At 68.3% G+C, this 55,347-nt stretch carries 56 protein-coding genes and 2 tRNA genes (2 of these 58 only partly in view); 31 read left to right on the forward strand and 27 right to left on the reverse strand.

Annotated features, from left to right (window positions below):
- The 3 genes in view from OK349_RS14765 to OK349_RS14775 are tightly spaced (each overlapping or abutting the next) and all read right to left on the reverse strand, a layout consistent with a single transcriptional unit that may run on beyond the window.
- On the reverse strand, positions 1–873 hold the 5' portion of the coding sequence (locus OK349_RS14765; RefSeq protein ID WP_265118674.1) for a tyrosine recombinase. Its footprint begins 81 nt before the window's first position; 873 of the gene's 954 nt are visible here — the first part of the coding sequence; it begins with the start codon at positions 871–873; its stop codon lies beyond the left edge, outside the window.
- Complete coding sequence (locus OK349_RS14770; protein ID WP_265118675.1) at positions 870–2,672, reverse strand: hypothetical protein; 1,803 nt, start codon at positions 2,670–2,672, stop codon at positions 870–872. The genes OK349_RS14765 and OK349_RS14770 overlap by 4 nt, the downstream gene beginning before the upstream one ends.
- The gene (locus OK349_RS14775; RefSeq protein ID WP_265118676.1) at positions 2,653–2,790 is read right to left on the reverse strand and encodes a hypothetical protein; all 138 of its coding nucleotides are present in this window, start codon (positions 2,788–2,790) and stop codon (positions 2,653–2,655) included. The genes OK349_RS14770 and OK349_RS14775 overlap by 20 nt, the downstream gene beginning before the upstream one ends.
- A gap of 84 nt (positions 2,791–2,874) precedes the next feature.
- Here OK349_RS14775 and OK349_RS14780 point away from each other — a divergent pair, with 84 nt between their 5' ends.
- Entirely contained in the window at positions 2,875–3,414 is a 540-nt protein-coding gene (locus OK349_RS14780) for a shikimate kinase (RefSeq protein WP_265118677.1), read from the forward strand.
- Positions 3,411–4,511: a 3-dehydroquinate synthase gene (aroB, locus tag OK349_RS14785; RefSeq protein WP_265118678.1), complete on the forward strand. Its 1,101-nt coding sequence runs from the start codon at positions 3,411–3,413 to the stop codon at positions 4,509–4,511. The genes OK349_RS14780 and aroB overlap by 4 nt, the downstream gene beginning before the upstream one ends.
- A 67-nt stretch (positions 4,512–4,578) precedes the next feature.
- Here the strand turns inward: aroB and dnaA are convergent, their stop codons facing one another.
- The 3 genes from dnaA to mutM all read right to left on the reverse strand — a co-directional run bounded on the left by dnaA (position 4,579) and on the right by mutM (position 7,641).
- Entirely contained in the window at positions 4,579–5,943 is a 1,365-nt protein-coding gene (dnaA, locus tag OK349_RS14790; RefSeq protein WP_265118679.1) for a chromosomal replication initiator protein DnaA, read from the reverse strand.
- Between the two features lie 449 nt (positions 5,944–6,392).
- The gene (gene rpsT / locus OK349_RS14795) at positions 6,393–6,656 is read right to left on the reverse strand and encodes a 30S ribosomal protein S20 (protein WP_265118680.1); all 264 of its coding nucleotides are present in this window, start codon (positions 6,654–6,656) and stop codon (positions 6,393–6,395) included.
- A gap of 172 nt (positions 6,657–6,828) precedes the next feature.
- Positions 6,829–7,641, reverse strand: coding sequence for a bifunctional DNA-formamidopyrimidine glycosylase/DNA-(apurinic or apyrimidinic site) lyase (mutM, locus tag OK349_RS14800; protein ID WP_265118681.1), 813 nt, complete (start codon positions 7,639–7,641; stop codon positions 6,829–6,831).
- Positions 7,642–7,712: 71 nt separating this feature from the next.
- Between mutM and OK349_RS14805 the strand changes: the two genes are divergently transcribed.
- The 9 genes from OK349_RS14805 to OK349_RS14845 are packed head-to-tail and all read left to right on the forward strand — an operon-like array spanning position 7,713 to position 15,070.
- On the forward strand, positions 7,713–8,444 hold the full coding sequence (locus OK349_RS14805) for a class I SAM-dependent methyltransferase (protein ID WP_265118682.1): 732 nt from the start codon (positions 7,713–7,715) through the stop codon (positions 8,442–8,444).
- Positions 8,441–9,973 carry a 2-polyprenylphenol 6-hydroxylase gene (gene ubiB, locus OK349_RS14810; RefSeq protein ID WP_265118683.1) on the forward strand — a complete coding sequence of 511 codons (1,533 nt, stop codon included), beginning with the start codon at positions 8,441–8,443 and terminating at the stop codon, positions 9,971–9,973. The genes OK349_RS14805 and ubiB overlap by 4 nt, the downstream gene beginning before the upstream one ends.
- Positions 9,974–10,007: 34 nt before the next feature.
- Complete coding sequence (locus tag OK349_RS14815) at positions 10,008–11,114, forward strand: hypothetical protein (protein WP_265118684.1); 1,107 nt, start codon at positions 10,008–10,010, stop codon at positions 11,112–11,114.
- Positions 11,111–12,286 carry a bifunctional phosphopantothenoylcysteine decarboxylase/phosphopantothenate--cysteine ligase CoaBC gene (gene coaBC / locus OK349_RS14820; protein ID WP_265118685.1) on the forward strand — a complete coding sequence of 392 codons (1,176 nt, stop codon included), beginning with the start codon at positions 11,111–11,113 and terminating at the stop codon, positions 12,284–12,286. The genes OK349_RS14815 and coaBC overlap by 4 nt, the downstream gene beginning before the upstream one ends.
- Positions 12,276–13,085 carry an alpha/beta hydrolase family protein gene (locus OK349_RS14825; RefSeq protein ID WP_265118686.1) on the forward strand — a complete coding sequence of 270 codons (810 nt, stop codon included), beginning with the start codon at positions 12,276–12,278 and terminating at the stop codon, positions 13,083–13,085. The genes coaBC and OK349_RS14825 overlap by 11 nt, the downstream gene beginning before the upstream one ends.
- A complete protein-coding gene (gene dut, locus OK349_RS14830; protein WP_265118687.1) occupies positions 13,082–13,528 on the forward strand; it encodes a dUTP diphosphatase in 447 nt (148 codons plus the stop codon). Before OK349_RS14825 ends, dut begins: the two co-directional genes overlap by 4 nt.
- The gene (locus OK349_RS14835) at positions 13,528–13,977 is read left to right on the forward strand and encodes a hypothetical protein (RefSeq protein ID WP_265118688.1); all 450 of its coding nucleotides are present in this window, start codon (positions 13,528–13,530) and stop codon (positions 13,975–13,977) included. Before dut ends, OK349_RS14835 begins: the two co-directional genes overlap by 1 nt.
- The gene (locus tag OK349_RS14840) at positions 13,974–14,723 is read left to right on the forward strand and encodes a HesA/MoeB/ThiF family protein (RefSeq protein ID WP_265118689.1); all 750 of its coding nucleotides are present in this window, start codon (positions 13,974–13,976) and stop codon (positions 14,721–14,723) included. The genes OK349_RS14835 and OK349_RS14840 overlap by 4 nt, the downstream gene beginning before the upstream one ends.
- The gene (locus tag OK349_RS14845; RefSeq protein WP_306310667.1) at positions 14,702–15,070 is read left to right on the forward strand and encodes a peroxiredoxin; all 369 of its coding nucleotides are present in this window, start codon (positions 14,702–14,704) and stop codon (positions 15,068–15,070) included. Before OK349_RS14840 ends, OK349_RS14845 begins: the two co-directional genes overlap by 22 nt.
- On the opposite strand, the gene aac(3) is transcribed toward OK349_RS14845, so the two are convergent.
- From aac(3) to OK349_RS14870, 5 genes are read right to left on the reverse strand one after another with little or no spacing between them, the layout of a single operon-like run.
- On the reverse strand, positions 15,060–15,851 hold the full coding sequence (gene aac(3), locus OK349_RS14850; RefSeq protein WP_265118690.1) for an aminoglycoside 3-N-acetyltransferase: 792 nt from the start codon (positions 15,849–15,851) through the stop codon (positions 15,060–15,062). The two genes, OK349_RS14845 and aac(3), sit on opposite strands and share 11 nt — an antisense overlap.
- Positions 15,851–17,185, reverse strand: a complete 1,335-nt coding sequence (locus OK349_RS14855) for a metal-dependent hydrolase family protein (protein ID WP_265118691.1) — start codon at positions 17,183–17,185, stop codon at positions 15,851–15,853. The genes aac(3) and OK349_RS14855 overlap by 1 nt, the downstream gene beginning before the upstream one ends.
- 56 nt (positions 17,186–17,241) lie before the next feature.
- Positions 17,242–18,342 carry an alpha/beta fold hydrolase gene (locus OK349_RS14860; protein WP_265118692.1) on the reverse strand — a complete coding sequence of 367 codons (1,101 nt, stop codon included), beginning with the start codon at positions 18,340–18,342 and terminating at the stop codon, positions 17,242–17,244.
- Positions 18,335–18,817 (reverse strand): vgr related protein, encoded by a 483-nt coding sequence (locus tag OK349_RS14865; protein ID WP_265118693.1) that lies wholly within the window; start codon positions 18,815–18,817, stop codon positions 18,335–18,337. The genes OK349_RS14860 and OK349_RS14865 overlap by 8 nt, the downstream gene beginning before the upstream one ends.
- 56 nt (positions 18,818–18,873) lie before the next feature.
- Entirely contained in the window at positions 18,874–19,032 is a 159-nt protein-coding gene (locus OK349_RS14870) for a hypothetical protein (protein ID WP_265118694.1), read from the reverse strand.
- 163 nt (positions 19,033–19,195) lie between these two features.
- On the opposite strand from OK349_RS14870, the gene OK349_RS14875 reads away from it, so the two are divergent.
- Complete coding sequence (locus tag OK349_RS14875; RefSeq protein ID WP_265118695.1) at positions 19,196–19,615, forward strand: YciI family protein; 420 nt, start codon at positions 19,196–19,198, stop codon at positions 19,613–19,615.
- Positions 19,616–19,618: 3 nt separating this feature from the next.
- Here the strand turns inward: OK349_RS14875 and OK349_RS14880 are convergent, their stop codons facing one another.
- A complete protein-coding gene (locus OK349_RS14880; protein ID WP_265118696.1) occupies positions 19,619–20,071 on the reverse strand; it encodes a copper chaperone PCu(A)C in 453 nt (150 codons plus the stop codon).
- A 173-nt stretch (positions 20,072–20,244) separates the two neighbouring features.
- Here OK349_RS14880 and dnaK point away from each other — a divergent pair, with 173 nt between their 5' ends.
- Both dnaK and dnaJ read left to right on the forward strand, forming a co-directional pair.
- Complete coding sequence (gene dnaK, locus OK349_RS14885) at positions 20,245–22,155, forward strand: molecular chaperone DnaK (RefSeq protein WP_265118697.1); 1,911 nt, start codon at positions 20,245–20,247, stop codon at positions 22,153–22,155.
- Positions 22,156–22,220: 65 nt separating this feature from the next.
- Positions 22,221–23,336: a molecular chaperone DnaJ gene (dnaJ, locus tag OK349_RS14890; protein ID WP_265118698.1), complete on the forward strand. Its 1,116-nt coding sequence runs from the start codon at positions 22,221–22,223 to the stop codon at positions 23,334–23,336.
- Between the two features lie 12 nt (positions 23,337–23,348).
- On the opposite strand, the gene OK349_RS14895 is transcribed toward dnaJ, so the two are convergent.
- Positions 23,349–23,855 carry a DUF805 domain-containing protein gene (locus tag OK349_RS14895; RefSeq protein ID WP_265118699.1) on the reverse strand — a complete coding sequence of 169 codons (507 nt, stop codon included), beginning with the start codon at positions 23,853–23,855 and terminating at the stop codon, positions 23,349–23,351.
- Positions 23,856–24,733: 878 nt separating this feature from the next.
- Positions 24,734–25,174, reverse strand: coding sequence for a cupin domain-containing protein (locus OK349_RS14900; protein WP_265118700.1), 441 nt, complete (start codon positions 25,172–25,174; stop codon positions 24,734–24,736).
- A 97-nt stretch (positions 25,175–25,271) separates the two neighbouring features.
- On the opposite strand from OK349_RS14900, the gene OK349_RS14905 reads away from it, so the two are divergent.
- The 3 genes from OK349_RS14905 to OK349_RS14915 all read left to right on the forward strand — a co-directional run bounded on the left by OK349_RS14905 (position 25,272) and on the right by OK349_RS14915 (position 27,296).
- Positions 25,272–25,592, forward strand: a complete 321-nt coding sequence (locus OK349_RS14905; protein WP_265118701.1) for a glycine zipper 2TM domain-containing protein — start codon at positions 25,272–25,274, stop codon at positions 25,590–25,592.
- A 96-nt stretch (positions 25,593–25,688) separates the two neighbouring features.
- The gene (locus OK349_RS14910; protein WP_265118702.1) at positions 25,689–26,069 is read left to right on the forward strand and encodes a glycine zipper 2TM domain-containing protein; all 381 of its coding nucleotides are present in this window, start codon (positions 25,689–25,691) and stop codon (positions 26,067–26,069) included.
- Between the two features lie 42 nt (positions 26,070–26,111).
- Positions 26,112–27,296 (forward strand): glycosyltransferase, encoded by a 1,185-nt coding sequence (locus OK349_RS14915; RefSeq protein ID WP_265118703.1) that lies wholly within the window; start codon positions 26,112–26,114, stop codon positions 27,294–27,296.
- On the opposite strand, the gene OK349_RS14920 is transcribed toward OK349_RS14915, so the two are convergent.
- The 4 genes from OK349_RS14920 to yajC are packed head-to-tail and all read right to left on the reverse strand — an operon-like array spanning position 27,281 to position 30,626.
- Positions 27,281–27,643, reverse strand: coding sequence for an Mth938-like domain-containing protein (locus tag OK349_RS14920; RefSeq protein ID WP_265118704.1), 363 nt, complete (start codon positions 27,641–27,643; stop codon positions 27,281–27,283). The genes OK349_RS14915 and OK349_RS14920 overlap by 16 nt on opposite strands.
- Positions 27,643–28,620, reverse strand: coding sequence for a protein translocase subunit SecF (secF, locus tag OK349_RS14925; RefSeq protein ID WP_265118705.1), 978 nt, complete (start codon positions 28,618–28,620; stop codon positions 27,643–27,645). The genes OK349_RS14920 and secF overlap by 1 nt, the downstream gene beginning before the upstream one ends.
- A 13-nt stretch (positions 28,621–28,633) precedes the next feature.
- Positions 28,634–30,277: a protein translocase subunit SecD gene (gene secD, locus OK349_RS14930; protein ID WP_265118706.1), complete on the reverse strand. Its 1,644-nt coding sequence runs from the start codon at positions 30,275–30,277 to the stop codon at positions 28,634–28,636.
- 4 nt (positions 30,278–30,281) lie between these two features.
- On the reverse strand, positions 30,282–30,626 hold the full coding sequence (gene yajC, locus OK349_RS14935; protein ID WP_265118707.1) for a preprotein translocase subunit YajC: 345 nt from the start codon (positions 30,624–30,626) through the stop codon (positions 30,282–30,284).
- A 185-nt stretch (positions 30,627–30,811) separates the two neighbouring features.
- Here yajC and OK349_RS14940 point away from each other — a divergent pair.
- From OK349_RS14940 to OK349_RS14960, 5 genes are all read left to right on the forward strand, one after another.
- Positions 30,812–30,888, forward strand: a tRNA-Pro gene (locus tag OK349_RS14940).
- Between the two features lie 187 nt (positions 30,889–31,075).
- Complete coding sequence (gene kdgD / locus OK349_RS14945; RefSeq protein WP_306310668.1) at positions 31,076–32,017, forward strand: 5-dehydro-4-deoxyglucarate dehydratase; 942 nt, start codon at positions 31,076–31,078, stop codon at positions 32,015–32,017.
- Positions 32,018–32,021: 4 nt separating this feature from the next.
- On the forward strand, positions 32,022–32,960 hold the full coding sequence (locus tag OK349_RS14950; protein ID WP_265118708.1) for a LysR substrate-binding domain-containing protein: 939 nt from the start codon (positions 32,022–32,024) through the stop codon (positions 32,958–32,960).
- A complete protein-coding gene (locus tag OK349_RS14955; protein ID WP_265118709.1) occupies positions 32,957–34,498 on the forward strand; it encodes a carboxylesterase/lipase family protein in 1,542 nt (513 codons plus the stop codon). The genes OK349_RS14950 and OK349_RS14955 overlap by 4 nt, the downstream gene beginning before the upstream one ends.
- A gap of 137 nt (positions 34,499–34,635) precedes the next feature.
- Positions 34,636–34,779 (forward strand): hypothetical protein, encoded by a 144-nt coding sequence (locus tag OK349_RS14960; protein WP_265118710.1) that lies wholly within the window; start codon positions 34,636–34,638, stop codon positions 34,777–34,779.
- A gap of 30 nt (positions 34,780–34,809) precedes the next feature.
- Here the strand turns inward: OK349_RS14960 and OK349_RS14965 are convergent, their stop codons facing one another.
- Together OK349_RS14965 and OK349_RS14970 are read right to left on the reverse strand one after the other, a co-directional pair.
- Complete coding sequence (locus tag OK349_RS14965; RefSeq protein ID WP_265118711.1) at positions 34,810–36,537, reverse strand: DUF8034 domain-containing protein; 1,728 nt, start codon at positions 36,535–36,537, stop codon at positions 34,810–34,812.
- A 92-nt stretch (positions 36,538–36,629) separates the two neighbouring features.
- On the reverse strand, positions 36,630–37,961 hold the full coding sequence (locus OK349_RS14970; RefSeq protein ID WP_265118712.1) for an MFS transporter: 1,332 nt from the start codon (positions 37,959–37,961) through the stop codon (positions 36,630–36,632).
- A gap of 281 nt (positions 37,962–38,242) precedes the next feature.
- Here OK349_RS14970 and OK349_RS14975 point away from each other — a divergent pair, with 281 nt between their 5' ends.
- Positions 38,243–41,020, forward strand: a complete 2,778-nt coding sequence (locus tag OK349_RS14975) for a TonB-dependent receptor (RefSeq protein ID WP_265118713.1) — start codon at positions 38,243–38,245, stop codon at positions 41,018–41,020.
- Between the two features lie 105 nt (positions 41,021–41,125).
- Here the strand turns inward: OK349_RS14975 and OK349_RS14980 are convergent.
- A tRNA-Ser gene (locus OK349_RS14980) sits at positions 41,126–41,215 on the reverse strand.
- 131 nt (positions 41,216–41,346) lie between these two features.
- On the opposite strand from OK349_RS14980, the gene hspQ reads away from it, so the two are divergent.
- The 4 genes from hspQ (at position 41,347) to OK349_RS15000 (ending at position 43,337) form a co-directional block, all read left to right on the forward strand.
- Positions 41,347–41,727, forward strand: coding sequence for a heat shock protein HspQ (hspQ, locus tag OK349_RS14985; RefSeq protein WP_265118714.1), 381 nt, complete (start codon positions 41,347–41,349; stop codon positions 41,725–41,727).
- A gap of 229 nt (positions 41,728–41,956) precedes the next feature.
- Positions 41,957–42,328: a 50S ribosomal protein L21 gene (gene rplU / locus OK349_RS14990; protein ID WP_265118715.1), complete on the forward strand. Its 372-nt coding sequence runs from the start codon at positions 41,957–41,959 to the stop codon at positions 42,326–42,328.
- A gap of 13 nt (positions 42,329–42,341) precedes the next feature.
- A complete protein-coding gene (rpmA, locus tag OK349_RS14995; protein WP_265118716.1) occupies positions 42,342–42,611 on the forward strand; it encodes a 50S ribosomal protein L27 in 270 nt (89 codons plus the stop codon).
- A gap of 171 nt (positions 42,612–42,782) precedes the next feature.
- Positions 42,783–43,337: a GNAT family N-acetyltransferase gene (locus OK349_RS15000; protein ID WP_265118717.1), complete on the forward strand. Its 555-nt coding sequence runs from the start codon at positions 42,783–42,785 to the stop codon at positions 43,335–43,337.
- Between the two features lie 11 nt (positions 43,338–43,348).
- On the opposite strand, the gene OK349_RS15005 is transcribed toward OK349_RS15000, so the two are convergent.
- The 6 genes from OK349_RS15005 to OK349_RS15030 form a co-directional block, all read right to left on the reverse strand.
- Entirely contained in the window at positions 43,349–43,894 is a 546-nt protein-coding gene (locus OK349_RS15005; protein ID WP_265118718.1) for a thermonuclease family protein, read from the reverse strand.
- Positions 43,891–45,195: an MFS transporter gene (locus tag OK349_RS15010; RefSeq protein WP_265118719.1), complete on the reverse strand. Its 1,305-nt coding sequence runs from the start codon at positions 45,193–45,195 to the stop codon at positions 43,891–43,893. The genes OK349_RS15005 and OK349_RS15010 overlap by 4 nt, the downstream gene beginning before the upstream one ends.
- 128 nt (positions 45,196–45,323) lie before the next feature.
- Entirely contained in the window at positions 45,324–46,799 is a 1,476-nt protein-coding gene (locus OK349_RS15015) for an efflux transporter outer membrane subunit (RefSeq protein ID WP_265118720.1), read from the reverse strand.
- On the reverse strand, positions 46,796–49,993 hold the full coding sequence (locus OK349_RS15020; RefSeq protein ID WP_265118721.1) for an efflux RND transporter permease subunit: 3,198 nt from the start codon (positions 49,991–49,993) through the stop codon (positions 46,796–46,798). Before OK349_RS15020 ends, OK349_RS15015 begins: the two co-directional genes overlap by 4 nt.
- A gap of 12 nt (positions 49,994–50,005) precedes the next feature.
- A complete protein-coding gene (locus OK349_RS15025; RefSeq protein ID WP_265118722.1) occupies positions 50,006–51,190 on the reverse strand; it encodes an efflux RND transporter periplasmic adaptor subunit in 1,185 nt (394 codons plus the stop codon).
- Positions 51,191–51,300: 110 nt separating this feature from the next.
- Positions 51,301–52,161 carry a metal-dependent hydrolase gene (locus tag OK349_RS15030; protein ID WP_265118723.1) on the reverse strand — a complete coding sequence of 287 codons (861 nt, stop codon included), beginning with the start codon at positions 52,159–52,161 and terminating at the stop codon, positions 51,301–51,303.
- A gap of 64 nt (positions 52,162–52,225) precedes the next feature.
- Between OK349_RS15030 and OK349_RS15035 the strand changes: the two genes are divergently transcribed.
- The 4 genes from OK349_RS15035 to OK349_RS15050 form a co-directional block, all read left to right on the forward strand.
- Positions 52,226–52,834, forward strand: a complete 609-nt coding sequence (locus OK349_RS15035; RefSeq protein WP_372340583.1) for a TetR/AcrR family transcriptional regulator — start codon at positions 52,226–52,228, stop codon at positions 52,832–52,834.
- A gap of 3 nt (positions 52,835–52,837) precedes the next feature.
- A complete protein-coding gene (locus OK349_RS15040; protein ID WP_265118725.1) occupies positions 52,838–54,088 on the forward strand; it encodes an alpha/beta hydrolase family protein in 1,251 nt (416 codons plus the stop codon).
- 102 nt (positions 54,089–54,190) lie between these two features.
- Positions 54,191–55,240 (forward strand): GTPase ObgE, encoded by a 1,050-nt coding sequence (obgE, locus tag OK349_RS15045; RefSeq protein ID WP_265118726.1) that lies wholly within the window; start codon positions 54,191–54,193, stop codon positions 55,238–55,240.
- A gap of 71 nt (positions 55,241–55,311) precedes the next feature.
- Positions 55,312–55,347 carry the start of a suppressor of fused domain protein gene (locus tag OK349_RS15050; protein ID WP_265118727.1) on the forward strand. Its footprint extends 774 nt past the window's final position, so the window shows 36 of its 810 coding nt (coding positions 1–36); the start codon lies at positions 55,312–55,314; the stop codon falls past the right edge of the window.

Genomic DNA, 55,347 nt, shown 5'->3' on the forward strand with positions numbered 1-55,347 from the left:
ATTGACCAGCTGCACCAGCCGGGCGCTGTCGACATGGGTGTAGATCTCGGTGGTCGCGATATCGGCATGCCCCAGCATCGCCTGCAGCGCGCGCAGGTCCGCGCCGCCCTCGAGCAGGTGTGTGGCGAAGGCGTGGCGCAGCACATGCGGGCTGATCCGGTCGGCCGGGATCCCCGCCTCGGCGGCGAGCGCGCGGATCATCTGGTAGAGACGCACGCGGGAGAGATGACCCTTGCCCGACGGAAACAACCATTGCCGCTGCACGTCGACATGGCTGCGCCACGCCGCCACCGCGGCGCGCGCGCGATCCGACAGCGGCACCAGCCGCTCGCGCCCGCCCTTGCCCCGCAGGATGAGATAGGGCTTGTCCGGCTGCACCGCGTTGCGCGGCAGCGAGACCAGCTCGGTCGCCCGCAGCCCGGAGCCGTAGAGCAGCTCGACCAGCGCCAGCAGCCGGAGGTCGCGCGGATCCGGCGGCACGCGCTCGATCCGCGCCTGGATCGCCGCGAACAGCCGCTCGACATCGGCGGTGGACAGCGTCTTGGGCAAGCTCCGGCCGCTCCCCGGGCGCGGCAGGGCAGCGCCGGGATCGTCGGCGCGCAGCCCCTCATTGGCGAGGAAGGAAAAGAAACGGCGCAGGGCGGCGGACTTGCGCGCGACGGTCGCGCGCGACAAGTCGCGCCATTCGTGCGCGAGCTTCTCGATCCCGGAGCGATCGGCGGCGGCGAGCCCTCTTGCCAGCACCTCGGACGCGAGCCGCAGGTCGGTGCCATAGGCGGCGATCGTGTTGCGCGAGGCGCCCGCCTCCGCCGCCATCATCTCGAGGAAGCGCTCGATCAGCGCGCGGTCGTCGCCCGGGCTTGCGCCGGTCAAAGCCGCGTGATCGCCTCGACGGCGATCATCCGCGCATAATTGCCGAGCCCAACGCGGGTGAGCGCGCGGGTGATATGGTAGAGCGCCTCGGGCGAGACGCCGTCCCAGACCTGGGTCTGCATGCCCGCCGCAGCGAGCAGCACGACCGTGCCGGGCTCGCCGCGCTCCGCAGCCTCGCCGATCGCGCGCGTCCAGGCATTGGCGGCCTCGAACTTCACCCCCGCGCTACGCATCAGCTGCGCGCCATCTGCGTCGGACACGCGCCCCGCGCCCGCCATCGCCGCGGCGTAAAGTGCGCTGTTGGCGCCGCGATACGCCCCGGCGTCCCCCGCCGAAGCCGGGCGGCCGGACGGGTCGGCGAGCAGCAGCATCGCCCAGCCCTCGCTGCCGCGCGCGGCCACGCTGCGCCAGCGCAGCGCGGCACGATCGAACCCGGCGCTCAGCATCGATGCGATCAGCCGGTCAGCGTCATCGCGCAGCTCGGCATCAGGGTTTAGCCGCGCCGCCGCGCGCGCCGTCAGGATCAGGCGGCTATAGCGCGCGCCCACGCCTTGCGGTTCGTCCCACAGGCCACGCATCTGTTCGACGCGCTCGGCCGGAGTCGCGGCGGTGAACGCGGCGCGCAGGTCGCGCGCCACTGCCACCTCGGTGGTGGTCGCGTCTTCCTGCTCCTCGATCTCGCCATAGAGGTCGGTGAGCGCCTGGCTCGAAAACACCCCCTGGCTCGCCGCCGCTTCCGCCGCCGCGATCCGGTCGCGCCAGCCCAAGCCCGGGGCGGTCGCGCGCCAGTAATTCACCTGCGGCCCGACCGTGCCATAGAGCTCGGCCGGGACGTCGGTCGCCGACGCAACTGCGAGCCCCCAACGCCAGGCGCTCAGCTGGTCCACCGCGTCCCACTCGATCGTCACCGCGCGGCGGCCCGCCACGCCCATGCCGACCACCTTCTCGGCGAGCAGCAGGTCGATCGAATTGTTCATCCGGCGGCGCGCCGAGTCGATCAGCGGCCCGGCCTTGCTGGGATTGCCCTCGAGCCCGGCGCACATCGCCTCAGCGAAGCGCCAGTTGCGGTCGGGCGCGGTGCGCAATGCTGGCACCACCATCGGACACATGCCGCCCGGATCCGCGGTCGCCAGCATCGCCTGCATGCCGACCTGGAACAGCTTGGGCGTGTAATTCTCGATATCGACCGACTGGACCATCGCGCGCGCGGCCTCGGCCTCGCCCATGCGAATCAGCAGCCAGGCGCGCTCGGCGGCGAAGTCCGCGCCGTTGAGCCCGGCGGGCGTATCCACGCGCGACAGCAGTGCGCGGCGCAGCGCGATCGACAGCCAGCGCGACGCGACCGGCGCGTCGAGCCGCCGCATCAGCGCCTCAAGGAACCCGCCATCGGCGCGGCCGAAGGCATTGGCCGGCAGCCCGTCGCTCGCCGGCGAGGACGGGCCGACCTGCGCCAGCGAGCGCTTGGCGAAATCGGGCAGCTCGTAACGCTGGATCACCGCATAATCGATCTCGCCCGGCACGCCGGTCGGGGTCGCGCCGGGGGTGGGCAGCGGCAGCGGCGCGCCGGGCGCCGGACTCGCCGTGCTGGTCGTTGCCGGTGGCGGCGCAGGGCGCGGCGCGCCCGGCTGCACGGGGGCAGGCGCCGGAGCGGGTGCCGGCGCGGGCGCGGGAACGGGATCGTTGAAGCCCGGCGGCAGCAGCGATTCGGGCCGGTCCTGGCCCAGCGCGGGAATCCCCACGCCAGCCGCCAGCACCACGCCGAGCGCGGTCAGCGCAACGCTAGTTCGCGAGATTTTCAAGCGGCACGGCCTTTTCGACGGTCACCGGCTGCTTCTCGGTATCGCGCCCGGCAAGGAAGAACAGGCCGCCGATCAACAGCACGGCAACCACGATGATGATAACGAGCGAACGGGACATCGACCCCCTCAAAAACCGGGATATCAGTACAGGCGATCAGGCCTTTTGCCCGAGCGCGGCCCTCGCTGTATAGCCCCCGCGACCATGCTGCAAACCCGTCCCGCCGATCCTCTGCCTCCGCCCCGTCCGATCGTGCTCATCGGGCTGATGGGCGTGGGCAAGACCACGGTGGGCCGCCGCCTCGCCCAGCGGCTGCATCTGCCCTTCGTCGATGCCGACAACGAGATCGAGGCGGCGGCGGGCATGACCGTCGCCGAGATTTTCGAGCGCTTCGGCGAAGACCATTTCCGCGACGGCGAGCGGCGGGTGATCGCGCGGCTGATCGACGGTACGCCCAAAGTCATCGCCACCGGCGGCGGCGCCTTCCTCAATGCCGAGACGCGCGCGCTGATCCTTGACCAGTCGACCGCGATCTGGCTGGACGCGCCGCCCTATGTCCTGGCCGAGCGCGTGTCCAAGCGCGACCATCGCCCGCTGCTTCGTGGAAAGGATCCCTTGAAAGTGCTCACCGAACTCGCCGCCGTCCGCAACCCGGTCTATGCGCTTGCGCCGATCCATGTGGTGAGCAAGTCCGCGCCGCACGACGCGACGGTCAACGCGATCCTCGAGGCGCTTCGCCAATGAGGGTCGTCCCGGTCGCGCTCGGCGCGCGCAGCTATGAGGTGCGCATCGCGAGCGGGCTGCTCGATCGCGCCGCCGAGCAGCTCGCGCCGCTCGCGCACAAGCGGTCGCTCGCGATCGTCACCGACGCCAATGTCGCGCCGCATGCGCAGCGCCTCGCCGCCGCGCTGGCAGCCGCGGACCTTGCCAGCGAGACCATCGTCCTGCCCGCGGGCGAGGGCACCAAGAGCTGGGCCCAGCTCGAAGCTTTGCTCGACCGGCTGCTCGATCTTGGCATCGAGCGCGGCGACCATGTCATCGCGCTCGGCGGGGGGGTGATCGGTGACCTGACCGGCTTCGCCTCGGCGATCCTCAAGCGCGGCTGTAACTTCGTACAGATCCCGACCACGCTGCTCGCGCAGGTCGACAGCTCGGTCGGCGGCAAGACCGCGATCAACAGCCGCGCCGGCAAGAACCTGGTCGGCGCCTTCCACCAGCCGGCTTTGGTGCTGATCGACCCGGACCTGCTCGACACGCTTCCTCTGCGCGAGCAGCGCGCCGGCTATGCCGAGGTCGTCAAATACGGCCTGATCGACGACGCCGACTTCTTCGCCTGGTGCGAGGGCAATGGCGCGGCGCTGCTGGCGGGCGACGCCGACGCACGCGCCTTCGCCATCGCCCATTCGGTCGGCGCCAAGGCACGGATCGTGGGCGAGGACGAGCGCGAGACCACCGGCACCCGCGCGCTGCTCAACCTCGGTCACACCTTCGGCCACGCGCTGGAGGCCGAGACCGGCTTCTCCGACAGGCTGCTGCACGGCGAGGGCGTCGCGGCGGGCATGGCCCTCGCGTTCGCCTTCTCGGCGCGCCAGGGCCTGTGTCCGGAGACCGATGCGCAGCGTGTCGCGGCGCACCTCAAGGCAAGCGGCTTGCCCCACGACCTCGCCAGCGCCGGCATCACCGCAAGCGGCGCGCGGCTGGTCGAGCATATGCTCCACGACAAGAAGATGGACGCGGGCACCCTGCCCTTCCTGCTCACGCGCGGGATCGGCGCGACCTATCTCGACAAGCATGTCGACCTGGCCGACGTCGCGGCGTTCCTGGACGAGCTGCCGCGCTAGCCGGAATCGCTTGGGGCGGAAGGCATCAACCTCCCGCCCCCGGTCCCCTCCGCTCGGGAGGCGAGTTCTAAGCTTCGAGCTGGCGCATCAGGCTACGCACCGCGCCGTCGATCTCGCTGTCGATGCCGCGCAATTCCTCGATGCGGCGGACGGCATGGATTACCGTGGAATGATCTCGATTGCCGAACTTGCGGCCGATCTCGGGCAGCGAGCGGGTGGTGAGGCGCTTGGCGAGGTACATCGCGATCTGGCGCGGACGCGCGATCGCCACCGCGCGGCGCTGCGACACGAGGTCGAGCTGCTTGACGTCGAAGTGCGACGACACCGCCTTCTGGATCTCGTCGATCGTGATGCGGCGCTGGCTGCCGCGCAGCGCCTCGCCCAGCACGCTCTCGGCGAACTCGATCGTCACCGTCTCGCTGTTGAGCTGGGCATAGGCGACGAGGCGGTTGAGCGCGCCTTCCAGCTCACGCACGCTGCTGCTGATCCGCGCGGCGAGCAGATCGAGCACGTCGGCGGGCACCGCTGCGCCCGGCATGTCCTCGAGCTTGCGGTCGAGGATCGCGCGGCGCAGGCCCAATTCGGCGGGCTTGATGTCCGCCGCGAGCCCGGCACCGAGCCGCGAAGCGAGCCGCGCCTCGATCCCCTCGAGCGCCAGCGGGCTGCGGTCGGCGGCGATGACCAGCCTTTTCCCCTCGCGCATGAACTCGTCGACGGTGTGGAAGAACTCTTCCTGAGTCGATTCCTTGCCGGCGATGAACTGGAGATCGTCGATCATCAGCAGGTCGACGCCGCGCAGCCGTGCCTTGAACGCGAACGTGTCCTTCTCGCGCACCGCGCGGACGAACTCGAACATGAAGCGCTCGGCGGGCATGTAGATCGCGCTCGCCTCCGGGCACGCCTCGAGAAAGGCGTGGCCGATCGCGTGCATCAGGTGAGTCTTGCCCTGTCCGGTCGAGCTGTGGAGGTAAAGCGGGCTGAAGCGCGGTTTGCCGCGCTCGGCCAGCGCTTTGGCGGCGTTGAACGCGACTCGATTCGACGCATCGACCACGAACCGGTCGAAGGTGAAGCGCGAATCGAAGCGCGGGCGCTCGGCGGAGGCAGCGGGCTTGATCGCCGGGCTCGCGGCAGTCGGCGTGGCGGCGGCCGGCGATTCGGTCTCGGGTGCGAGCTCGCGGCTGTCGCGCGCCAGCGTCTCGATCGACACGGTGCGCACATTGGCCAGCAGCGCGCGGAATTCCATCAGCAGCCGCTCGGCATAATGGCCCTTCACCCAGTTGGTCATGAAGGGCGAAGGCAGGCCGAGCCGGATCGTCTCCGCATCGTCGCTGTCGATCAGGACGATGGGCTTCAGCCACTGGTCGAACAGCCGCTGGCCTGCGGAAAGCCGCAAATTGCCGCGCACGCGTGTCCAGGCCTTGGCTTGATCCATCCTTCACGCCCCTCTCTTTCGGCCCGCGCGCAGCGGGCAAATCCTCCCGATGCGGAAAGCGCCCCCTTCCGCACGCTGATTTCGCTCAGGCAAAAGATCGCCGCAGCCGGAATCGCATCCGCACTGGCCCGTGACCTTCGCTGAATCCGCGCGCGAGAACGTCGCGGCGGAAGATCGTTTTAGGGACCATTTTTCGAGTCGATCAAGAGGGCGGCGTGTAAAGAATCTGAAATAAGTAGGCTTGACTCGCGTCCTGCCCGGAAATCCGCGATTCAGCGATCAAACAGCTGAAATCGCTAGCCAAATCTCGAACGTTACAAACGCGTGACGACGCGACTCGCGCGATTCTGCGGCTTACGTGGGTTCGTGTCCGCCAAGCGCTTGAACACGCACGAAAAACCCCGCCGGAGCATTCCGGCGGGGTGTCTAAATCGCTGAAATCGCGTGGGTCAGGCGAGCGCGGCGATGCGCTTCGTCAGGCGCGAAAACTTCCGCGACGCGGTGTTCTTGTGCAGCACGCCCTTGGCCACGCCGCGCGCCAGTTCCGGCTGCATCGCCTTCAGCGCCGACTCGGCCGCCGACTTGTCGCCCGACTCGAGCGCGCTCTCGACCTTCTTGACGAAGGTGCGGATGCGGCTGACGCGCGCGCCGTTGACTTCGGCGCGGGCGGCGTTGCGGCGGATGCGCTTCTTGGCTTGCGGCGTGTTCGCCATGTAGTTTCGTTCCTGTTTTCGATGCGAAAAGAGGCGCGGAACCAGTGTCCCCGCCTCGGGAAAGCGCGCGCCTTAGCGAGGACGTGCGATTCGGTCAACCTTTGCGCGAGCTTGAAGCGATGGGTCTGTTCCTTCAATCCTCCCCGCCAGGGGAGGGTTGAATGTCACAAGCTCATTTCTGGCACGTCGGGCACCAGAAGGTCGATCGCCCACCCTCGGTGTAGCGCGCCACCGTGCCGCCGCATTCGCAAGGCTCGCCCTCGCGGCCATAGACCTTGAACTGCTTGGAGAAATAGCCGAGCTCGCCATCGGGCCGGGCATAGTCGCGCAAGCTCGACCCGCCAGCCTCGATCGCGGCGTCGAGCACCTCATGCACCGCCGAAACCAGCCGGGCCAACCGCGGCTTCGAGAGCGATCCACCCGCCCGCTTCGGCGAAATCCTTGATTCGTACAGCGCCTCGCAGACATAAATATTACCCAGCCCCGCGACGATGCGCTGGTCGAGCAGCAGCAGCTTGATCGACGCCGTCCGCCCGGCGAGCACGGCCTTGAGATGATCCGCGGTGAACTGCGGGCCGAGCGGCTCGGGGCCGAGCGCCTTGAAGGCGGGCCAGTCGCCGACCCCGGCGGTCGGCACCAGATCGACCGAGCCGAAACGCCGCGGATCGTTGAGCGCGATCACCCGCCCTTCCTCGGTCTCGAGGATCAGATGGTCATGGGGCAGCAGCTCCGACGGATCGACTCGCCAGCGCCCGGACATGCCGAGGTGGAAAATCATCGTGTCGCCGCGATCGGTGTCGATCAGCCCGTATTTGGCGCGGCGGCCGAGCGCGGTGACGGTGGCGCCGGTCAGCCGCTGGCCCAGATCCTCCGGCATCGGCCGGCGCAGATCGGGCCGGCGCAGCTGCACGCGCCGGATGCGCCGCCCCTCCAGCACGGGGGCGAGACCGCGCACGGTCGTCTCGACTTCGGGAAGCTCGGGCATCGTGATCCTTGATTTTCCCGGGTGCTATGTTGCGTTTGCTCCGTCCACAAGCCTTGGCTAGAGCCGCGCGCATGACCGACACCGTCTCCTTCGGCTACGAAGATGTCGCCCCCGACGAGAAGACCCGCCGCGTCGGCGGGGTCTTCTCCAGCGTCGCCTCCAGCTACGACCTGATGAACGACGCGATGTCGGGCGGGCTGCACCGCGTGTGGAAGGACGTGTTCGTCCGCCGCGTGAAGCCGCGCGAGGGCGAGACGATCCTCGACATGGCCGGCGGCACCGGCGACATCGCCTTCCGCATGGCCGAATCGGGCGCGGCGATCACCGTCGCCGACATCAATCCCGACATGCTCGCCGTCGGCATCGACCGCGCGGCGAAACGCGGCATCGACGGCCTCGTGTGGACCGAAGCGAATGCGGAAACCCTGCAGTTCCCCGACCGCTTCTTCGACGCCTACACCATCGCCTTCGGCATCCGGAACGTGACCGACATCCCCAGGGCGCTGCGCGAGGCGCATCGCGTTCTCCGCCGCGGCGGCCGGTTCTTCGTGCTCGAATTCTCGACCACCGTCTGGCCGGGCTTTGCGGACGTGTACGATGCCTATTCGCACCATGTCGTGCCCAAGCTCGGCAAGCTGCTCGCCAATGACGAGGACAGCTATCGCTACCTGATCGAATCGATCCGCCGCTTTCCCGACATGCCGACCTTCAAGCGCATGATCGAAGAGGCCGGCTTCGTGCAGGCCCGGGTCGAGCCGATGCTGGGCGGCCTGGTGGCTATTCACAGCGGCTGGAAGATTTGACCGCGCCTGCCATCCATCTCTTCCGCCTTCTCAAATGGGGCCGGATCCTCGCGCGCCACGGGGCGCTGCGCGGGATCGAGCGCGATCGCAACACGCCGCGCCCGGTGCGCCGCCTCGCGCGGCTCGCCCGCTTCGGCGCGCGCGTGCCCGAAACCCCACGTTACGCCGACGCGCTGCAGGCGATCGGTCCCGCCGCGATCAAGCTCGGCCAGACGCTCGCGACCCGCGCCGACCTGATCGGCGAGGCCGCGGCGCACGACCTGATGCGGCTGCAGGACGCGCTGCCGCCCGTCCCCTTCCCGGTGATCAAGCGCGCGATCGAGGCGAGCTTCGAGCGCCCGGTCGAAACCCTGTTCGCGCAAATCGAGGAGGCCCCGATCGGCGCCGCCTCGATCGCGCAGGTCCATCGCGCGACCACCACCGACGGCCGCCAGGTCGCGGTCAAGGTGCTGCGCCCGGGGATCGAGGCCGAGTTCGCGCGCGCGATCGACACCTATGAATGGGCGGCGGCGCAGCTCGAGGCGCTGGGCGGCGAGGCCGCGCGGTTGCGCCCGCGCCTCGTCATCGAAACGTTCAAGCGCTGGACCGCGCGTGAGCTCGACTTGCGTCGCGAAGCCGCCTCGGCCTCCGAACTGTCGGAATCGATGGAGGCCGAGCCCGACTTCACCGTTCCGGCGATCGACTGGCAGCGCACCACGGGCAGGGTGCTCACCCTCGAATGGGTCGACGGCATCAAGCTGTCCAACCGCGAGGCGCTGATCGCCGCCGGCTACGATACCAAGAAGCTCGCCGACACGCTGGTCCGCGCGTTCCTGCGCCAGGCGATCTCGGAGGGCTTCTTCCACGCCGACATGCACCAGGGGAATTTGTTCGCCCTGCCCGACAGCCGCATCGCCGCGATCGATTTCGGCATCATGGGCCGCATCGACCGCCGCGCGCGGGTATGGCTGGCGGAGATCCTCTACGGCCTGATCACCGGCAATTATCGCCGCGTCGCCGAGATCCATTTCGAGGCGGGCTACGTCCCCCCGCACCACAATGTCGCCGAGTTCGCGACCGCGCTGCGTGCGGTGGGCGAGCCGATGCGCGGGCTGCCCGTCAAGGACATGTCGGTCGGCATGATGCTCGACAGCCTGTTCAACATCACGCGCGACTTCGACATGCAGACTCAGCCGCATCTGCTGCTGCTGCAGAAGACGATGGTGATGGTCGAGGGCGTGGCGACGCGGCTCCATCCCGACATCAACCTGTGGGATTCGGCCGCCCCCTTCGTGCGCGAATGGATCCGCACCGAGCTGGGCCCCGAGGCGTTCATCGCCGACCGATTGTCCGAGGACCTCAAGACCCTCGCGCGGCTACCCAAGCTGATCCGCAACATCGAGCGCCACTTCCCCGATCCCGGCGGTGCGCCGCCGGCCCCGCCGCTCCGCGAGATCGAGGTGGTGCGCGTCGGCGGCGGCTGGCGTTATGCCGTGGTGGCGCTGCTCGCGGCGGGCGCCGGGATCGCCGCGACCTTGCTGCTCACCTGACAGCAGCGATCGGCCGCGGTAGAAGACCGCCCGGATGACCCGTTCCCCCCTCTGGCTCGCGCTTCCCAGCCGCTTCGCCGCACTTTCGCGGACGCAGGCGCGGATCGTGCTCAGCGTGCTCGCCGCGCTGCTGCTCGCCTCGCTCACCGTGCTCGGCGTGCCGCACCCGGCTCCCGACGCCAGCGGCGCGGGCGGCGACCGTCAGACCGATGTCGCGCTCTACGAGGGGATCGTGGCGGCCGTCACCCACGGCCAGGACTATTACCGCGCCGCCGCCGACGCATTGCGCGCGGGCAGCTATCCGCTGCGGCCGTTCCTGACCTTCCGTCTGCCCGGCCTCGCGGTGGTCCAGGCCGCACTTCCGCCCGCCGCCACGCTCGCACTGCTCTACGCCCTCGCCGCGGTGACGGGCTTTGTCTGGTACCGCCGTCTCGCCGAGGCGTTACCCGGCCTCGCCGCGCGCCTCTTCGCGCTGTTCCTGCTCGCCGCGGGCATGCTCGCCTTCGTCCAGCCCGCGCTGATCGCGTTCCACGAGATCTGGGCCGGGCTGCTCGTCGCGCTGAGCCTCGCGCTGCGCCGGCCCGGGAAGTGGGTCGAGGCGGCCGCGATCGCGCTGATCGCAATGCTCGTGCGCGAGACCGCGGCGCTCTACGTGGTGATCATGTGCGCACTGGCCTTCGTCGAGGGGCAGCGGCGCGAGGCGATCGGCTGGGGCGCGGCGCTGGGTGTGTTCGCGGTCGTGCTCGCGGCGCACGCGGTCGCGGTCCAGGGCGTCACTGGCGCGCTCGACGCCGCCTCGCCGGGCTGGACCGGGATGCACGGCTTCGGCCTGTTCGTCCGGGCGATGACGCTGGCGACCGGGCTCCAGCTGCTGCCCGCCGCTGCGGCCGCCTTGCTCGTCGCGCTCACGCTGTTCGGCTGGGCGAGCTGGCGCAACTCGTTGGCGCTGCGCGCAGCGGCGATCTTCTGCGCCTATGCCGTGGTGATCAGCCTCTTCGCGCGACTCGACACCTTCTACTGGGGCCTGCTGATCGCGCCCGCCTTCCTCGCCGGCCTCGCCTTTGTCCCCGACGGGCTGCGCGATCTAGCCGCCCGTGCCCTCGACAGGCGGCGCGTGCGGGTGCAGAGAATCGAGCAATGAAGCGCATCCTCCTGATCGTCGGCGGCGGAATCGCGGCCTACAAGGCGTGCGAGCTGATCCGGCTCGCGCGCAAGGCCGGGATCGGCGTGACCTGCGTGCTCACCGCGGGCGGGCAGCATTTCGTGACGCCGATGACGCTCGCCGCCCTGTCCGAGAACCAGGTGTTCACGACCTTGTGGGACCTCAAGGACGAGGCCGAGATGGGGCATATCCAACTCAGCCGGAACGCCGACCTCGTCGTCGTCGCGCCCGCCACCGCCGATCTGCTTGCGAAGATGGCGACGGGACAAGCCGACGATCTCGCCACAACCTTGCTGCTCGCCACCGACAAGCCGGTGCTTGTGGCCCCCGCGATGAACGTGCGCATGTGGCAGCACGCCGCGACGGTCCGCAACGTCGCGCAGCTTCGCGCCGACGGCGTCACGGTGATGGAGCCCGACGAGGGGCCGATGGCGTGCGGCGAGTTCGGCCCCGGCCGTCTGCCCGAGCCCCAGGCGATTCTCGACGCGATCGAGGCGGCGCTGGCGCCCCGTGCGGGGCGGCTCGCGGGCAAGCATGTGCTGGTCACCGCAGGACCCACGCACGAGCCGATCGACCCAGTGCGCTACATCGCCAACCGTTCCTCGGGAAAGCAGGGGTTCGAGATCGCCGCCGCGCTCGCCGAGCTTGGCGCGCGCGTCACGCTGGTCGCGGGGCCGGTCACCCTGCCTACTCCGCCGCGCGTTGATCGCATCGATGTCGAGACCGCGCGCGAGATGGCGGCGGCGGTGGATGCCGCGCTGCCCGCCGACGCCGCGGTGATGGTTGCCGCGGTCGCCGACTGGCGCACCACCGATGCTGCGGAACAGAAGATCAAGAAGGGCGAGACCGCGCCTGCGCTCGCGCTGACCGAAAATCCGGACATCCTCGCCACGCTCGGCCATTCGCCGCGCCGCCCGCAGCTCGTGGTTGGTTTCGCCGCCGAAACCGAACGGGTCGTCGAACACGCCACCGCGAAACGGACTCGCAAGGGCGCGGACTGGATTGTCGCCAACGACGTTTCCGGCGATGTGATGGGCGGTGACAGCAATACCATCCATCTCGTCACCGGCGGCCGCGCGGAAAGCTGGGAGCGCCTGTCCAAGCAGGATGTCGCCCGCCGCCTCGCGGATCGGATCGCCGATGCGCTCTAGCCTGTTCCTCCTCCCGCTGCTGCTGCTTGCTGCCTGCAAGTCGACCGGCGACAAGCCGGCCCCGAGCCCGGCCGCGCCGCCGCTGTTCACCGAGACCGTCGGAACGCCCGCGCGCGGCGTGGAAACGCTGTTCGTCGTGGTCCATGGCGACGGCGCGGCGGGCACCGAGATCGACATCAGCACCTTCGCCAAGTCGCTCGCGATGGCGGAACCGGGAAGCGCGGTCGTGCGGCTGCTGCGACCCGGCTATGCCGACGGCGCGGGCAACCAGTCGCCCGGCACGCGCGGCGCCGGCGCCGGGGACGACTATACTTCGGATCGTATTACGCTGGTCGCCGACACCATCGCCGTGCTGCGCAACCGTTACCGCCGCGCCCGCGTCGTCGCGATCGGCGAAGGCGGCGGCGCGGCGATCGTCGCCAACCTCGCTGGTCTCCGGTCCGATCTGATCGACGGCATGGTGCTCGTCTCCTGCCCCTGCGCGCTGCCCGAGTGGCGCCGCTACATGGCGGGGCGCGAGAAGCCGGCCGATCCGTGGCGCGCCAAGATCGACAGCCTCGATCCGTTGCAGACCGCCGGCGGCATTGCGCCAAGCGTGCGCGCCGCGCTGATCAGCGGCGCTGACGACAAGATGGTGCCCGCGCGCTTCGCGCGTTCCTATGCCGAGGCGCTGAGCCTGCGCGGCATCGCCACCGATTTCCGCATCCTGCCCGAGCAAGGCAGCCACATTCTCGACGATCCGCAGGTGATGGAAGCCACCCGCCGCCTCGCCTCGGCGCTTCCCCGGAGCGCGCCATGAGCGCGCCGATCACCATCCGCCTCGCGCGGCTGCCGCATGGCGCGGGGCTGCCGCTGCCGGCCTATGCGACCGCGGGCGCCGCGGGGATGGACGTCGTCGCGGCGGAGGATCTGATCCTCGCGGCCGGCGCACGTCACGCCGTCGCCACCGGCTTCGCGATCGCGATCCCCGATGGCTATGAGGTGCAGGTGCGCCCGCGCTCGGGGCTCGCGCTCAAGCACGGCGTCACCTGCCTCAACACGCCCGGCACGATCGACAGCGACTATCGCGGCGAGGTCAAGGTGATCCTCGCCAATCTTGGCAGCGAGCCCTTCCCGATCGCCCGCGGCGAGCGGATCGCGCAGCTCGTCGCCGCGCCGGTCCAGCGCGCGGTGTTCGAGGAAGTCGTGGCGCTCGACGACACGCTGCGCGGCGCCGGCGGCTTCGGATCGACGGGGCGGTGATGGGCGAGCTGCTTGCCTTGATCCTCGCGCTCGCCGCCGGGGGGCAGCAGACGCCGCCTGCCGCATCCGCGCAGACGCCGACGCCGACCCCCTCCACGACGGAGCAGGGCGGCGGGATCGACTGGGCGACGCTGCCCGACCTGCCCTATCGCCAGCCGCCGCAGATGACCGCGGCGATGCACACCTATGTCCAGGGCCAGGTGCGTGCGCGCAGATGCCGGGAGCGGCGGCTGGTCGACGGGCGCCCGGCGATGCGCGTCGAGGTCGCGGTGCTGGTCCACCCCGAAGACGGCGTGCGCGCGTCGATCCCCCGCTCGATCGGCTGCAACGTGGTCGAGCAATATGCCGCCGGGCTGGTCACCAGCTTCGCACGCAACAACCTGACCGCCCGGGGAAGCGGCGCGGAGCAATGGTATCGCGCGACCGTGACCTTCGTCTGGAAGAAATGAGCCTCTCCGACCAGGAGCTCGAACGCTATGCGCGCCATATCGTGCTCAAGGAGATCGGCGGCGCGGGGCAGATGCGGCTCAAGGCCGCGCGGGTGCTTATCATCGGTGCCGGCGGGATCGGATCGCCGGCGATCCAGTATCTGGCGGCCGCCGGGGTGGGCGCGATCTGGATCATTGATGAGGACCGCGTCGATCTGTCGAACCTCCAGCGCCAGACACTGTTTTCGGATGGCGACATCGGCAAACTCAAGATCGACGCCGCCAAGGCGCGGGCGCATGCGATCAACCCGCATATCGAGGTCTATGCCGTGCGGGACCGTATCCAGCCGCGCAACGTGGATATGGTAGCGGACTATGACGTCGTGCTCGACGGCACCGACAATTTCGAGACTCGCCTGCTCGTCGCCGACGCTGCGCTGCGCCATCGCGTGCCGCTGGTCAGCGCCGCAGTCGGCGAGTTCGAGGGCCAGCTTGGCGTGTTCCGCGGCTGGGAGGCGGACAAGCCGTGCTATCGCTGCTTCACTGGCGTCGATCCCGAGACGCCGGGCGTCAACTGCGCCGAGCAGGGCGTGCTCGGCGCGCTCACCGGCGTGATGGGCAGCCTTGCGGCGCTCGAGGTGATCCGCGCGATCGTGCCGTTCGGTGAGGACAGCGCGGGCAAGCTGCTGCTCGCCGACACGCTCGCGCTGCGCTTCCGCACGCTGACCTTGCCCAAGGATCCCGGATGTCCGGCATGCGGGGCCTGACGATCATCGCGACGACCGCCGATCTCGAGCGCTTCCGCGCCGCGCTGTCGCTCGCCTGCGCGCATGCGGCGCTCGGGGGTTCGGCGCGCCTCTATTGCCACGAGGCGGCCGTCAGCCTGCTCGTGCCCGGCGCGGACCCGGACGATGCGATTCGTACCGCGGCAGGCCTCGCTAGCCGCGCGCAGCTTCTCGACGAGGCGCTGGCAATCGGCGTCGCGCTGATCGCCTGCCAGACCGGCCTCGCCGTTGCGGGCGTTGCCTTCGACGCCCTGCCCACGGGGATCGAGCCGGGCGGCCTCGTCTCGCTGCTCGCCGGTCTCGGCGAGGACCGGCTGGTCACGCTCTAGGCGCGTTGCGCTCGATCCATTCGACCGCGAAGGCCAGCATCGGCGCCGCGTCCACCAGGACGCAGTCGGCGTCCCCGACCTTCCCGCATGCGCCCGATCCGGTCGCAAGAAAATCCTCGACCACCGACCCGAAATAATCGTCGGCGAAACCCTCGGGCGGGTCGGCGGTGTCGAACTCCTCGATCGTCCGCCACTCGGTCCCGGCCTCGCTGGCGAACGGCACTTCCTTGCGGATCACGCGCTTGGGGATGTCCGCGAGATGCTCGGCATGGTGGATCAGGGTCATCGTATCGAGCGGCGCGCCGAGCATCAGCACCTTGCCCTTCACCTGCGCGAGCTTGGCGAGCGGCGAGCCCGGTCCATAACCATAATCGAGCATATGATCCGCGGTCAGCCACTCCGCCCGCGCACCGATCGCCACCATCCGCGCGCCCGGATTGGCGCTCGCCACCGCACCGCGCGTGGTGCGCAGCAGCTCGGGGAAGAGGCCGTTGTGGCGCACCGCGCGCGACCATTCGCGCTCGAACGGCGGGACATGCGGCTTCCACCACATCGGCACGCGGCCATGCTCGTCGAGCAGTTCCTCGTAATCGGCTTCCCAGTCGGCATAGGCGGCGATCGTGCCCTCGGCCCCCACCGCGTCGCGCAACGCGCCGATTACCGTGTCGCCCCGCCCCAGCACCGCGCCGACACGTCGGAGCGCGGCATGCACCATCACCAGGTCACCCGCCCTCAGGCCAAGGGCGCGCAGGTCCGTCGCCAGCTCCTCGCGCGTGCGCATCAGTCGGCGGAGAAGCCTTGCCGCTTCCCGCCCGCCTTGTGGACCACGCCATGGCGCATCACGAAGTCGACCTTCTCCATCCGCGTCACATCCTCGAGCGGGCTGCCGGCAACGGCGATGATGTCGGCGTCCTTGCCCGGCTCGATCGTGCCGATCGACGCGCGGCCCAGCGCTTCCGCCGCGTTGACCGTCGCCGCCTTGAGCGCCTGCGCCGGGGTCATCCCGGCCTTGACCATCAGCGCGAACTCCTTCGCGTTGTCGCCATGCTTCGACACGCCCGTGTCGGTGCCGTACGCGACCTTGACGCCCGCGGCGAAGGCCTTGGAGTGGCTGGTGAAGGCGGCCGCCGCTGCTTCCTCGGCCTTGGGAATCGTCGCGGGCGGCAGCAGCCCCGCCCGCGCGAATTCGAGCGCGGCGGCGGGTGCCATCATCGTGGGCACGAGCCAGGTGCCATTGGCCTTCATCATCCGAATCGCCTCGTCGTCGAGGAAGGTGCCGTGGTCGATCGTGTCGACCCCCGCCGCGATCGCCGCCTTGGTCCCGGCCGCGGCGTGGCTGTGCGTCGCGACCTTGCGGCCGAGCCCGTGCGCGGTGTCGACGATCGCCTTCATCTCCTCGTCGGTCATCGCCCGGCCGAGCCCGCCCGAGACGTTGGAGAGCACGCCGCCGGTCGACATATACTTGATCACCTGCGCGCCCAACGCGACCTGCTGGCGCACCGCACGGCGGCAATCGTCGGGACCGTCGCAAGTGTTGATCTGGTGCTGGTGCAGCGCATCGGCGAACACCTCGGCGACGCCGTTGGTACCGTCCGCATGTCCGCCCGAGACCGAAATCGAGTTGCCCGCATTGACGATCGTGGGCCCCGCGATCGCCCCACGCTCGACGCCCTCGCGCAGCGCGCGCATCCCCCGCGCATTGCCGCCGAGGTCGCGCACCGTGGTGAAGCCCGCATCGAGCGTCACCCGGGCATTGGCGACCGCGTACATCATGTCGTCGGCATCGTCGCGGTTGAGCGCGGTCAGCCGGTCGCGCAGCGGATCGCCGCCGATTCCCCAGAGATGGACGTGCATGTCGACCAGCCCCGGCAGCACGAATCGGTCCTTGAGGTCGATCAGCTCGGCGCCCGCCTCCGGCGCCGCGAAGCCGTCGCGCACCTCCACCACCTTGCCGTCGCGCACCACGATCGTGCTCGCCCCGCGCGGCGCCTCGCCCGGCTTGGCCAGCAGCGCGCCGGCGTGGATGAACTTGACCTTCGGCGCCGGTACCGCGGTCTGCGCGGCGAGCGGGGTGGCGGCAAGCAACAGGGCGGTGATGGCAGCGATACGGCGCATGGAAGGCTCCCCTTTTTCGTTTCGGGGGAAACTAGCAGCAAGCCCTCAGCCCGCCATCACTTTCTCGCGCGCTCGTCCGCCAGCGGCAGCACATGCCGAAGCAGCGCCGCGAAGGTCCGTCCCGGCTCCTCGACCATCGGCAGGTGCGAGGAATGCTCGAACCACACGACCTGCTTGCGCGGGGCAGACACCCGCTTGAGCCACGCGTCGGCGAGCTGCGAGGGCGTGGTCTGGTCGTGCCGGCCGAGGAGGAAGATCACCGGCGTATCGATCCGGCGGACGTCCTTGAAGCTCACATCGGCGAGCCGCGGCCATAGCGTCTTGATGGTGAACAGGCTGCCATCGCCCCACGCCTTGACGTCGGCCGGCGTATATTCGGGCGAGAGCCGCGGCGCGCGGAGGTAGAAATTGGCGTTCTGGCGATAGGCCGCCAGCGAGCCGTAGCGGATTGCATATTTGCGCCAGCCATCCGCCTGGTCGATCGTGAAGCTGCCACCGTCGGGATAGGGCTTGAGCGCCTCGATCGCCTTGACCGCCTCAACGTCGCCGCGCTGCCTCGCCTGGGCGATCGTCCAGGCCATGCCGGCGCGCTCGTTGTCGCGCCAGTCGATCGCTTGCCCCATCCCGACATAGGCATGGAGCAGTTCCGGCCGTTTCGCCGCCACTGCGAGGCCGACGGTGCTACCCCAGCTATGGCCGAGCACCACGACCTTGCGCTTGCCATAGCGCTTGCAGAGCTGCTCGATCAGCTCGATCGCATCGTCGCGATAGCGCTCGAAGGTCAACGTCGGCGCGAGCTTTGCCGGATCCTCGAGCAGATAGGATCGCCCCGCCCCGCGCTGGTCCCATTGCACGACCGTGAAATAATCCTCCCACGGCCGTTGGAAGCTCCACGCGATCGGCATCTCGACCGCGCCCGGCCCGCCGTGGATGAACAGCAGGATCGGATTGCCGCGATCGACGCCGCGCACATTGACCACCTGCCGCGCGCCGCCGAGCGTCACCTCGAACGTCTCCTGCACACCGTTGGGGGTGACGATGCGGTTGATGTCGGCGACCACCTCGCGGCCCGGGGCAAAGGGATCGGTCTGCGCAGCGGCCGGCGCCGCCAGCAACGGCAGGAGGATGATCGCGCGCAGCAGACGGTGTTCAGACATGGGTGACCTCGATCCCGGAGAAGGGCAGGATTCCGCGATATTGTTCGAGCGGCGGCGCGCCGGGGAGCAGTGCGCCCTGGCGCAGCATGAAGACGTGGCGGACGATCTCCGCCTGCTGCTCGATGCCATAGCGCTGCAACCGCCAGCCCGGCTTCAGGCTGTAACCGTAGCGGCAGAACGGATGGCGGCGCAGCGGCAGGAAGATGCCCTTCTGGTGCTGCCAGACATGCACCATCTCGTGGATGAAGAGCCCCTGCAGGTCGAGCGACGCCTCGGCGAAATCGTCGCGGTAATTGCAGCCCTTGGGATGGAAATGGATGCACCCGAGCGGCGCCATCGCGACCTGGCGCGGCTGGAAAAAGATCCATTTGCGGTTGGCGATCGCGGCGCGCGAATAGTCGATCGAATCGCCGAACACGCTGCGGGCCAGCGCGATTTCTCCGGGCGTGAGCGGGCGGGTGGCATGCGCGGTCATCGGTCCGACCGCACATAGGGCGCCATGCGGCGCAGGTCACGCGCGACTGACGTGCTTCAATCGCGCGGCATCAGCCGGGTGTGCTCGTCCGCGAAATCGCGAACCGCCTTCATCTCCGACCGTGCCAGCCCCCAGGCCTCGACGGTGTAGGCGCCCCTGAACAGGGCGAGGTCCATCGCAAGCAACGCGATGACCATGATCGCGAGCGTTTTCATGCATTTATTTTGTCAGGCCTTGGTAAATGATTGGTTTTCCTAGCCCTACCCATTTGGGCTAGTCCCCTTGGGCAGTATCGGTGCGACCAGCCGCAACTCGCCGGTTGCGACTTGAACGCACCCAGCGCGGTCTTCAGTCTGGCTGCGTCAAACGGAGGGCAGGATGCACAAGCTGACGAGATTGGCCGGAATCGCCGCGATCGTCCTGGTGGCGATGACCGGCACCGGTGTGGCGGCGCAGGCGGGGCAGGAACCGGCGGCACAACAGCAGGCGGCCCGTCCCATGTTCGCGATCGTCTATCGCGCGGGGCCGGCGTGGAAACCGGGCGTGCCGATGAAGGACCAGGGGCTGCGCGACCATTTCTATTATGTGAAGGCGCTGCACGAGCGCGGGGACATCGTATATGCCGGCCCGATGGGGCCCGACGGGGGGCTGATCCTGGTCCACGCTGCGGACCAGGCGGCCGCGGATGCGATCGTCGCGGCCGATCCCGCAGTGAAAGCCGGCATCTTCGTCGGGACGGCGCGCGATTTCACGCCGCGCTTCACCGGCACCGGCGCGGCAGCCGCCGCCAGCCGCTGATCCTCAGTGCGAGTCGTGCGCGTCGCCCGCCGCGCGGACCTCCGCGTTCACCTCGACCGTCTTGCCGTCGGCGAAGGCGAGGCGCAGCGGCATTGTCCCGCCCGCGCGAACTTCGGGAGAAAGATCGAAGAGCATGACATGCTTGCCGCCCGGCTTGAATTCGACACGCCCGCCCGCGGCGACCGGCACGTCCTTGATCGGCGCCATCGTCATCATCTTGCCGTCATGCTTCATCTCGTGGATCTCGGTGCGGATCGCCGCCGGGCTCGATACGGCGACCAGGCTGGTCGCCTGCGCCCCGCCCTTGACCGTGAAATAGGCCGCGCCGGGCCGCCCCTGCACCGCGGGCAGGCGCACCCAGGCGTCCTCCACACCCAGTTCCGCCTGCTGGCATCCAGCCAAGGTTGTGGCCGCCAGCGCCGCACCCGCCAGAATCACGCCGAAAACCGCCCGCATCACGCCTTCTCCTCCCGATTCGGGAAACCCGGCGGATTTCCTATTCGCCGCATTATCTTGCGGCAAGGCGCGGCCCACCTATATCCCGGCATGTAACAGCCGGATTGCCGTTTCAGGGATTCGGTAAGTCGTTGAAACTTTTTGAATAGCGCACGGGGGCCAATAGAGGACTCATGGGTAAGGTTATCGGAATCGATCTCGGCACGACCAACAGCTGCGTGGCAGTGATGGAGGGCGGCAAGCCCAAGGTGATCGAGAATGCGGAAGGCGCACGCACCACGCCCTCCATCGTCGCCTTCGCCAAGGATGGCGAGCGACTGATCGGCCAGCCGGCCAAGCGCCAGGCGGTCACGAACCCCGACAACACCGTCTTCGCGGTCAAGCGACTGATCGGCCGCCGCTTCGACGATCCCATCACCAAGAAGGACACCGAGCTGGTCCCCTACACGATCGTGAAGGGCGCCAATGGCGACGCATGGGTCAAGGCCGGCGGCGAGGATTATTCGCCGAGCCAGATCAGCGCCTTCATCCTGCAGAAGATGAAGGAGACCGCGGAGTCGTATCTCGGCGAGACGGTCACCCAGGCGGTGATTACCGTCCCTGCCTATTTCAACGACGCCCAGCGCCAGGCGACCAAGGACGCCGGCAAGATCGCGGGCCTCGAAGTGCTGCGCATCATCAACGAGCCGACCGCGGCGGCGCTGGCCTATGGCCTCGAAAAGACCGACGGCAAGACGATCGCGGTCTATGACCTTGGCGGCGGCACCTTCGACATCTCGATCCTCGAGATCGGCGACGGCGTGTTCGAGGTGAAGGCGACCAACGGCGACACCTTCCTCGGCGGCGAGGACTTCGACTCGAAGGTCGTCCAGTTCCTGGCCGACGACTTCAAGAAGGCCGAAGGCATCGACCTCACCAAGGACAAGCTCGCGCTGCAGCGGCTCAAGGAAGCCGCCGAGAAGGCGAAGATCGAGCTCAGCTCGGCGGCGACGACCGAGGTCAACCTGCCCTTCATCACCGCCGACCAGAACGGCCCCAAGCATCTCGTCAAGACGATCACCCGCGCCGATCTGGAGCGGCTGGTCGACGACCTGATCGCCCGCACGCTCGAGCCGTGCCGCAAGGCGATGGCCGATGCCGGCGTCAAGACCAACGCGATCGACGAGGTCGTGCTCGTCGGCGGCATGACGCGCATGCCCAAGGTGCGCCAGGTCGTGAAGGACTTCTTCGGCAAGGAGCCACACACCGGCGTCAACCCCGACGAGGTGGTGGCGATCGGCGCGGCGATCCAGGCCGGCGTGCTGCAGGGCGACGTCAAGGACGTGCTGCTGCTCGACGTGACCCCGCTCTCCCTCGGCATCGAGACGCTGGGCGGCGTGTTCACCCGCATGATCGACCGCAACACCACGATCCCGACCAAGAAGTCGCAGGTCTATTCCACCGCTGACGACAATCAGCAGGCGGTGACGATCCGCGTCTTCCAGGGTGAGCGCGAGATGGCGGCCGACAACAAGCTGCTCGGCCAGTTCGACCTGGTCGGCATCCCGCCCGCCCCGCGCGGCGTGCCGCAGATCGAGGTGACGTTCGACATCGACGCCAACGGCATCGTCAACGTCTCGGCCAAGGACAAGGGCACCGGCAAGGAGCAGCAGATCCGCATCCAGGCCTCGGGCGGCCTCAGCGACGCCGACATCGACCAAATGGTGCGCGACGCCGAGACCTTCGCCGAGGAGGACAAGAAGCGCCGTGCTTCGGCCGAGGCGAAGAACAACGCCGAGAGCCTGATCCACACCACCGAGCGCCAGCTCGCGGAGAATGGCGACAAGGTCGACGACGCGCTCAAGGGCGAGATCCAGGCGGCGATCGATGAGGCCAAGGCGGCGGTCGAGAGCGGCGATTCGGATGCGATGAACGAGAAGAGCCAGGCGCTCGCGCAGGTCGCGATGAAGCTCGGCCAGGCAATCTACGAGAAGCAGCAGCAGGCGGAGGCCTCGCCGGCCGCTGATGCTGGTGCGGCGGAGAAGGCGGATGGCGACGACGTCGTCGATGCCGAATTCTCCGAGGTGGACGACAACAAGGCGTAAGCTATGCTCACCCCTGCCATTTTCGAATTTCGGGAATGGCGGGGGTACGGGCGGGGGCCGAGTGAATGACCACCCAGACTGATTATTACGAATTGCTCGAGATCGAGCGCACCGCGGACGACGCCACGATCAAGGCCGCTTTCCGCAAGCTGGCGCTCAAATTCCACCCCGACAAGAATGGCGGGTGCAAGGATCACGAGGCCAAGTTCAAGGCGATCAACGAGGCCTATGACTGCCTGAAGGACCCGCAGAAGCGCGCCGCCTACGACCGGTTCGGCCACGCCGGACCCGCGGGCATGGGCGGGGGTCAGGGGCCGGGCTTCGACGCCTTTTCCGACATCTTCGAATCGATGTTCGGCGAGTTCATGGGCGGCGGCCGCGGCGGCGGCCCGCGCCAGCAGCGTGGCGCTGACCTGCGCTACGACATGGAGATCACGCTCGAAGAGGCGTTCCACGGCAAGCAGACCGACGTTACGATCGACGTCTCGGGCATCTGCGAGCCGTGCGGCGGCACCGGTGCCTCGCCCGGCACCATGGCCAAAACCTGCGGCACCTGCCGCGGCCATGGCAAGGTGCGCGCGCAGCAGGGCTTCTTCATGGTCGAGCGCACCTGCCCGTCATGTCATGGCGCGGGGCAGACGATCACCGATCCGTGCCGCAACTGCCGCGGCGAGGGCCGCACCGACAAGACCGTGACGCTCGCGGTGAACGTGCCGCCGGGCGTCGACGAGGGTACGCGCATCCGCCTCTCCGGCCAGGGCGAGGCCGGCGCACGCGGCGCGCCACCGGGCGACCTCTACATCTTCCTCCACGTCGCCAAGCACGCGCTCTTCGAGCGCGAGGGCACGACGCTCTATGCACGCGCGCCGATCAGCTTCACGACGGCTGCGCTGGGCGGCGAGATCGAGATCCCCGGCCCCGACGGCGAGCTGCACAACATCCGCATCAATCCGGGTACCCAGTCGGGCCGCGAGGTGCGCCAGCGCGGCGCGGGCATGCCCGTGCTGCAGGGCCGCGGCCGCGGCGACCTGGTGGTCAAGCTCGAGGTCGAGATCCCGACCAAGCTCTCGGCACGGCAGCGCGAGCTGCTCGACGAGTTCCGCACGCTCGAAACCGGCGAGGAATGTCCGGCCTCGACCGGCTTCTTCGCCAAGGTCAAGAAGGCGGTGGGCGGCTGCTGAAGCCGCCTGACGTCAAGCCGTGCTGCCGGGTTCGAGCTGTGCCGCGCGCAGATCGTCCTCACGCGGGTCGGGTCCGTAGCTGTTGGTGCCCTTGGTGCCGGGCACCGCGGCGAACCCGAAGAATGCGATCGCCGACACCAACAGGACCGCGATCAGCCACCCCGGCCCGTCCGGCGGCATCGTATCCGTCAGCAGGTAATAGGCGATGTCGTAAAGGTTCAGCAGCACGACGGGCAGCAGGATCAGCAGCCCCCAGGCGCTTAGGTCCTGGTCATGCAGCCGGCGCGCGAACAGCGCGAACAGGGGCAAGAACAACAGCAGGCGAGACAATTCGATGATGAGGGTCCCCACGAGCCCGGCAGTCTCTTCTGCGCCTGCGAGTTGGGCGAGCGACGTCAGCAGGAACACCAGCGCCTGGATAAAGACGCCCGCGAGCAACATCGCGATCCAGTAATAGAGGAACTCGCTGCGCCGCGCGCGGCCCTGGAACGAGGCGATTCCCAGGATCGCCCGCTTCACGAGGCTCAAACTATAGGCTGCGTCATTCGGCATCGTTGGCGATACTAGCCGCGATCCGCGCCGTGGCAATCGAACGGTTGCCCATGGAAAAGGGGGCCGGCGTTTCCGCCAGCCCCCCGTGTCGCCTGACTTTCGGACTTCGCGCTCGCCCAAGGGGCTGCGCGCGCCTTCACGTCGGCGGCATTGCCCGGTCCGCGCCGGCAAGGGTTGCGGACCAGAGCGGCTTGGCCGGTGGTCAGCGAATGCCTTCCCTCGGCCGGTCACCGGGGCGGGCGCGATCCCGAAGGATCAGCTTCCCACCTCGATGTCCTTTGCTCCACCTTTGCCCGAAGGCATCGGCTTCGCGGTTGGTCATCCAGAGTTGCCGATCCCGAAGGATCGCCGTGTCTCGATGGCCTCGTCCGGTCCATTTCGCTCCGAGGAGCAGCTACTTTCCGGACGTTTGGTCACCCGGCCTGACCTGTGCCGAAGCACCTGCCTGCCCTGATAACCCGCTCCATCTTTGCCCGAAGGCATCGACTTCGCGTTTGGTCGTCTGGCTTGTCCATGCTCCGGGGGAGCATTTCCCGCCCTGGCGGCCCGCCTTTCCAATGCCAAAGCATCGGAGAGACGTTTTGGACACCGGATCCGTTTCGTTTCCATCCCACCCGCTCTCGCGAGCGGGACAGGCCGTTTCCCGGGGTGGTGTCCCCGTATCGTCATGCGTGGTCTCCCGAAGGCACCTGCGCGTGTCGATCCGTTGCAAACTTCTGATTTCGCTTTGATTTCTCGCTGCGTCTTCGTCCGCTTACAAGGCTGATGCTGTCATCGTTTCCGAGTCGCGCAAACCCGCAATCGACCCGATACCGCCTGTTGATAACGTGGATAACGGGGAGGGATCAGCGGCTCTTCGGGGTGACCGGCGCCCAGTCCGGCGGGGCGAGCTCGAACCCGGCAAAGTCGAAGCCGGGGACGACCACACAGCTCACCAGCGCCCAGCCGCGCCGCGCTTCGGCGGCTTGCCAGCGAGTCGCGGGGACCAATGCCTGGGGCCTGTAGCCGCGCGCCACATCGCCGCCAAGGGGGATAAGTACCGGATTCGCTTCCCGTTCGTCCGCGATCAGCAGGTCGAGCGGCGCGCCCGCATGCCACAGCCACAATTCATCGGCGTCGACCCGGTGCCAGTGCGAGCGACACCCCGATTCGAGCAGATAGAGGATCGCCGTGCCGGGTGAACGTGCCCCCTCCCCTGCTCCCGCGCGCCAGGTCTCGCGATACCACCCGCCCTCGGGGTGCGGGGCGAGCCCAAGGGTTTCGATGACCGATTCTGCTTCCTGCATGCCGGATGAACTGCACGAAATGTTACGTTCATGAAACCGGTGCGATGACCGGCGCGTTGGGGGGCACAGGGTTTCAGGTAGAGATGGAGTATTCACAATGCGTAACCTGATGCTGGCGCTTGGCGCCGCTTCGCTGGCGGTTCCCGCCGCCGTCGTGCTTCCGGCCTCGAAGGCCGAGGCCGGGGTGCAGAAGAAGCGTTATGCGTATCGCGAGTGGCGCGGCCGCGACGGCCGCCGCTATTGCCGCAAGTCGGACGGCACCACCGGCCTGGTGGTCGGCGGCGTCGCCGGCGCGCTGGTCGGCCGCACGATCGACACGCGCGGCGACCGTACGGTCGGCACGCTGCTCGGCGCCGCCGCTGGCGCGGTCGCGGGTCGCGAGATCGAGCGTAGCGGCGACCGTCGCCGCTGCCGCTGATCGAAGCGGAACCGATGTTTAGGGGGCGCGGAGGGAAACTTCCGCGCCCCGTTTCGTTTGAGCAACGAGCGGGGCATCGCAGCAGGGAGATGCCCGATGAAAAAGTTGATGATCGCAGCAAGCGCGGCGGCGATGACGCTGACCGGCGCGTGCACGGACTATGATGATGGCTATGATCGGCCTGGCTATGCCAGCGACGAGGATTATTGGGACGCGCCGCGCTATTATCGCGAAGGCCGCTACGAGGAGCGGCGCCTCAGCCACAATGATCGCGTCTATCGCGGGCGCGACGGCCGCTACTATTGCCGGCGCAGCGACGGCTCGGCCGGGCTGATCATCGGCGGTGTCGCCGGCGGCCTGCTGGGCAATATCCTGGCGCCCGGCGGATCGAAGACGCTGGGCACGATCCTGGGTGCCGCGGGCGGCGCCGCGATCGGCAGCACCGCGGATCGCCCCGGCGAACTGCGCTGCCGCTGACCTAATGCGGCTTTAACCCGGAGCGTGTAGGCACGTGGGGCGATGCTCCGCGTGCTCACTCTCTCCTCGCTCTTTCCCGACGCCTCGCGCCCCAATTTCGGGGTGTTCGTCGAGCGGCAGACGCTTGGGCTTGCCGCACATCCCGATGTCGAGCTCAAGCTGGTCGCGCCGCTCGGCCTGCCGCCCTGGCCGCTTAGCCGCCGCGGCCATTACGCGCCGCTCGCCGCCCTGCCCAGCCATGAGGCGTGGAAGGGCGTCGAGACCTGGCGTCCCCGCTTCCTCAACCTGCCCGGCACGAACGGGAGCTTCCACCCGGCGATGCTAACGCGCGCGCTGCTGCCACTGCTGACACGCATCCGCCGCGATTTCGCCTTCGACGTGATCGATGCCAGCTTCTTCTTCCCCGACGGGCCCGCCGCGGTCGCGCTGGGGCGGTATTTCGACGTGCCGGTGTCGATCAAGGCGCGCGGCGCCGACATCCACCATTGGGGCCGGAGCCCCGCCACCGCCTGGCAAGTCGCGACGGCGGGGCAAACAGCCGACGGGCTGCTCGCCGTGTCGCAGGCGATGAAGGCGGACATGACTGCGCTGGGCATCCCGGCGGAACGCATTCGCGTCCATCACACCGGCGTCGATCTCGCCCGCTTCGCGCCGCGCGACCAGACGGCAGAGAAAGCAAGCCTGGGGATCGGCGGACCGCTCGTCGTCGCGGTCGGCGCGTTGATCCCGCGCAAAGGGCACGACCTCGTCATCGACGCCGTGGCCGCCCTCCCCGGCGTCTATCTGCAGATTGCCGGCGAAGGCCCCGAGCGCCCCAGGCTCGCGGCCCAGATCGCGCGTCTGGGCATTGGCGATCGCGTGAAACTGCTCGGCGGGGTCGCCCATACCGAGCTGCCGCCGCTGCTCGCCGCCGCGGATGTGATGGCGCTGGCTTCGTCCTCCGAGGGCCTCGCCAATGCCTGGGTCGAGGCGCTGGCGAGCGGCACGCCGATCGTGATCCCCGCTGCCGGCGGCGCGGCCGAGGTCGTCACCTCGCCCGCCGCGGGCCGGATCGCCGAGCGCAATGCATCCGCCTTCGCCGGCGCGATCGAGGAGATACTCGCTGCGCCCCCGCCGCGCGAGGCGGTGCGCGCTACCGCAGCCGGCTTCACCTGGGAAGCGAACACCGCCGCGCTCTACGACCATCTGTCAGAGCTGGTCGCGGCACGGTCTCAGTCCAGCGGGTAGAGTGCCGCCGCGATCCAGCGCAGCTCGGCGCGCAGCACGCCCCAGGCACGCGCCGCGGCGCGGCTGTCCATCACCTCGATGCCGAAGGGCAATGCTGCCTCCAGCGCGGGCGGCGGGCGGCGCAAGGTTGTCCCGGTGCCGAGCAGCAGGAATTCGGGCTGCGGATCCATCGCCGCGAGCGGCGCGAGGGCGTCGGGCGTCAGCGCCTCGAGCGGCGGCGGGGTCCAGCCCTCGGCGCGCGCCGGGGTGAGCAGCAGTCCCAGATAGACATTGTCGTCGACCCGGAACCCACCGCCGGAGAACCCCGACACCACCGGCCCCTCGACACGGGACCGGTCCATCCGCATCAGGGCATGTCCTTGAAGCTGACCCGCTCGGCGCCCTCGGCTCCCTTCGGGCCGCTCGCTTCCTTGGGCAGGAAGCTGTCGGGCCGCAGCTTGAGCCACAGCAGGATCGCCGCCGAGACATAGACCGACGAGAAGGTGCCGATCACGATGCCGAGCAGCATCGCCGCGGTGAAGCCGAAGATCACGTCCGGCCCGAGCACCAGCAGGATCGCCAGCACGATGCCGATCGACAGCGAGGTCACGACGGTGCGCGACAGCGTCTCGTTGATGGAGAGGTTGAGCAGCTCCTCCATCTCCATCTTGCGGTATTTGCGCATATTCTCGCGGATACGGTCATAGACGACGATCGTGTCGTTGAGCGAATAGCCGATGATCGTCAGCACCGCCGCGACGATGTTGAGGTCGAACTCGAGCTGGGTCAGCGCGAAGAAGCCGAGCGTCAGCGCGACATCGTGGAACAGCGCGAACAGCGCGCCGACGCCGAACTGCCATTCGAAGCGGAACCAGATGTACAGCGCGATCGCGATCATCGCGAGGCTGAGGCTGATCGCGCCGTTGCGGAACAGCTCCTCCGACACCTTGCCCGACACGCTCTGCGTCGCGCCGACCTGGGCGCCCGGATAGTCCTTCAGCACCGCAGCGCGGGTGCGGCTCGCCGCGGCGTTCGCCGCTCCCTCGCCGCCTTCGGGCAGTGGCGTGCGGATCGAATATTCGGTCGTCTCGCCGACCTGCTGGATCGTCGCTTCCCCGATACCCAGCGCCTCGATCCGCTCACGCAGCGTCTGGATATCGACATGCTGGGTGAAGGTGACGCGAGTCTGCTGGCCGCCGACAAAGTCGATGCCGAGGTTGAAGCCCTTGACCGCGCATAGCGCGATCGAGCCGAAGATCAGCAGCAGCGACAGCGCCATTGCCACATTCCGCCATTTGAGGAACGGGATGTTGGTGTTGTCGGGAACGAGCTTGAGCGGACGCATTTGCCGGCGGCCCTTAAATGTTGATCGTCTTCGGGCGATTGCGCTTCAGCCAGTCCGCGACGAGCAGACGGGTGAAGGTGACGCCGGTGAAGACCGAGGTGATGATGCCGATCGCGAGCACCACGGCGAAGCCGCGGATCGGGCCCGAGCCGAACACGAACATGATCGCCGCCGAAATGACGTTGGTGATGTTCGCGTCGAAGATCGCGCGGCTCGCTTCCTTATAGCCGAACTCCACCGCGGAAACCGCAGCGCGGTTGCGGATTCGCTGCTCCTCGCGGATGCGCTCGTTGATCAGCACGTTGGCGTCCACCGCCGCGCCGATCGTCAGCACGAAACCGGCGATGCCGGGCAACGTCAGCGTCGCGCCGAAGAACGCCATGATGCCGAAGATCATCACCGCGTTCACCAGCAGCGCGAAAGTCGTGTAGACGCCGAACCGCACATAGGTGACCAGCATGAAGAAGATCAGCGCCAGCGTGCCGACGACGCCGGCAAGGATGCCCTTCTCGATCGAATCCTGGCCGAGCTCGGCCGAGACGGTGCGCTCCTCGACCACCTTCAAGGCGACGGGCAGCTTGCCCGAGCGCAGCGCGATGGCGAGCTCGTTGGCGCTCTCGACGGTGAAGCCGCCGTTGATGATCCCGCGGCCGCCCAAAATCGCGTCGCGGATATTGGGCGCGGAGATGACGTTCCCGTCGACGATGATCGCGAACGGCTTGCCGACATTTTCCTGAGTCACCCGCGCAAAGCGGCGTCCGCCCTGGCCATCGAAGGTGAAGCCGACTGCGGGCTGCTGTTGCTCGTCAAACTCCTGCTTGGCGTCGATCAATTGATCGCCGCTGACGATCGTCTGGCGCTTGAGCGCGATCATCGGCTGCTGCCCCTCGCGCGTCGGATAGGCGACATAGGACAGGCCCGGCGGCGCATCGGGATAGGGCAGCAGCTCGCTGCCGATCGGCGCATTGCCCGTGGCGATCTGCGCCGGATTGGCGGTGATGTCGACCAGCTTGAACTCGAGCCGCGCGGTCTTGCCGAGCAGCGCCTTCAGCGCCTCGGGATCCTTGAGCCCAGGCACCTCGACGAGAATGCGACTGCGGCCTTCGAGCACGATCGTCGGCTCGAGCGTGCCGAGCGCGTTGATGCGGCGGTCGACCACTTCGCGCGCATCGGCCATCGCCTGCTTCACGGCCTGGTCGAGGCCGGCATTGGTCTGGGTGACGATGAAGCGCGTCGAATCGCGCACCTCGATCGTCCATTCGCGCTGCCCGGTCATGCCCGCGCCGCTGCCGGTGAGCTGGAGCAGCCGCTCGCGCGCCGCGTCCACCTGGGCCACGTCGCGGACCATGAAGCTGATCACGCCGTCGCGCTGCGAGATCTCGCCGATGTCGATGCGCGGATCCTGGCGGCGGAACTCGGTCTCGATCTCGTCGCGCTTGGCGGTGAGTCGCGTGCGCGCGAGATCGGCGACGTCCGCCTCAAGCAGGATCGAGCTGCCGCCCGCAAGGTCGAGGCCGAGATTGACCACCGGCTGCGGGATCCAGCCCGGCCAGCGTTCGCGCATGTTCTCGGGCACGAAGCTCGGGATCGCGAGCAGGAAGCAGGCCGCGATCGACAGCCAGACCGCCCACACCTTCCACTTCGGGAAATCGAGCATCGGCTCAGTCGTTCGCGGGCTTGCCGCCGCCGAGCGGCTGGACCTCGACGATGGTCGCCTTGACCACCTTGACCTTCACGCCGGTCGCGATCTCGACATTGGCATAGGTCTCGTCGACCGACACCACCTTGCCGACCAAGCCGCCCGCGGTGACCACGGTGTCGCCCTTCTTCATCGCGCCGATCGTCGCCTGAAGCTGCTTCATCCGCGTCTGCTGCGGACGAATCATCAGGAAGTAGAAGGCGATGAAGATGAGGACGAGCGGCGCGATCGACAGGAACGATCCCGCGAAGCTGCCTTGGGCTGCCGCGCCGCCCGCGGCCTGTGCATATGCTGGTGAAATGATCATGGTTCCCCGAGCCCGGTTTGGCTGGCCTGAATGGTGGGGGTCGAAGGTCCCCCGTTCAAGCGGCGCGCGCTACCATGGGCGTTGCAGGCACGCAACCATTGCCGCGCCTGTGGCATCTGGGCAACGCCCGCCGCCTACCCCCTTGCATCGCATGCCGCGGACGCCTAGAGGGCCGTGCCTCTGGTCGGGGCGTAGCGCAGCCTGGTAGCGCATCACACTGGGGGTGTGGGGGTCGCAGGTTCGAATCCTGTCGCCCCGACCAACTTTCGCCGTAGCGGCATCGCCGGCAGTTTTCCCGCAGCACACGACATCTCGCGCCGGAAGGCCGCGCCGCATCGATCCAAGCCGCGCATCGATCGATGGCGGCTTTGGCTTGGACGCCCGCGATCCGACCCAATAGCTAGGCGTCGAAGCGTTTCGCGCATCGATGCGAACCGGCGACTTGGGAGATGCATGTGACGACGATGAGTCCGGCCGACATGGCACGCGGTCTTGGCCAGGGCCTGCTGTCCTTCCCCGTCACGCATTTCGACGCCGAGGGCCGGTTCGACGAAGCCCCCTATCGCGCGCATTGCGCCTGGATGCTCGAGCACGACCTGGCCGGGCTGTTCGCCGCGGGCGGCACCGGCGAGTTCTTCTCGCTCACCCCCTCCGAGCTGGTGCAGGTCGTCACGGCCGCCGCCGCCGAGGGCAAGGGCAAGCTCCCCGTCATCTCCGGCTGCGGCTACGGCACCGCGATCGCCACCGAGATCGCCCGCGGCGCCGAGGCCGCGGGGGCCGACGGCCTGCTGCTGCTTCCGCCCTATCTCGTCGGATCGAGTCAGGACGGCCTTGCCGCGCATATCGAGGCGGTGTGCCGTTCCACGGGACTAGGCGTGATCGTCTACAATCGCGATAATGCCGTGGTGAACGACGAGACGCTGGCGCGGCTGTGCGAGCGCAATCCCAATCTCGTCGGCTTCAAGGACGGCGTCGGCGATGTCGAACTGATGACCCGCATCTTCGTGCGCATGGGCGACCGGCTCACCTATATCGGGGGTCTCCCCACCGCCGAGACCTTCGCCACGCCGTACCTCACGATGGGCGTCACCACCTATTCCTCGGCGATCTTCAACTTCATGCCGCAATGGGCGCTGGCCTTTTACCGCGCGGTGCGCAGCGGCGATCAGGCGACGGTGCAGGCGCAATTGCGCGAGTTCGTCATGCCCTATCTCGACCTGCGCAACCGCGGGCGCGGCTATGCCGTGTCGATCGTCAAGGCAGGCATGCGCGTGATCGGCCGTGACGCGGGGCCAGTGCGCACCCCGCTCACCGACCTCACTCCCGCCGAGCATGACGAGCTGCGCGCGCTGATCGAGCGCGCCGCGGGATCGGTTGCCCGGGCGGCGTGAGGCGGTGACCGCTGGCGTGACAGGGCTCGCCACGCCGCGCTACACCGGCGCGATGTTCGAGCTCAGCCAGCTCCGCTGCTTCGTCGCCGCGGCCGAGGAACTCCATTTCGGCCGCGCCGCGCAGCGCCTCAACATGACCCAGTCGCCGCTCAGCCGGCAGATCCAGCTGCTCGAGCGCATCCTCGGCGTCACCCTGCTCGAGCGCACCAGCCGCCAGGTCAGTCTGACGCCCGCCGGCCATGTCTTCCTGATCGAGGCGCGGCGCATCGTCCGCCTCGCCGAAAGCGCCTCGCTGTCCGCGCGCCGCGTGGCCAAGGGCGATGCCGGCAAGGTTGCGATCGGCTTCACTGCGGTGTCGGGCTACAGCCTCGTCCCGCAGATCGTCGCGCAGGCACGCGCGAGCCTGCCCAATATCGACCTCGAGCTGCGCGAGATGGTGAGCGGCGACCAGGTCGACGCCTTGCTCACCGGCCTGATCGACATCGGCTTCGTCCGCCCGCCGGTCGACCGGCACGAGTTCGACACGCTCTGCGTGCTGCGCGAGCCGCTGCTGGTCGCCCTCCCGCCCGGCGACCCGCGGCAGGGCGAGCCCGCGCTGTCGCTCGGCGATTTCGATGGCGAGCCGCTGATCATGTATGCGCGGCAGGGCGCGGGCTATTTCCACGACATGCTCGTGCGCCTGTTCGACGATGCCGGGGTGACCCCGAGCTATGTCCAGCACGTGACGCAGATCCATTCGATGCTCGGTCTCGTCCATGCCGGGCTCGCCGCGGCGATCGTGCCGCAATCGGCGTCGGGGCTGCACCTGATGGACGTCCAGTTCCGCGCGCTGCGCACCGAGCCCGAGGCGCCGGTCGAACTGCACATGGCATGGCGCCGCGACAACGCCAATCCGGCGCTCGAGCCGATGCGCCTGCTCTGCGCCCAGATGGCCGCGGCATGATCGCCCGCCGCGCGCTGCTCGGCGCGCCGCTGCTGATACCGGCCGTCGCGTGGGGGCAGCGTGGCGATCCCGTCGCGGTGACCCGCCATGGGCGAGTGCGCGGCGTGAGCGAGCGCGGCGTGCTCGTCTTCCGCGGCATCCGCTACGGCGCTGACACCCGCCCGCGCCGCTTTGAGCGCGCACTCCCGCCCGCGGACTGGTCCGGCATCGCCGACGCCATCCGCTACGGCCCCGCCGCGCCGCAGACCCGCGCCGACGAGCCCACCAGCGAGGACTGCCTGTTCCTCAACATCTGGACCCCCGCGCTCGACCGCGGGCGGCGCCCGGTGATGGTCTATTTCCACGGCGGCGCACACGCCCACGGCTCGGGCTCGGACCCGCTCTACGACGGCGCCAGCCTCGTCCGGCGCGGCGACGTGGTGGTCATCACGCTCAACCACCGCCTCGCAGGTCTCGGCTATGCCTATCTCGCCCAGCTCGGCGGCCCGGCGGAGTCGGGCAATGTCGGCAATCTCGACATCGTCCTCGCGCTGCAATGGGTGCGCGACAATATCGCGGCGTTCGGCGGCGATCCGGATCGCGTCATGATCTTCGGCCAGTCGGGCGGCGGCGCCAAAGCGGTGACGCTGATGGCGATGCCCGAGGCGCGTCCGCTATTCCATCGTGCCGCAACGATGAGCGGCCAGCACGTCACGGCCGCCGGCCCGCGCAACGCCACGCTCCGCGCCCGCGCCTGGATGGAGCAGGCCGGCGCGACGACCGTCGCCGAGCTCAAGGCGCTACCCGTCGAACGCCTGGTCGAGGCGACGGCGATGACCGACCCGATCGAGCGCAAGGGCGAGGTGAGCTTCGTCTCGACGCTCGACCATCATGTCCTCCCGCGCCACCCCTTCGTCCCCGATGCCCCGCGCGAGGCGGCGCACATCCCGCTGATCGTCGGCAACACGCATGACGAGACTGGCCTCTGGATCGCCGACTGGCTCAAGCGCGGCGACACTGATTGGAACAATCTCGCCGACCGCATCGGCAGCCAGATCACCAAGGACGTCGCCCCCGACTGGGTGGTCCGGCGCTATCGCGAGATCTATCCGCAGAAGACGCCCGGGCAGATATTGCTCGCCGCGACCACCGCAGGCCGCTCCTGGCCCGGCCACCTGATCCAGGCCGAGGAGCGTGCGAAGATCGGCGCGCCGACCTGGATGTACCAGCTCGATTTCCCCGCGCCCGAGGCCGGCGGTGTGCTCGGCGCCTTCCACACGCTCGATATCCCTTTGGTGTTCGACAACACCGCCGTGCCAGGCGCACGCACCGGCGACGCCCCCGCCGCGCGCCGCCTCGCCGGGCGCATGGCCGACGCGTTCATCGCCTTCGCGCGCACCGGCGATCCCAATTGCGCTAGCGTGCCAAGCTGGCCGAGGTTCGATCTCGACGCGCGCCGCGCGATGATCTTCGACACCGACACCCGCGTGGTGTCAGACCCGCGCCGAGAGGAACGCCTGCTCTGGTCAGTCGCGCCCTATATCAAGCCGGGTGGGTGAAGCGGCTCCGAAGCTACTCGATCGCTGACGCCGCCGTCGTCACCATTGCGGACACTCGCTCCTGATGCGATGTTTGGGCGGTGGATAGTCGAAAAATCAAATATGCTTTGGGCTTGCTCGCCCCCTTTATCATCTCCGTGATCGCACTGATCGTTATTGGTCGCGAACGAGGTTGGGTTGTCGGCAGCATCATATCCGCCTCGATGTTTGCTATCGCCGTCTTGCTCTGGCGGCGCCAGATCAAGAAATCTCCGGACGATCCCGGGCGGTATCACCTTTAGCTGGTTGTCTCGGACGGCCGCTTTCCACCCCTACCGGTCCCAAGGAAACGCCAGCGTCGGCGCATTGGCGTAGCGCTGCATCGCGATCTTCAGCCGCGCCCCGCAGCCCGGCTCCAACCGCAGCGTGAAGTCGCGCCCGCCGACCGGCACCTCCTGCCCGTCCAGCGTCACCCGCTCGATCCGATGCTCGGCATAGGCGCCACCCTGCACCGTCACCATCCGCGCGACCTTGCCGAGATTGACCAACGTCACCTCCGCCGAAGTATCGTCCAGCGCGTGCACCAACGCCGCGACGTCCTCGGGCACCCCCGCCCGCCGCCGCTCGGGATCGAAATAGCGCAGCCGGCAATGCAGCGCGACGCCCCCCTGGTTGGGCGAGGTCGAGGACCAGGGCGGCCGCGCGATGTGCATCCCGCCGGTCATCAGCTGGATCAGGCTCTTGACGCTCGCCGGGGTCTTGTCGAGCGGCCAATCGGCGAGCCGCGTGTCGCGCGTGGTGGTGTCCTCGCGCATCCGCTTCTCGCGCTCGGCGACCCGCGCGAGATCGGCGTTCATCGCCTCGACCGGATAGCCATCGTTCTTGCCAAACAGGAACGACACCCACGGATTCTCGCCCGCCAGTTCGAGATCGTCCGCGCGCTGCGTCACATACCAGATCTCGAACCCGTTCAGGCGATAGGGCCCCGGCTTCCACCCGTACCAACCCTCGGCGCCATACATGGTCGGCGTCTCGAACTTGCCGTCGCGCTGGCGCCCGGCGTCGTTGATCCGCGCATTCTGCCGCCGCCACACCTCGACATACGCGCTATCGCCCGTCAGCAGCGTGCCGTTGAGGAACGCCGTGATCGACCGCGGCACGCGGTTGCGGTCCTCGCGCTTGCCGGTCTGCGGCACTACGGGCGAGAAGCCCCAGCCATAGACCCCGCCCCACCAGTCGCGCGCGACCTTGCCGTCGAGCCCGACCTTGCTCGGCACGATGCCACCATTGGCGTTGGCGCGGCTCACCCAGGCGTCGAGATAGTCGAGCGCCCAACGCCGGTAGCGCTCGCCGCCGCCGAGCGCATAGGCGTTGAGTGCCAGCGTCGTCGCCTGCAGGTTGAGCGGGTTGTCGCCGACCACATCGGTGTACTCGGCATAATGGTCGAGCGTCTGCTGATAGCTGCTCTCGCCATGCTCCATATGGAAGCGCTCGCCCGCCGCGAACGGGTCGCCCGCCCAGTCGAGCGAGGTCGCATCACGCAGCATCGGCCCGCGGCTGCCGTTCATCATGCTGCGGATGATGCGGTGTGCGGGGTCGTAATTGCGCACGCTGCGATCATGCCCGGTATAGAAATCCGCGAAGCGCCGGGTACGCACGATCAGCGCCGGGTCGCGCGGCGCGGAAAGGCCCATGACGTTGAAGGTCGTCAGCCCCTCGGCATTGTGCTGCCAATCCATCTGCACCGGAAAGTCGCGGTGATACATGCCGGCGCGCGCGATCGGCACCTCCACCGTCCGCATCGCGGCATATTGTTTGAGATGCCCTTCCCAGAAGCGCTGCGTCAGGTCGAGAATGCGGTCGGGCGCGCCCAGGGCATGCAAGATCGCCCAATCATTGGTCGCCTCCGCCGCGTCGTCCGGCCCGTCATTCGCGCCCCAGCGTTCGAACACCAGCAACCAGTCCCGCTTGTCGACATATTTGGCGTAGAACGCTTCGCACGCCTCGGCATTGCGCGCGAGCAGCCGACGCTGGAGCAAAGCCCATTCGGGTGCCGCCATCGGGGTTGCCAGGGTAAGTTGCGGACGCGCTGCTCGCGCCGCAGCGGGAAGCAGCGCCGCCGCCCCGCCGAGCAACACTCCCCTGCGCGCGATCATTCGCCGATCTGCATCCGGCGGATCGGCCCGGCGATCACCAGAAAGGCGAAGATCGTCAGCAGGCAGTGCCCGCCGACATAGACCAGCGCCCAGTCGAACGATCCCGTCGCCGCGACGATGAAGCCCACCACGATTGGCGTGACGATTCCCGCCATGTTGCCGAACATGTTGAACACCCCGCCCGACAGCCCCGCGAGCCGCCGCGGCGCCACATCCGCCATGATCGCCCAGCCGAGCGAGGCGACACCCTTGCCGAAGAACGCCACCGACATCAGCGCCACTACCAGCCACTCCTGCTCGGCCCACACGCAGCCGATGATCGCGGTGGCGAGCAGCATGCCCACCGCCAGAGGCCCCTTGCGCGCCAGGTCGAGCGATCCGGTGCGCTTGAGGATCCAGTCGGAGACATAGCCGCCGGCGAGCCCGCCGACAAAGCCGCACAAAGCCGGCGCGGCCGCGGCGAACCCCGCCTCCATGATGTTCAGCCCGCGCTCCTTGACCAGGTAGATCGGGAACCAGGTGACGAAGAAATAGGTCAGCACGTTGATGCAGTACTGCCCCAGATAGATGCCCAGCATCATCCGGTTGGCGATCAGCTTGCCGACATTGCCCCAGTCGAACGCCGCCGCGCTGCCCGCGCCGCCCTCCTCCATGTGGACGAGCCCGCCGCCCTGCTCGATATGATCGAGCTCGGCCTGGTTGATCGAGGGATGCCGCGCCGGGCTGTGGATATAGCGCAGGAATGCCGCGGTCGCGATCAGTCCCAGCGCACCCATCACCCAGAAGATCGAGCGCCAGCCGAAGCTGTGCGCCAGCCACCCCATCAGCGGCGCGAACGCGACCAGCGAGAAATATTGCGCCGAGTTGAAGATCGCCGAGGCGGTGCCGCGCTCGGCCGAGGGAAACCACGACGCCACCAGCCGCGCATTGCCGGGGAAGGACGGCGCCTCCGCCAGCCCGACCAGGAAGCGCAGCGCGAACAGCATCGCCATCGCGGGCAGGAACGCGATCAGCCCGGCCAGGCCCTGCAGCGCTGTGAATACCGACCACAAGGCGATCGCCGCGGCATAGACCCGCTTGGTGCCGAACTTGTCGAGCAGCAACCCGCCCGGCACCTGCGCCAGCACATAGGCCCAGGCGAAGGCGGAGAGGATGAAGCCCGTCTGCACCGGGTTCAGCCCGAGCTCGGCCGCCGCGGCACTCCCCGCGATCGAGAAGGTTGCGCGATCAGCATAGTTGACGGTGGTGATGATGAAGATCAGCGCAATGATCGCATGCCGAATATGGGTCGGGCGCGCATCTGTCGGCCGGGTGCGCTGGTCGGTCACGCGTCGCTCTCCTGCTGGTCACGCGTCAGGTGCGCGCGATCCTTGCTCGAGCACCGGTAACCGGGGTGCGGAAGGGCGTCCAAGACAAATAGCGGGATGATCGAGCCACGAACTAGCTTGATGTCGCGGACGATCACGCACCCTGCCCGGCCGATCAGTGCATCTCATGCATCGATTCATGTCCGATTGGCGTTGGCCTCGCCACCACCCCCGGGCCTAGCAAAACATCGCAGTCGGCTCGCCACGAAGCCGTCCAGAGCCAGTCGAGAGGGGAGTCTGAAATGTCCCGTGCCCATATCCTGAAGTCCGTGCTCGCGCTGTCGGGCGCCGCTGCCGCGCTTTCCGCCGCGCAGGCGCAGACTGTGGAGCCGGCCCCCGAGAGCCCCGCCGACGCCAGCCAGGAAGTGATCGTCACCGGCTTCCGCGAGAGCCTGAGCAGCGCGCTCAACGTCAAGAAGCGCGAGACCGCCGCGGTCGACGCGATCAAGGCCGAGGACATCGCCGAATTCCCCGACCTCAACCTCGCGGAATCGCTTCAGCGCATCCCCGGCGTCGCGATCAGTCGGGTGAATGGCGAGGGCCGCAGCATCTCGATCCGCGGCCTCGGCCCCGAATATAGCCGCGTGCGCATCAACGGGATGGAGGCGATCGGCACCACCGGCGGCACCGACAATTCGGGCGGCGTCAACCGCGGACGCGGCTTCGACTTCAACATCTTCTCGTCGGACCTGTTCAACAGCCTGACCGTCCGCAAGACCGCGACCGCCGATGTCGAGGAAGGCTCGCTCGGCGGCACCGTCGATCTCCAGATCGCGCGCCCGTTCGACTATCGCGAGCCGACCGCGGTGTTCTCCGCCTCGGTCAGCTACAACGACCTGGCGCAGAAGGCGAAGCCGCGCTTCTCGGGCCTGCTCACCACCACCAGTCCCGACGGCAAGTTCGGCGCGCTCGTCTCGATCGCCTATGAGGAGCGCCGCCTGGTCGAGGAGGGCGCGAACATCACGCGCTGGACCTATGGCGGGTTCAACGGCGGATTCAACGCCGCCTCCACCATCGCCGGCAAGACGATCGCGCAGATCAACGACACCAATCCCGAGACCGCGCTCTACCATCCGCGCATCCCGGGTCTGGTCAGCTATGACATCGAGCAGAAGCGCCTCGGCGCCGCGGTCGCGCTGCAATATCGCCCGAGCGACGCGACCTTGATCTCGATCGACGGCCTCTATTCGCGTCTCGACGGCACGCGCAAGGAAGCGCAGTTCCAGGCGATCGGCTTCAGCCGCGGCGGCGCGGGCAAGCCCCAGACGATCATCCGCTCGGGCACCGTCGACGAAAACAACAGCATCATCAGCGGCACGTTCGACGCGGTCGATCTGCGCGTCCAGGCGCGCTACGACGAACTCAAGACCGATTTCTACCAGCTCACCGGCACGCTCGAGCAGAAGCTCGGCGACAGCCTGAGGTTCGAGGGGATCGTCGGCTATTCGCGCTCCGAGTTCCGCAATCCCGTGCAGACCACGGTGACGCTCGATGCGGCCAACACCAACGGCTTCTTCTACGATTTCTCGACTCGCTTCCCGACGATCCGGCCAGGGGTCGACATCACCAACCCCGCGACCTTCGCCTTCATCAACGGCACGTCGGAAGTCCGCATTCGCCCGCAGACGGTCGACAACAGCTTCACCAACGCCAAGGGCTTCCTCGAATGGACCGCGAGCCCGGTGCTGAAGCTCAAGGTCGGGGCCGACTGGCGGCGCTTCGAATATGATTCGACCGAGCGCCGCCGCCTGTCGGGCGAGACGGTGGTGACCACGCTGACCGCCGCGCAGATCGCGCCGCTGACCACCCAGTTCACCGGCTTCGGTCGCGGCCTCGATGTGCCCTCGGGCACGCCGACCGGCTGGGTGGTCCCGAACCTCGACGCCTTCCTCGCCTTCCTCAACGCGCCGACCAACCCGACCTACGCCACCGGAGGGGTCGAGAACGCCACCGCGCGCGGCTCGTTCGTCACGGTGCGCGAGGATGATCTGGGCGTGTGGGGCATGGCCGAGTTCAACCTCGCCGATGCCGGCTTCCCGCTGCGCGGCGACGTCGGCGTGCGCCACGTCAAGACCGACCAGCTCTCGACCGGCTATGCCAGCCAGGGCGGCACGGTGGACTTCGTCACCGCCGACCGCAGCTATGACCACTGGCTGCCCTCGGCCAATCTCGTGTTCGACGTGACCGACACGCTGCTGGTCCGCCTCGCCGCAGCCAAGACGATCGCGCGCGCCGGCATCGGCTCGCTCACGCCGGGCGGCAATCTCAACGTCTCGGGCGGCAACCGCAGCTTCAGCTCGGGCAACCCCAATCTCGATCCGACCAAGTCGACTAACCTCGACGCGTCGATCGAATGGTATCCGACGCGCGGCGCGATCTATGCGGTCTCGGTGTTCCAGAAGGATATCGGCAGCTTCGTCCAGACGCTCAGCACCAGCGTCCCCTATTCGAGCCTCGGCCTGCCCGATTCGCTGCTCACCGGCACCACCGCCACCCCGTCGGACATCTTCATCGTCAGCCAGCCGGTCAATTCGGAGGGCGGTCTGCTGCGCGGGTTCGAAGTCAACGTGCAGCAGCCCTTCACCTTCCTGCCGGGCTTCCTCAAGAATTTCGGGGTGCTGGCGAACTACACCTATGTCGATTCCGACATCGAATACCGCCTCTCGGCGACCGGCCCGGAGACGGTGAAGGCAACATTGCTCGGCCTGTCCAAGCACGCCGCCAACGCGACGCTCTATTACGAGACCGAGAAATTCTCGATCCGCGGCTCGATCGCCTATCGCTCGAAGTATCTGACCGCGGTGCCCGGGACCGAGGGCAACGCCTATAACGGCACCAATTCGACCACCAACATCGACGCGCAGATCTCGTACGACATCACCGACAAGATCAAGCTGAGCCTCGAGGGCATCAACCTCACCGACGAGCTCAACGACCAATTCGTGGACGAGACCAACCGGCTCAACGTGCTGACGCACAGCGGCCGTCAGTTCGTGCTGAGCGCCCGCGTGGCGTTCTGACCCTCCCTCAAGCGGAGCGCCTCCGATCCTGGCCAGCCGCCGCCAAGCGGCTGGCCTTTCTTTGTGGCCGGTCTGCCCCGTTGGCGCGTATGCGAGATCAAATGATGGCGGAGAGGGTGGGATTCGAACCCACGTTACGGTTCCCCGTAAACCGCATTTCGAGTGCGGCGCGATCGACCACTCTGCCACCTCTCCGCGAGGGGATCCGGGCATGTCATATGCCAGTCCGGCCAGTCGAGCGGGCGCCTCTAGACCAAAGGCCGCGGGGTGACAAGCACCCTTCCCGCACTTCTTGTGTGCCGCGCGTTCGACACTAGATTGAGTGCATGACTCGCGCTCACGACTTCCTCGATCTCACCAATGCCGGCGTCCCCGTGCCGCCGGTCGCGCATGCGCGCTTCAACGTCGGCGATGTGGTGCGGCACCGGCTGTTCGACTTTCGCGGGGTGATCTTCGACGTCGACCCGGTCTTCGCCAACTCCGACGAATGGTACGAGGCGATCCCCGAGGACGTGCGTCCGCGCAAGGACCAGCCCTTCTACCATCTGCTCGCGGAGAATTCCGACTCGAGCTACGTCGCCTATGTCAGCCAGCAGAATCTGGTGAGCGACGACAGCGACGAGCCGGTCAACCACCCGGCGATCGGTGGGCTATTCGAACGCTATAGCGGCGGCCGCTACCAGTTGAAGCGCGAACACCGGCATTAAGCTGGCTTGAGAACGCTGCGCGTTCTGCGGCACCGGCCCGCTCCCCACCCGGCCACCCATCAAGATATACTGCCGTGGGTGGCCGGGTGGGGGAGCGGGCCGGTGCCGCCTCCGGGCGAAAAGCCCGGCACAAAAGGTTGACTTGAACCTGCGATTCGCATAACCGCGCCGTTCCTCCCGCCGGGTCTGTCCTGCGCGGGCACATGCATTTGGAATTGAGAAGAGGCCCATGTTCGCAATCGTGCGCACGGGCGGCAAGCAGTATCGCGTTGCCGCAGGAGACAAGATCGTCGTCGAGAAGCTCGACGGTGAAGCTGGCTCGTCGATCACGCTCGGCGACGTCCTGCTCGCCGGCGAGGGTTCGGAGCTGAAGCCCACCGACGGCCTCACCGTCTCGGCCGAGATCGTCGCGCAGGCGAAGGGCGAGAAGGTCATCGTCTTCAAGAAGCGCCGCCGGCACAACTACCGTCGCAAGAACGGTCACCGCCAGCAGCACACGATCCTGAAGATCACCGCGATCGGTGCGCAGGAGAAGAAGGCGAAGGCGAAGAAGGCCGATGCGGCGCCGGCGGAAGCCGCTGCCCCGGCTGCGGAAGCGTAAGGAGTAACGCGAAATGGCACATAAGAAGGCAGGCGGCTCTTCGCGTAACGGCCGCGATTCGGAATCGAAGCGCCTCGGCGTGAAGAAGTTCGGCGGGCAGATTGCCATTGCCGGCAACATCCTCGTCCGCCAGCGCGGCACGAAATTCTATCCGGGCGTCAATGTCGGCATCGGCAAGGACCACACGCTGTTCGCGCTTACCGACGGCCGCGTGCGATTCCATGACGGCAAGCTCGGCCGCAAATTCTGCTCGATCGAGATGATTGCGGAAGCAGCCGAGTAACATTGGGCAACCAGCCGGGTTGCCCGCCAGGGCGATCCGGGTCTCCGTTTCAGGAGACCGCAAAAGGGAGACGGGTCGCCCCGGTCTCCCTTTTTCTTTTGCTCCCTCCCACCCAAATCGTCGCAGGGCCGTCATCAAAACGGGCCAGGGACGAGACGCGAGGAGAGTATGATGTTCGCGAGAACGCAACGACTGATGCTGCGGCCTGGCTGGATCGAGGACGCGCCCGAACTCGCCCGTGCGATCGGCCATCACGAGGTGGTCCGCAACCTCGGCCGTGCCCCCTGGCCCTACACGCTCGGCGACGCCGAGGAATTCCTCGGCGCGGAGCGCGGCGCGGACGACACCAGCTTCCTGATCTGCGTACTGGAGGACGGCACCAGCCGCATCATCGGCGGGGTCGGCTTCGGCCCCTATGACGATGAGCCGTACGAGATGGGCTATTGGATCACGCCCGACGCCTGGGGCCGCGGCTATGCGACCGAGGCGGGCGCGGCGGTGATCGCGATCGCGCGCGCGTTGCGCGTGCCGCGGCTTGCCGCCGGCCATTATGTCGACAACCCCGCCTCGGGCCGGGTGCTGCGCAAGCTCGGCTTCCGCCCGACCGGCCGTGTCGTCTCGCGATTCTCACGTGGGCGCGGCGGCGAGGTGCAGTGCGTCGAATATGAGCAGCGGCTGTCGGATGAGGGCCGCAGCGACGACCCGTGCGATCGAATGGCGGCCTGAACTAGCCTGGCTCAGGCCGCCGGGACCGAAGGCGCGCTGCGCGGGTGCGCGGCGCGCCACTCGGCTGGCCGCGTGAAGCTGCCGCGCCAGATTCCGCGCCCGGCCGCCCGCGCCGCTTCCTGCTCGGCGAGGTAGAGGCCTTCCCGCTCCCCATCCCCGCTGACCGCCCAGCCCTGCGCCACCAATGCGGCGGCGATATCCGCTACGCCCGCAACCGAGCAGGTCGACACCGCCCGGCCGAAATTGTCGGTGGCGTGCGTCTCGCACACCAGCCCGCCTCTGCCGGCCAGCGCGGCGAGCGCCTTGCGCGCCTCGATGCCGCAAGTCCAGGGCTTGCCCTCGCGCGTGGTGCAGGGCTGATGGAACTCGACCGCGTCGATCCCCTGAAGCCGCACGGTGCGCGCGCCGATCTGCAGGCTGTCGCCATCGATCACATGGGTTCGCGCGCCATCCGCGGTGAGCCGCTCGGGCGGCCCGCGCAGTTCGGCGATCACCGCCAGCACCAGGAACAGCAGCGCCAGCACGGCGAGCTGCCGCATCCAGCGCCCCGGCTTCATGCCGCGACTGGCTCCCGCGCATAGGCGGCCGACAGCTGGCGATAGGCGCGCGAGCCGAACGCCACGATCGTCACCAGCACGCCGATCAAGCCGGCAATCGTGAATACCAGCGCCATGCCGCGTTCGGGGCCGCGGCCATACCAGTCGCCGATCGCATCGGCCCCTGCCCCGTCGGTCATGAACGGGATGAACACGAACTGCGCGAGCGGCGCGATGAGGAAGGCGGTGAGCGGCGAGGCCGCCTGCTCGACCGACTGGGCGAAGCCGAACACCCGGCCCTGGCGCTCGAACGGCACTACCTTCTGCAGCGTCGTCTGCTCCGCCGCCTCGGCATAGGGGCCGAGGAACAGCCAGATGAAGCAGCCCGCGACGAGCAGCGGGATCGACGACTGGATGGTGAACACCGCCGCCACCGCCCAAACGACCAGATTGACCAGCAACAGCGTCCGCAGCGGGTTCTTGCCCAAGCCGGTGCGCGAGATCACGAACCCGCTGAGGATGAAGGCGCACGAGACGAACGCCCACAGCAGCCCCCATGCCTCGACCCGCATCAGCGACAGGCCATAGGCGTCCATCAGCGCCATGAACACGCCGCCGAGCAAGTTGTTGAACGTGGCGAAGAAGATCAGCGCGAACAGCCCCGGCACCGCGCCGACCACCCGGATCGTGCCGGCGAGATCGACTCGCTTGGGCTCGTCATGCGCCCCTTCCGCGCGCGGCTCGTCGACATGCACGAAGGCGAGGTGGAGCATTGCCAGCGCCGACAGCACGATCGCGAAACCGAGCGTCGCGACCATCCCGCCCCACGCGACCAGGAAGCCGCTGATCGCCGACGTGGTAAGGAACCCGATCCCCGTCACCATGCCCACCAGCCCATTGGCCTTGTCGCGCCGGTCCTCGGGCACCAGCAGCGTCACCAGCGTCGGCAGCGCGATGTTGCGCAGGTTGCCTGCGATCACGCCAAGCATCACCGCGAACAGGAACAGCCACAGCGGCACCGCGGCGATCCTGGCCATGCTCCCTTCGGGCGCCAGCCAATATCCCGCCAGCGACAGCGCATAGAGCAGCAGCGACGCCGCGCTCGACGCCATCATCACGCGCTTCTTGCGATGATGGTCGACCAGGCTGCCGAACCAGATCGCGAGCGCCGCGGTCAGCACGAGATACATGCCCGCGATCATCCCCGTGGCGAACACCGACTTGGTCTCGAGGAACACCCAGAAGGTCACCGCAAACCACACGGTGAAGTTGGTAATGCTCGCAATCAGGTTGTTGATCAGAAGATGGTGAAAGTTGCTCATGCGGTCCTCGGGGCGGCACGATGGCGGTTTCCGCGCGCCAGTGCCACCCCCCACAAGGCCGGAGCCGGACGCCCGCCACCGTCACGCAACACGGCGGGCGCCCGTCTCCTTTCGTTCAGGGCATCGCCCTATGGGGTCGTGGCCGTAGTCATGGTCGTGACCGCCGCCTCGCGCCGAACGGGCGCGGGCGCGTCTTCCCAGCCGCCGCCCAGCGCCTTGAACAAGGCAACCTGCGCCTCGGCGAGCGCTGCGTTGCTGGCGGCAAGCGAAGCGCGCGCATTTGCCCGGTCGCGCTCCGCGTCGATGCGCTGGAGCAGGCTGTCGCGTCCCGCGTCGAAGCGCAGGATCGCGATCCGCGCGGCATTGGTCGCCGCGGTGTCGGCGCGGCGCAGCGCGACGTTGCGCTCGATCTCGCCCGAATAGCGCGCCAGCGCCTGCTCGACCTCGCGCAGCGCGGTCAGCACCGCGCCGTCGAACGCCGCGAGCGAGCCCTCGGCGCCGGCCTCGGCCTGGCGGATCTGCGAACGCGCGGCGGTGATGTTGGGGAAGCTCCAGCTGAGCAGAGGCCCGAGCGAGAAGTTGAACGACGAGGTCTTGCCCAGATCCTCGATTTTCTGCGCGCCGAGCGACACCGAGCCGAGCAGCTGGATCGACGGATAGAGCGAAGCCGTCGCCACGCCGACCCGCGCGGTGTCCGCCGCCAGCCGCCGCTCGGCCTCGCGCACGTCCGGCCGCCGCGCGAGCAGCGCCTGACCGTCGCCGACCGGGATCAGCGCCGAGACGCCCGGTGGCGTCATGCATTGGCTCGCCTGCGTATCGAGCTCGGCCGGCGGCCTGCCGGTCAGCGTCGCCAGCGCGTAGAGCGCCGCGCGGCGCTCGGCCTCGAACGCGGGCACCTGCGCACGCGCATTCTCGGCGAGCACGCGCGCCTGGTCGATGTCGCGCGCGGTGCCGCGCCCGGCATCGACCAGCCGCTGGGTCAGCTCGAGCGTGCGCGTCTGCAACCGCACCGTCTCGCGCGCGACCTCGGCCTGCGCCGCAAAGCCGCAGGCGCTGGCATAGGTCCGCGCGGTCTCCGCCGCGATCGCCACGCGCGCGCCGTCGAGCGCGGCCTGTGCCGCCTCGGTGTCGCGGCGCGCCGCCTCGATCGAGCGGCTCACCCGCCCGAACAGGTCGATCTCGTAGGACGCGTCGAACCCGACCCGGAAGAAGTCGCTCTCGACCGCGGCCACGCCCGGCGGCAGCCCGCCCTGCGCGCTCTCCGCGCCGGTGCGCTGGCGCGTGTAACTCGCGCTCACGTCGGTCGTCGGCAGCCGCTGCCCACGCGCTTCCGACAGGATCGCGCGCGCGCGCTTGAGGTTGGCCGAGGCCTGACGGATGTCGGTGTTGTGAGTCAGCGCGTCGACCACCAGGCGGTCGAGCGCCGGATCGTTGAACAGCCGCCACCATTCGCCCTCGACCTCGCCCGGCGACACCTTGGTGATGCCGGGGTCGACAAAGGCGCCCGCCGTGGTCGGCGGCGTCTCGGGGCGCGCATAATTCGGCCCGACCGCGCAGCCCGCCAGCAGCGAACCCGCCAGCAACGTCGTGATCAGGCGCTTCATTCTGCAGGCTCCAGAGCAGGGGCGTGGGGCGGGTCTTGCGGCTTGCGGCGCAGCTTGTTGACCTGGTTGCGCGCCCAGTCGCCGAACTGGCGGCAGATCACGTAGAAGGCCGGGGTGAAGAGCAGGCCGAAGATCGTCACGCCGATCATGCCGAAGAACACCGCGACGCCCAGCGCCTGGCGAAGCTCGGCCGCAGCCCCGCTCGCGATCACCAGCGGCAGCACGCCCAGGATGAACGCGATCGAGGTCATGACGATCGGGCGCATGCGCTGGTGCGCGGCGTGCTCGGCCGCGGTGCGCATATCCATGCCCTGCTCCTCGTTCTGGCGCGCGAACTCGACGATCAGAATCGCGTTCTTCGCCGCCAGGCCGATCAGCACGACCAGGCCGATCTGCGTCAGGATGTTGTTGTCCATCCGCATCACGTTGACGCCCAGGATCGCGGCGAGCAGGCACATCGGCACGATGAGGATCACCGCCAGCGGCAGCACCACGCTCTCGTAGAGCGCGGCGAGCAGCAGGAAGACGAACACCACCGCCAGCACGAAGGCGATCACGCCGGTGTTGCCCGCCTGGCGCTGCTCGAACGCCAGTTCGGTCCATTCGTAACCCATGCCCTCGGGCAGCGCCTGTCCGGCGAGCGCCTCCATCGAATCGAGCGCCTGGCCGGTCGAGTAGCCGGGCTTGGTGTCGCCCATCAGCTCGGCCGCCGGATAGAGGTTGTAGCGCACGACGCGATACGGGCCGCTGTCGTTCTTGAGCGTCATCACCGAGCTCATCGGCACCATCTCGCCCGCCGCCGAGCGCGTCTTCAACACCTGGATGTCGGATGCGTCGTCGCGATAGGGCGCGTCGGCCTGCGCCGTCACGCGATAGGTGCGGCCGAGATAGTTGAAGTCGTTGACATAGGCCGAACCGAGATACGAGCCGAGCGTCGAGAAGATGTTCTGCACGGGCACGCCCATGCGCTCGGCGCGCTCACGATCGATATCGGCGGTGAGGCGCGGGGTGCCGGTGTTGAACTGCGTGAAGGCGCCCGCGACGCTTTCCTGCTGGTTGGCGCCCATCATCATCGCGAACGAGGCCTGCGCCAGCGCGTTGTAGCCCTGCCCGCTACGGTCCTGGACCATCATCTTGAAGCCGCCGCCGGTGCCGATGCCGGGCACGGGCGGCGGCGCGATCACGAAGACATTGCCGCCCTCGATCCCGGCCAGCGCCCCGTACAGCGACTGCATGATCTGGTCCGCGCTCTGGTCGCGTTCGGCATGCGGCTTGAAGCCGAAGAACACGACGCCGGCATTGGGCGCGGTCGAGAAGCTCGCGCCGTCGAGACCGGCGAAGCCGACCGAGAATTGCATGCCCGGCAGCTTGTTGGCGCGCGCGATCGTCTCACGGACCACCGCGTCGGTGCGCTGGAGCGAGGAGCCCGGCGGCAGCGACACGACGCCGATCAGATAGCCCTGGTCCTGCGGCGGGATGAAGCCGCTCGGCGTCGAGGTGAAGCGCCAGCCCGCGACCAGGATCAGCGCGACATAGACCACGCCGACGATCGCCAGCATCCGCACCAGCCGCGAGGTGAGCTTGCCGTATTTCTCCGACAGCCAGGAAAAGCCCTCGTTGAACTTGCGCCCGGCGCGCGTCGGCAGGCCGAGCCAGCCGGACGGCGCCGGCTTGTCGTGCTCGGGTTTCTTGAGCACCAGCGCGCACAGCGCCGGCGACAGCGTCAGCGAGACGAACGCCGAGATGACCGTCGCCGAGGCGATGGTGATCGCGAACTGCTGGTAGAAGGCGCCCGAGATGCCCGGGATGAACATGGTCGGGATGAACACGCCGACCAGCACCGCTGAGATCGCGATGATCGCGCCCGACACCTCGTCCATCGTCTCGTGCGCCGCCTCGCGCGGGGATATCCCCTTCTCCTCCATCAATCGTTCGACATTCTCGACCACCACGATCGCGTCGTCGACGACGATGCCGATGGCGAGGACGAGGCCGAACAGCGAGAGCGTGTTGAGCGAGTAGCCGAAGGCCAGGAGCACCGCGAAGGCGCCGACCAGCGAGACCGGGATGGCGATGATCGGGATGATCGCCGCGCGCCAGCTCTGCAGGAAGACAATCACCACCAGCACCACCAGCAGCAGCGCCTCGATCAGCGTGTGCTCGACCGCGGTGATCGACTCCTCGACATATTCGGTCGGGTTGTAGTCGATCGAATATTTCATCCCGGCCGGGAAGTCCTTCGACAGCGTCTCGAGCTCATGCTTCACCGCCTCGGCGGTCGCCAGCGCGTTCGATCCGGGCAGCTGGAAAATGCCCATGCCGACGGCGCGCTTGTCGTTGAGATAGCCGTTGAAATTATAGTCCTGTGCGCCGAGCTCGATCCGCGCGACGTCGCGCAGGTGAGTCAGCCGCCCTTCCGCGTCGCGCTTCACGACGATCCCGCCGAACTCCTCGGTCGAGGTCAGGCGGCCCTTGGCCTGGACGCCCAGCTCGAAGGAGGGGCTCGCATTGCCATAGGGCGGCTGACCGACCGAACCGGCGGCGACCTGCACGTTCTGCGCGCGGATCGCGTTGACCACCTCGTCGACGGTCATGTCGCGCGCGGCGGCAAGGCCGGGATCGATCCAGATCCGCATGTTGTAGTCGCGCCCGCCGAACGCCTGCGCCTGGCCAACGCCCGGGATACGCGCGATGCGGTCCTGCACCTGCAGCGTCACATAGTTCGAGATATATTGGACATCGAGGCTGTTGTCGGGCGAGGTGAAGAACGCGACCATCAGGAAGTCGGGCGAGCTCTTGTTCACCGTGATGCCGAGACGGCGCACGTCCTCGGGCAGCCGCGGTTCGGCCTGCTGCACGCGGTTCTGCACCAGCACCTGCGCCTGATCGACATCGGTGCCCTGGCGGAAGCTGATTGTGATCTGCGTCTGGCCGTTGCCGGTCGACGACGACGTCATGTAAATCATGTTGTCGACGCCGTTGATCGCCTGCTCGATCGGCGCGGCGACCGTCTCCGCCAGCGTTTCCGCGCTCGCGCCCGGATAGGTGGCGGTGACCACCACCGTGGGCGGCGCGATGCTCGGATATTGCGCGATCGGCAGCGACGGATAGGCGATGGCGCCGACGATCACGATCAGGATCGAGAGCACCGCCGCGAAGATCGGCCGCTCGATGAAGAAATGGGGGAATTTCATCGTTGCGGTCCCTTAGCGGACGGTGGCTTGGCCGGACTCCGGCTCGGCGGTCGGGGCGGTCGGCGCTGCCTGCTTGCTGGCGTCAGGCTTGATCACGCTCTTCTTGGGCTTGACCTGCGCGCCGGGCTGGAGCTGCCCGTGCCCGGTGATGATCACCTGGTCAGTCGGCGCGAGCCCGTCGCGCACGATGCGCAGCCCCTCGACCTTGGCACCGACCTCGACCGGGCGCGGGGTCGCCTTGTTGTCCTTGCTCAGAACATAGACGAGGCGCCGCGTCTGGTCGGTGACGATCGCCTCGTCGGGGATCAGCATCGCGCGGTAGGTGCCCGAGCCGAGCAGGCGCGCGCGGCCGAACATGCCCGGCGTCAGGAAGCGCGTCGGATTGGGGACGAGCGCATAGGCGCGGATCGTGCCCGAATTGGGATCGACCGCGCTGTCGAGGAACTGCATCCGGCCGTTCCAGCGATACTCGGTCTCGTCGGCCAGCTGGATCTGCACCGGGTTGGCGGTGTAGCGCGAGGAACCGCGCTCGCCGCGCTGATCCTGGCGCAGATTCTTGAGGTAGAAGCTCTCGGCGCCCTCGAACTCGAAGCGGATCGGATCGATCGAGACGATGCGCGTGAGCACGGTCTGGCCATCGGCGACCGAGTCGCCGAGGCTCACCCTGCGATCCGACATGCGGCCGCTAAACGGTGCGCGCACGGTGGTGAAGCCGAGGTTGAGCTGCGCGGTCGAGGCGGAGGCGCGGCCGGCCGCGAGATCGGCGGCGGCGCTGCGCTCGGCGGCGATGTTGGTCTCGAGCTCTTCCTTGCTCACCGCCTGCGCGCTGGCGAGCGCGCGGCTGCGCGCGGTCACCTGGCGGGCGTTGGTCAGCGCGGCCTGGGCGCGGGCGATCTGCGCCTGCGCCTGGGCGAGCTGCGCCTGATAGGGGCGCGGGTCGATCGTGAAGAGCGGCTGGCCCTGGCGCACGTCCTGACCGTCGCGGAAATGGATCGCGGTGATGACACCGTTGACGCGCGCGCGGATCTCGACGTCCTGCGGGGCGACGAAGCGGCCGGTATAATCGTCCCAGTCGACGACCTCGCGCTGAAGCGGCGTGGCGACGGTGACTTCAGGCGGCGGCGGCGCTTGCGGCGGCTGACCGCCCCCGCACGCCGAAAGCAGAGCCAGACCCAGGATGACGATTGCAGACCGCATTTTCTTCTTACCCCTTTGCTGCGTCGCGGCAATTGGGGGGACGAAGCGGAGGTTTCAACCCCGCAACGGATAATTTCTGAATTTTTGCGTTCAGTAATTCGGGTATGGTCTCACGCTGCTGCCACGACGGTGGGCATAATAGCCGCCTCATACTCGCTTTCAACGCGCTGAATCAGCACGCGGTCGTCGTGGTTCCAGGGATGGAAGCCAGGCAGGAAATAGGTGAGCCAGGCCGGGACCATGCGCGTCACGATGCCGGGCGAGACCAACAGATATTTTGCGAGCATCAGCTTCGCGCGCCAGCCGGTGACCCCGTCCTGCGCCATCAGGTCGAGCGTTCCCTCGATCCGGTGCGCCCAGAAATTGGTGCTCACCAGCAGCATCGTCAGCGCCTTGATCTTCCACCGCCGCCACCGGCTCATGCCGCGCGTGGCGTGCAGCCAAGTGTCGTAGGCGACGCCCTTGTGCTCGATCTCCTCCAGCGCGTGCCAGCGCCACAGCTCGCGGCTCTCGGCATCGGCGCCGGCGAGATGCCTGGGGTTGCGCAGCAGCTCGGCGGCGAGGATCGCGGTATAATGTTCCAGCGCCATCGTCGCCGCGAGCTGCACGATCGGCGGCCGCGCCCGGGCGATCGCCATCACCTCGTCCACCCGCGCCTCCAGCCGGCTGATGTCATAGCCATGGTCGAGCACGCGCTTGTTGAACGCGACATGCTCCCGGCTGTGCACCACTTCCTGGATGGTAAACGCCTTGATCTCGCGCGCGAGCTTGTCGTCCACCCCGGCGCGGAACGCCTTGACCGCCTCGATGAAGAAGGCCTCGCCCTTGGGAAAGGTCACCGACAGCGCATTGTAGAATGCCGTCCCGGCCGCGTCGCCGCCGAGCCACAGCCGCGCCTGACGCTGCCCGCGGCCGAAGCGCCGGTCGCGCGGATTGATCGTGAGGTCAGCGGGAGTCTTTGCGTTCGCCACGGTTTTCCTCCAAGGACTTGCCAACAGCAGCTATGCCTTACTTACATTTATGTCAATAGTGCCCATTCCCGAACGCAAACGTCTGAGCCCGGAGGAGTCACGCGACGCCGCGCTCGAGGCCGCGCGCGCGATCCTGATCGAGGCGGGGCCGCAGGCGGTGACGCTCAAGGCCGTCGCCGCGCGCATCGGCCGCACCCACGCCAATTTGCTCCACCATTTCGGCTCCGCCGCCGGGCTCCAGCGCGCGCTTGCCCGCAGCCTCGCGGAGACGGTCTGCGCGCGCATCGCCCAGCTGATCCAGGACGCGCGCGCCGACGAGAGCGCGCGCACCGAGGACAAGCCGCGCCAGGTGGTCGACCTCACCTTCGACGCGTTCGATAAGAGCGGCGCCGGCGCGCTGGCGAGCTGGATGATCCTTTCCGGCAACGAGGACGCGCTCGATCCGATCCTCGATACGATCCACCAGCTTGTCGACCAGATCGCCGAGGGCGAGGAAGAGGAAAGCAGCGTCGACTTGCGGCAAGACACGCTCAGCCTCGTCTTGATGGCGCTGGGCGATGCGCTGCTCGGCGAGCCGCTCGCGAGGTCGCTCGATCTCCCGCGCGGCGCGGCGCGCGAGATCGCGCTGCGCCAGCTCACCGCCTCGCCGCGCTTCGAGAAGATGTGGGGCTGAACCATGTTGCTTGCCGCTGTTGCTCTTGCCGCCCAGGCGGCCGCGTCTGCCGCCGCGTCCTGCCAGCCCGGCGCCTATTCGGGTCCGGATGGCCGCTTCCTCGTCATCATGGAGCGGCCCGACACCGCGCAGACTGGCGCTTGGCGCTGGTGGGCCGATGACGGCCGCTTCGGCCTCACCAACGACGGCAGCGTCACCTGCCGCGGCGATACGCTCGATGTGAAGGCGGTGATCTACAACAAGATCCCGGTCCGCCTCACGCCCACCAAGTTCAAGAGCGGGGATCTCACCCTCAACGGCATGCTGATCGAGCCGCCCGGCGCGTCCGGCGCCAAGCCGCCGCTGGTCGTCACGGTCCACGGCTCGGAACGCAACGCCGCGGTCAAATACGCCCAGTACCCGTGGATCCTCGCCGCGCAGGGCATCGCCGCCTTCGTCTACGACAAACGCGGCACGGGCGAATCCCAGGGCACCTACAACCAGAATTTCCACGCCCTCGGCGCCGACGCCGCTGCAGCGTCCAAGGAAGCCAAGCGCCTCGCCGCCGGCCGCTACGCCCGCTTCGGCCTGCTCGGCGGCAGTCAGGGCGGCTGGGTCGCGCCGCGCGCCGCCAACGATGCGGATGCCGATTTCGTCGCGGTCGGCTTCGGCCTGCTGATCGACCCGCTCGAGGAAGACGCCTCGCAGGTCGCCGCCGAACTCACTGAGGCCGGCTATGGCACGGACGTCCTCAAACAGGCGCGCGAGATCACCGACGCCACTGGCAACCTCATGGCCGAGCATTTCCTCAAGGGCTATGAGCAGCTCGCCGCGGTCAAGGCGCACTACGGCAAGGCGCCGTGGTTCGCGAAGATCAAGGGCGAGTTCACCGGCGATGTCCTCGCGCTCGACGAGGCGACGTTGCGCCGCGAGGGTCGCGCCAAGTTCGACAATCTCGACCTCGATTGGCGCTACGACGCGATGGGCTGGATGCGCAAGGTCAAGGCGCCCCAGCTATGGATCATCGCCGCCGAGGACCGCGAGGCCCCGCCCCAGACCACGATCGACCGGCTCCAGACGTTGCGCCGCGAAGGCCATGACATCGCCATCGTGCGCTTCCCCGCGACCGATCACGGCATGGTCGAGTTCACGCAAGCGGCGGACGGCGAGCGCACCACCACCCGCGTCACCGACGGCTATTTCCGGCTGCTCGGGGACTGGATCAAGGGAAGCACCCGCCCGCCCTATGGCCGCGGCGAATTCTTGACTAAATAGAACGGCACCAGCCCGCTCCCCCACCCGGCCGCCCAGCGCCAGTATCCTATGGGCGGCCGGGTGGGGGAGCGGGCTGGTGCCGCAAACCAATTCAGGTACGCCATGCATTTTCTCGACCAGGCCAAGATTTATGTGCGCTCCGGCTGGGGCGGCGGCGGCGCCGTGTCCTTCCGGCGCGAGAAGTTCGTCGAATATGGCGGCCCCGACGGCGGCAATGGCGGTAAGGGCGGCGACATCATCTTCGAGGCGGTCGCCGGCCTCAACACATTGATCGACTTCCGCTACACCCAGCATTTCCGCGCCCAGCGCGGCATGGGCGGCATGGGCACCAACAAGACCGGCGCGGGCGGCGACGATCTCGTCATCCAGGTCCCGGTCGGCACCCAGATCCTCGCCGATGACGAGGAGCGCACGCTGCTCGCGGACCTGACCAAGGTCGGCGAGCGCATCGTGTTCCTCAAGGGCGGCGACGGCGGGCGCGGCAATGCCAGCTACAAGACCAGCACCAACCGCGCCCCGCGCCAGCACGGCACCGGCTGGCCCGGCGAGGAGGCGTGGGTGTGGCTGCGGCTCAAATTGCTCGCCGACGCGGGGTTGGTGGGGCTGCCGAACGCCGGCAAGTCGACCTTCATCAACGCCGTCACCAACGCCCAGGCCAAGGTCGGCGCCTATGCCTTCACCACCACCCGCCCGCAGCTCGGCGTGGTGCGCCACAAGAACCGCGAATTCGTCGTCGCCGACATCCCCGGCCTGATCGAGGGCGCGGCCGAAGGCGCCGGGATCGGCGACCGCTTCCTCGGCCATATCGAGCGGTGCAAGGTCCTCCTCCACCTGGTCGACGCCAACGACGAAGACGTCGCCACCAGCTACCGCATCGTCCGCGACGAGTTGGAGGCCTATGGCGCCGGCCTCCTCGACAAGCAGGTGATCGTTGCGCTCAACAAGATCGACACGCTCGACGACGAGCTGATCGCCGCGCTCTCCGCCGAGCTCGAGGACGCGAGCGGCGCGCCCGTCATCCCGATCAGCGGCGCCAGCGGCGTCGGCGTCGACTGGGCGCTCGACAAATTGCTCGAGGCGATCGGCCCCGAGCGCGGCCAGGTCGCGGACGACGACGAAGGCGAAGAACCGGTGGAGTGGTCGCCGGTCTAACCGCGACGGCGGGAGTCACCACGCCGCCACATTCCCGGCCGATGACCCGGAAAATATCTGGGAGGAATCGCATGGGCTTGTTCGACCGCTTTCGCGGACTGTTCGGC

Source organism: Sphingomonas sp. BT-65, from assembly GCF_026107375.2.
Taxonomy (GTDB): Bacteria; Pseudomonadota; Alphaproteobacteria; order Sphingomonadales; family Sphingomonadaceae; genus Sphingomonas.

What these genes read in the sequence shown, in the direction of transcription:
- OK349_RS14775 (WP_265118676.1), bottom strand. Translation starts at nt 2,790, where the DNA reads ATGTCCCGTTCGCTCGTTATCATCATCGTGGTTGCCGTGCTGTTGATC.
- OK349_RS14780 (WP_265118677.1), top strand. Translation starts at nt 2,875, where the DNA reads ATGCTGCAAACCCGTCCCGCCGATCCTCTGCCTCCGCCCCGTCCGATC.
- aroB (WP_265118678.1), top strand. Translation starts at nt 3,411, where the DNA reads ATGAGGGTCGTCCCGGTCGCGCTCGGCGCGCGCAGCTATGAGGTGCGC.
- dnaA (WP_265118679.1), bottom strand. Translation starts at nt 5,943, where the DNA reads ATGGATCAAGCCAAGGCCTGGACACGCGTGCGCGGCAATTTGCGGCTT.
- rpsT (WP_265118680.1), bottom strand. Translation starts at nt 6,656, where the DNA reads ATGGCGAACACGCCGCAAGCCAAGAAGCGCATCCGCCGCAACGCCGCC.
- mutM (WP_265118681.1), bottom strand. Translation starts at nt 7,641, where the DNA reads ATGCCCGAGCTTCCCGAAGTCGAGACGACCGTGCGCGGTCTCGCCCCC.
- OK349_RS14805 (WP_265118682.1), top strand. Translation starts at nt 7,713, where the DNA reads ATGACCGACACCGTCTCCTTCGGCTACGAAGATGTCGCCCCCGACGAG.
- OK349_RS14815 (WP_265118684.1), top strand. Translation starts at nt 10,008, where the DNA reads ATGACCCGTTCCCCCCTCTGGCTCGCGCTTCCCAGCCGCTTCGCCGCA.
- coaBC (WP_265118685.1), top strand. Translation starts at nt 11,111, where the DNA reads ATGAAGCGCATCCTCCTGATCGTCGGCGGCGGAATCGCGGCCTACAAG.
- OK349_RS14825 (WP_265118686.1), top strand. Translation starts at nt 12,276, where the DNA reads ATGCGCTCTAGCCTGTTCCTCCTCCCGCTGCTGCTGCTTGCTGCCTGC.
- dut (WP_265118687.1), top strand. Translation starts at nt 13,082, where the DNA reads ATGAGCGCGCCGATCACCATCCGCCTCGCGCGGCTGCCGCATGGCGCG.
- OK349_RS14835 (WP_265118688.1), top strand. Translation starts at nt 13,528, where the DNA reads ATGGGCGAGCTGCTTGCCTTGATCCTCGCGCTCGCCGCCGGGGGGCAG.
- OK349_RS14840 (WP_265118689.1), top strand. Translation starts at nt 13,974, where the DNA reads ATGAGCCTCTCCGACCAGGAGCTCGAACGCTATGCGCGCCATATCGTG.
- OK349_RS14845 (WP_306310667.1), top strand. Translation starts at nt 14,702, where the DNA reads ATGTCCGGCATGCGGGGCCTGACGATCATCGCGACGACCGCCGATCTC.
- OK349_RS14855 (WP_265118691.1), bottom strand. Translation starts at nt 17,185, where the DNA reads ATGCGCCGTATCGCTGCCATCACCGCCCTGTTGCTTGCCGCCACCCCG.
- OK349_RS14860 (WP_265118692.1), bottom strand. Translation starts at nt 18,342, where the DNA reads ATGTCTGAACACCGTCTGCTGCGCGCGATCATCCTCCTGCCGTTGCTG.
- OK349_RS14865 (WP_265118693.1), bottom strand. Translation starts at nt 18,817, where the DNA reads ATGACCGCGCATGCCACCCGCCCGCTCACGCCCGGAGAAATCGCGCTG.
- OK349_RS14870 (WP_265118694.1), bottom strand. Translation starts at nt 19,032, where the DNA reads ATGAAAACGCTCGCGATCATGGTCATCGCGTTGCTTGCGATGGACCTC.
- OK349_RS14875 (WP_265118695.1), top strand. Translation starts at nt 19,196, where the DNA reads ATGCACAAGCTGACGAGATTGGCCGGAATCGCCGCGATCGTCCTGGTG.
- OK349_RS14880 (WP_265118696.1), bottom strand. Translation starts at nt 20,071, where the DNA reads ATGCGGGCGGTTTTCGGCGTGATTCTGGCGGGTGCGGCGCTGGCGGCC.
- dnaK (WP_265118697.1), top strand. Translation starts at nt 20,245, where the DNA reads ATGGGTAAGGTTATCGGAATCGATCTCGGCACGACCAACAGCTGCGTG.
- dnaJ (WP_265118698.1), top strand. Translation starts at nt 22,221, where the DNA reads ATGACCACCCAGACTGATTATTACGAATTGCTCGAGATCGAGCGCACC.
- OK349_RS14900 (WP_265118700.1), bottom strand. Translation starts at nt 25,174, where the DNA reads ATGCAGGAAGCAGAATCGGTCATCGAAACCCTTGGGCTCGCCCCGCAC.
- OK349_RS14905 (WP_265118701.1), top strand. Translation starts at nt 25,272, where the DNA reads ATGCGTAACCTGATGCTGGCGCTTGGCGCCGCTTCGCTGGCGGTTCCC.
- OK349_RS14910 (WP_265118702.1), top strand. Translation starts at nt 25,689, where the DNA reads ATGAAAAAGTTGATGATCGCAGCAAGCGCGGCGGCGATGACGCTGACC.
- OK349_RS14915 (WP_265118703.1), top strand. Translation starts at nt 26,112, where the DNA reads ATGCTCCGCGTGCTCACTCTCTCCTCGCTCTTTCCCGACGCCTCGCGC.
- OK349_RS14920 (WP_265118704.1), bottom strand. Translation starts at nt 27,643, where the DNA reads ATGCGGATGGACCGGTCCCGTGTCGAGGGGCCGGTGGTGTCGGGGTTC.
- secF (WP_265118705.1), bottom strand. Translation starts at nt 28,620, where the DNA reads ATGCGTCCGCTCAAGCTCGTTCCCGACAACACCAACATCCCGTTCCTC.
- secD (WP_265118706.1), bottom strand. Translation starts at nt 30,277, where the DNA reads ATGCTCGATTTCCCGAAGTGGAAGGTGTGGGCGGTCTGGCTGTCGATC.
- yajC (WP_265118707.1), bottom strand. Translation starts at nt 30,626, where the DNA reads ATGATCATTTCACCAGCATATGCACAGGCCGCGGGCGGCGCGGCAGCC.
- kdgD (WP_306310668.1), top strand. Translation starts at nt 31,076, where the DNA reads ATGCATGTGACGACGATGAGTCCGGCCGACATGGCACGCGGTCTTGGC.
- OK349_RS14955 (WP_265118709.1), top strand. Translation starts at nt 32,957, where the DNA reads ATGATCGCCCGCCGCGCGCTGCTCGGCGCGCCGCTGCTGATACCGGCC.
- OK349_RS14965 (WP_265118711.1), bottom strand. Translation starts at nt 36,537, where the DNA reads ATGGCGGCACCCGAATGGGCTTTGCTCCAGCGTCGGCTGCTCGCGCGC.
- OK349_RS14975 (WP_265118713.1), top strand. Translation starts at nt 38,243, where the DNA reads ATGTCCCGTGCCCATATCCTGAAGTCCGTGCTCGCGCTGTCGGGCGCC.
- hspQ (WP_265118714.1), top strand. Translation starts at nt 41,347, where the DNA reads ATGACTCGCGCTCACGACTTCCTCGATCTCACCAATGCCGGCGTCCCC.
- rplU (WP_265118715.1), top strand. Translation starts at nt 41,957, where the DNA reads ATGTTCGCAATCGTGCGCACGGGCGGCAAGCAGTATCGCGTTGCCGCA.
- rpmA (WP_265118716.1), top strand. Translation starts at nt 42,342, where the DNA reads ATGGCACATAAGAAGGCAGGCGGCTCTTCGCGTAACGGCCGCGATTCG.
- OK349_RS15000 (WP_265118717.1), top strand. Translation starts at nt 42,783, where the DNA reads ATGTTCGCGAGAACGCAACGACTGATGCTGCGGCCTGGCTGGATCGAG.
- OK349_RS15005 (WP_265118718.1), bottom strand. Translation starts at nt 43,894, where the DNA reads ATGAAGCCGGGGCGCTGGATGCGGCAGCTCGCCGTGCTGGCGCTGCTG.
- OK349_RS15010 (WP_265118719.1), bottom strand. Translation starts at nt 45,195, where the DNA reads ATGAGCAACTTTCACCATCTTCTGATCAACAACCTGATTGCGAGCATT.
- OK349_RS15015 (WP_265118720.1), bottom strand. Translation starts at nt 46,799, where the DNA reads ATGAAGCGCCTGATCACGACGTTGCTGGCGGGTTCGCTGCTGGCGGGC.
- OK349_RS15020 (WP_265118721.1), bottom strand. Translation starts at nt 49,993, where the DNA reads ATGAAATTCCCCCATTTCTTCATCGAGCGGCCGATCTTCGCGGCGGTG.
- OK349_RS15025 (WP_265118722.1), bottom strand. Translation starts at nt 51,190, where the DNA reads ATGCGGTCTGCAATCGTCATCCTGGGTCTGGCTCTGCTTTCGGCGTGC.
- OK349_RS15040 (WP_265118725.1), top strand. Translation starts at nt 52,838, where the DNA reads ATGTTGCTTGCCGCTGTTGCTCTTGCCGCCCAGGCGGCCGCGTCTGCC.
- obgE (WP_265118726.1), top strand. Translation starts at nt 54,191, where the DNA reads ATGCATTTTCTCGACCAGGCCAAGATTTATGTGCGCTCCGGCTGGGGC.